The following is a 57,671-nucleotide window of genomic DNA, read 5'->3' as shown; positions in this document are numbered from 1 at the left end:
GATCATGTTGTTTGGCACGACGCCTAAACAGCTTGAGGCCAATATTGAAGATGCTAAAGCGAAGGGCGCGGTCTATGGCTTTCAACCGACGACGATCGCAGAAAAGCAACTGATGTATCGGCTGATGAATAATCCGGGGGTGGATACCAGTGAAGAAGAACAATAGTAAGGTGATCGACGACGGGTTCGTCTATCAGATCCAACCAGCAGGCGGACTAGATACCAAGAGCGAGTACTTCGTGCGGCTGGGCAGCGTCTTTATGGCCTGTGTGCATGTCTATGAGATCCCCGACACCTTCAGCGATTTTTGGCTTAAAAAGCTGACGGCGGTGCATGGTGCAACAGCGGTGGTGGACTATTACACTAATCCCAAGATTAACTATGCCAAGCAAATTTCAAGCTCAATTTCCGAACTTGAGATTCAACGACATCGTGCCTATTCGACGACAGAAAGCGACCTGATCGATCAAGAATTGTTACCGCTGCGGCAGTTGTCCGTAGAGCTTAATAAACAAGGCGAGGTGATCAAGCAGGTCAGCATGCGCATCTACCTCTACGCGGATTCTGTGGATCACTTGAACCGTAAAGTCAACGATGTGATCTCTGATCTGGCGACTGATGGCTACGGCGCGACGGTCTTTTTGGATGAGAACGCCGACGAATACAAGTCGATGTTCTTGCCGATTGTCGAACAGTCGCGCTTACCTAGCGGACGCACAGGTTTACCGTTAAGCGGGCAGGTCATGGGACTGGGCTACGCGCATAATCAAACCTCCTTGAGTGATCCGTATGGCTCGTACTTCGGTTATACGCCAACTGGCGGGACGGTCTATTGGGACATGTTTCGTGTCACTAACACGCGGACGTATTACAATACATTTCTCTCAGGAGACTTGGGAAGTGGCAAGTCCACTAGCCTCAAGAAAATCCTATGGGAGCGGGCCATTCGCGGTGATCTAGTACGAGTGTTTGATCGGACGGGTGAGTTTGCGACGCTGGTGCGGAAGTTCAAAGGCACGGTGATCAACCTTGATGGATCTGACGGTATCATCAATATGTTTCAGGTCTACCCAACCCAATATGACGAAAAGACCTCTGATACGGATGTCATTGCATCGTATCGGGCCCACATTGGGGGCTTGGCGATTAAGTATCGGTTGTTAGATCGAGATGCCGATGAACGCACAGCCAATGCCTTTTCACAGTTGTGCGATCGATACTACAAGCAGCACCACTATCTTGATCCAGACCGGCCACCGGTGACGGCTTTGACAGCCACGGAGTACCCGACACTTTCAGACATTGTGGCGTTCATTCAGAATGCCTCCACCAAGGGTCTCTATCCAGAAATGACACGTTATTATGAGTCGATTTTGTTGTCACTGGGTCAACTGAAGTCAACCTTTGGTGATCTCTTTGACGGATATTCGAGCTTCCCAGACTTGAGCGATTTACAAGTGGTTTCGTATCAACTGAGCACGATCGACGCTATGCAAGACTCCATCCAAGACTTGCAGATTTATAACGCAATCATCGACTCATATAACAACTGCATGCGCCTTGGCCGCGCTCAAAAGAAAGCCTACGACGCGCGTGAAAAAGACCTGATCGATGTGCAGCACTGGTTGATGATCATTGACGAATGCCACACAATCTTGAACACAGATAAGTCTTTCGTCGCAGATTTCTTTGTCAAATTAATGTCTGAAGACCGCAAGATGTTTGGGTCGATTGTCTTGGCCACGCAGCGCTTGGAGCGGATGTTTCCAAGCGGTGCCAATGTGTCCGATAAGGGTATGGTTAAGGCGGTCAACGCACTGAATCAGTTGTACTCACTCTGCCAGTATAAGGTGCTAATGAAGCACGATGTTTCGACGATCAAGACCAAAGAAAATCCGGGGATCCTCCGGTCACTGTTCGGTAATATGATGACGGAACAGGACTTCGCTAGCTTGCCTGACTTCGGAAAAGGCGAGGCGTACTTGTTGATCGGCACCGATAAGCTGCACATGAATTTCCAAGTCACAGACGAAGAATTGAGGACGTTTGAAGGTGGTGCTTGATGGATTCACATCATGAAAAGCAGGCACTGAAGAACGCCCTTTTAGTTCGCCGATTTGTCGCATGGACTGGTCTTCCGGCAATCATGACGGCTGTGGGGCTATTGCTGGTGACGGTCTTTACGGTTGGCATTTTGTCGATGTTTCTTAGTCAATCGAGCACCGATAGCAGCGATGTTGCCACCAACGGTGAATACGATCCACAGCTCATAAAAATTGCCGCAACCGCGATGAATGCGGATCCCAGCGATGAGTTTATCAAGAACCTAGAAGCTGTTATCCAAAATGAATCAGGCGGCAACGCTGCCGTTATTCAGCAGGTTCAAGACATGAATTCCGGTGGTAACGAGGCGGCGGGTATCCTCCAGTACACGGCAGGAACATTCGCAAATTACGCGCTGGAAGGACACACCAACAGGCTTAATGCCCTGGATCAACTGCTTGCCTTTTTCAATAACTCTGATTGGAAATCATCGATCGGCTGGACAACAATCTTAGGTGTCAGAAAAATGGAATGGCTGCACTCAGGACCTCAAGGATCGCCACGATTTAAGTCGGTGCCTGGCAAAATTGATTTGTCTGGCATCGACCAATCGGAGCTAACCGGTCAATATAAACTCAACACTGCTGGTAACACATATCCAAAAGGTCAATGCACCTGGTTCGCTAAAGCGCGTAGCGGCTGGGCCGGTAATGGCTGGGGCAATGGTTGTCAATGGGGCACGTCGGCAGCAGCTGCGGGCTTCACTGTGAACCGAACTCCTGCGGCTGGCACGGTCGTTGTTTTTGCGGCGGGGCAGATGGTTGGGACGTGGCGAGCTGATCCACAGTATGGGCACGTCGCCTACGTGGAAGCATACAATCGCAGCGCTGGAACCATCAAAATTTCTCAAGGTGGTACGGGTTTTCCGTCATCAACTGGGCCGAACTATCAGACTCTCAGTAATGTTTCGTCATACGTTTATATCCATAAAAAATGAGGTGATCAAGTGAATTTTAGAATCGATAATTTAGGACGGACCGCTTTAATTAGCTATGCCATCCTCGCAACTGTCTTGGCGGTTGTGATGGGTGGCTGCTGGTATCGTGTTTCACAGCAAACACCACGAGTTGTGACGAAAACGCGCGTGGTGAAGCAGAAAGAGCGGGCTGCACCGAGTAACAATTCGGCCGCAGAATCAGCGGCCAAGGCGGCTCAAAAGTCTGCCGAAGCCGAGCTCTCCTCTTACAAGTCAAGTGAACAGAAGCTCAAGAATACGGCCATCCAGTACGCCAAAATTCTCCAGAACTATTCACCGAGCGTGACCGCAAAGCGGGCTGCATTGAAGAAGGTGGCGACCCCAGAACAAGTCGATCAACTGGCACCGACTACCGCGACTGCGGGGACTCAGACGAAGGCGACGGCCTATGAGATCGAGTGGAATACCATTACTGCGATGATCCAACCCGGAGCCGGCAAGGATGCGTTGGTAAGTGTCCACATGACGTACTCTTACTCATACGATAGCAGTCACACTCAATACTCAAGTGTGCTACTGGCACGCTTTGATCGAGGACTGGTGAGACATAGTCAAATGTTCACCGCCGTCACCGATCAGGCCGGTAACGATCAGTAAAGGAAGGAGGAGTACTGGTGGATGTTGAAGAAAAACATGTCCAGATTTTGGACCGCAATAAAGCCGAGTGGCGCTTTAAGAAGCTGTTTGGTTGGATCTTGGCGGCGATCGGTGTGACGCTGGTCTTGTTCGTTGTCTTCCCCAAAAATATCAACGAGTCGGGGCTTACCACGGGTAAGTCCTTTGTGATGGGCGAGAACACTTTCATCTATGCCAATGCTAAACGTTACAATAATCAAACGTACCGTCTGGGTTTTTATGTTAGCGACAATCAGCTTGATCCGCTGGCTACGGTTCGTTCAAAGGTTCGCACCAGGGGTCACGAAAATGGCGAGATCCTGTCGTCAACTTTGACTCAAGTGAGTCCAGACTATTATGTCGTGACGGTCAAACAAGTTCCCAAAAAGCAAGCTCTTCTCTACGTTGTGATCGGTGATAAGAAGACAACGGGTAGCGGCTTGGAGGCGGCCAATAGCCAAGCCTTGTTAGTTCAAAAGGCAAAGGACGCTGGTTCCTACAAGCGGCCAACAACGCATCAGCTTCAACAAGAGTATCTTGCCTACATGGTGCAATACTACTCGAAAAAGATCCAGACACTGAAGCACAAGGTGGCCAAGAACAAGGCCAACATTGCTACGCTCAGGAAGACCTTGGCGAAGCAAAACCAGTCGTTGGATCTTCAAACTGGGTCTCAGAAGTCTGACACCAAGAGTAAGATCGCGCAGACGAAATCTACCATTAAGCAGCATCAAACTACGGCGACGAAAACTCGCAAAGCAATCACTAGCGCCCGTCAGGCACGAACAAATTATACCGAAAAGCTGGATTGAACCCCCGAAATTGTTGGTGCCAAGAATGCCGATTTTAGGGCACAAATCAAGAAATTGGGTGCACAACTCATTGAATACTGGGCACAAAGGGAATTTTTCCTTGTGCCCTAAAGCCTGAATCTTAGGCACTTGGGTCACGAATGTGACCCCTTTGGAAAACCCACCGCACTGCGGTGTAACCCATATTTGGGTTCAGTTTTCCCTTATGCTCATCTACTAAAAGTCCAAAATTCGGCCCCTGTCGATATTTTGGACTTGAAGGGTGAGTGTTGTGATCCGGTCTGTTGGGTCATGGCACTCACCCTTCACTTAGTTTTGAACTTGGTTTTCGGTCTCGAAGTTAGAAACTTCAAGGCCGATTTTTTGAATTGACGCGCTTGTAGAACTCGAACAAAGGAGGTTGATCTGGTTGGTAGTCGATATTCATATCAAAGGCGTGGCAGATGCGGATGCCGCCATCATTAAGCAGTTGGCAGATGCAAAAGGTATGACGCGAAACAAGTACCTAGCGCGGCTGATTCATCAGCACGCGCGTGACTATTATGTGGAAGGCGAGCTGAATGACTTGAGCGAACTTGCACAGCAGTCCCAGGTTGTGATCCAGTGCAACACAGAGGTACTCAACGCACTGTTAGATTCATTGGGAATTGAAAGGGAGTGATGACGTTGCATGAACGCCGAGTCTTATATCTAGATTCACCTGAGTCGGGTGAGTATGGCTGGAAGTATATCGATCAGTACATGGCGGATCATCAGTGCAAGAACCGAGGCGAGGCCGTCGAAGGACTACTTCGCGAGCATCAAGAAATGCAAAACGAGCTGTTAGGAAATCGAGCTTTAGCCCGGCAGGTCGCAACAGAAATCAAGCAATTGATCGATCCAATCCGCTTGCGGACAGGATCAACTGAGCGCACCGTCGCAATGTTCCGTGAGTTGTTAAATGGATTCCTTGTGCTTCATGGTATGGAGGAACAGTTTCCGGTGACTGACGTGCAAAGCAACGCGATTATGCGCGCCGACGAGAAGATTGCCGACCAGATCAAGGCACAGCAAGTCTATCGGAACAGTGACAAGTACAAGCGTATGAAGGGCGGCGAATGATTGTGAGCAGTAGTCCAGGGATTGTTTCAGTCATGCGCTTTGAGCGACCAGGCGACGAGCACTTCTCCGGTTATATCAACTACATCAACCGCTCCGATGCGATGCGTTCTAAGCACTTCAAGGATTGGAATGCCGTCAACTATGATGGCTACAACCACTACATGGAGAACCCTGAGAAGAGCACTGGGATCTTCACCGCGGGTAGAGACCAACTCGATCTTGATGCACGGAAGCAGTTGCGGCAATCGTTTGAAAAGGCTGAGCATAATGGGTCGGTCATGTGGCAGACAGTCGTGAGTTTTGACAACACGTTCCTAGCTGAACATGGCATCTACAATCTGCAAACCCAAGAGGTGGATCAACAAAAGCTTCGCACCGCGATTCGTACCGGTATGGCTAAGCTGCTCACCAATGAAGGACTCACGGCTTCGGCGCTTTGGTCGGCGTCGATTCATCTCAACACTGATAACATTCATGTTCATATCGCAACGGTCGAGCCTGATCCGCAGCGAGAGCTTATGGCATTTGAACGCGATGGCAAGGTAATTCAGGAGCGCAAAGGCTACCTGAGGGCTGGGACGCTCAGCAAGTTTAAGTCCGCTGTCGCTAATGAAATGTTGAATCGTGATCCATCGCTTGCAAAGATTTCTAGTCTGATTCGAGACCGCTTGCCAGCTCATCAGGAGCTTTGGTGTGATCTCCCGGATCGGCAACTGATGAACTATTACAAGCAGATTTATAGCAAGCTACCTGACGATCGGCGGCAGTGGCGCTATAACATGAATGGCATGAAAATCTTGCGCCCGTTACTTGACGGTTTCGCCAGTCGGTACATGCAGCTTTACCACAAAACGGAGCTAGAAGCGTTCGACTCGCAGTTGATGACTCAGGTGAATTTCCGTGAATTTCTCTACGGCAAAGGTCAGCCGGGTAAGGAAGAGAACCGGGCGCAAGATTACTATGACCACAAGTATGATGAACTCTTTGCGCGTATGGGAAACTCAGTGCTGAAAGAAATGTTGGCGCAGGATCGGTGGAATCAATACAAGCAAGACGACTCCAAGACGGGTGCTACTAATCTACCAGAACGTTCACCTGCTGGTGGCGCACCAAATCATGGCATCCTGTCTTCGCTGAAGGCAATCAAGAACCTTTTTCGTGGCGACGTGCAGCAACACTTGTTGAATAAGAAAGCACATGATCGTAGCGCTGCTGAGGAAGAAAGCAAGCGCAACACTCAAAACCAAGACTTATATCGTTAAGCGCGGCCTTTATGGTCGTGCTTTTTTGGAGGTGATCTATGTGTCATGGATGGAAGATTTTAAGCGTGCCAAGTCAGCATCAATCGTAGATGTTGTCCAGCGTAACGGCATCAACATAGAACAGGAAAGTACAAGCAACTGGCGTGGAATCGAACACGACTCCTTTGTAGTCAATGCGAGGGAGAATACGTTCTACTGGAACTCGCGGCAGCAGCATGGCGATCCGATCGACTTCATGATGAATGTCGTTGGCGTTGAGTCAATGCAAGCCGCAGTGAAGCTGCTGAATGATCCTAGCCTGTCGCGCGCAGAGATTGGACAACGCAAAACGGAACCTTTCCAATACAACACTCGCAATAGCAAAGACTTCACACGCGCCAACGACTATCTAACAATCGCGCGCGGATTAAACCCGCAGTTAATTGCGACGTTGCATCAGAAAGGGTTCTTGCAACAGAACCAAAATGGCGACGTGGTGTTTGTCTGGGCCAAGAGCGGTCGGCGTGTTGGCGCGGCTACGCAAGGGACAACGATTGACTATGATGAAAACGGACGTCGTGGGACAATCAAGCGAATTATGAAGAACTCGGAGCAAGACTTCGGGTTCAATTTTTCGATTGGCAAGCCGGATCGGCTGTTGGTGTTTGAAGCACCGATCGACGCGCTGTCCTACCTCTCAACTCACCCTGAGACCAACAATTCCATGTTCCTTTCAATGGACGGCTTGAAGCCGGTAACTGTGATTAAAGGGATCCAATACATGTATGAGCTGACCGGCAATGTGCCAAACAGTATTGGCTTTGGCGTGGACAACGATCCCGCCGGACATACGTTCTTTGATCGGATGATGAAGGATCATCAATTCGTGGTTCAGGAAACCGGCGAGGTTTTGCCGTATTTCAATCTGATGCCACATGATCGTCAGATTCCACAAGATCGAGAAAGGGTACTACGCGATGTTGCCAATACTGTGGGCGTTGATTGGCGTGACCTGGCAGCTATTGAAAAAGCTGAAACCAACTTCAACAGTAAACGTGAACTTGGCAATGGCTTTGGATTCCAGAGTGGATTCATCAATGGCGCAGACAACATTGATCAACCCTACACAGGCACTCAGTATGCGGATCGGGCGACCGAGATCGCAACGCAAATGAATTCAGTGACGGAAGTGGAAACACCAGATTTTGAACTGTTGATCCGTCGCTTACAACCTGGCATGATCGAAGACGTTCGAGGACAACTTGCGGGAAAAATCAGTAGCTATGCTCAGCAATTTAAGCAGGGATATGAACCCACAACGCACCCGATCAAGGACTGGAATGATGATTTGAAAGCCATGCGAGCCGAGTCGCTGTCGGCAGCGTTAGGACGCCACGCATACGCTAATGATGAACAACAGATGGTTGTTGATCGTACGTCGAACAGTGATGGGACAATGCACTATCAGGCCGTCAACCGGTTCGACCAGACAATCGGATTTTTCGAGGCCGATTCTCCGCAAGAAATGGCTTATCTTATCAAGACCTATGGATACAACGCTGTCGATAAGCAAGACGAACGTGGCATGGGAGCTGAAGTTGAACAGACTCCGCTCAGGAGCAAGGCGCAGCCGCGCCAGCAAGGTTCTCCAACACAACGAGCGTTGGCTAGATGATCACAGTGGAAGGCGGCGGGATAGACACGAGCAGCGACGTGTGCGGGTGGTTTTTCCCGTGCCGTCGCAATAACGTTGTCTTTACCGAAGCCTTGCTACGGCGAACAACGTTGCAGTGCCGCGTGGGCGGGCCAGGCGCCCCCACGGCACCCGGCTGGAACGGCCGGCCACGCTGAGCCGCCCCGCGCACAATCAATGCTGGAAAAATCAAAGGAGACGATCGGGGCTTATGCTCCAATCGTCTCCTATTTGCATTGGTCTAATTGTTGATGATATGATCCATTTCACGGCGGTTTTCACTAACACGGATAATCGCTAGGATTGCCCGGCGTTTAGCGGTAACCGTCTTGAATGACAAGGCGTGGTGTAGATCGGTGGTCACTAGGTGGTAACCTGAATGCGTGCGTGTTGACCAAGACACGGGGTATAGAACGTAGTAGCGTTGCCCGTGTTCGTCTTCTTGATACATGAGTGCCATTGGCTCGAAGACCAGCGCACTGACTGCGGGGTTATCCCAATGAAGCGGATAGCAGAAAACGGGTCTGTGTGATTGAAGCTCTCTGTTGTCGAAGATGTTTTGCTCAATCAATGCTAGCGGGTAGTCATCATCGAAACGCTCATAACATGCCATATTGATGCCCTCCTTGTTTAGTTGGCGAATTGTCGTATTGTCAGTATGTTGGCCTTTAATTGCATTTCTAGTCCTGCAAAAGTATGGGTGTCGTGGTCATAGTATTGGGCTAAATACCAGAGCCCGGCTTGTACTTCATCGCTTCGTTTAAGGGCTAACCAAGTTGGTGCGACATATAAGCCAAAGTCGCTCATAATCTGGTCGGTCATGGCTAGAAACCGTTCGCGTTGACCAAAGACCCGAATTTCCCATGAGTACTGATGTACGGTTAATATCGTTTGGGTCATGTTACCGCCTCCTAAGCTAATAACCCGACACGGTCTTTGGGTGCTGTAAGCCGTTCTTCTAGACTACCAAGTAATATCTGATCGTCGGCGGTTTTGAGCGGGCCACAGCTCTCATTGATTAGTTGCACCGCTTCTAGCGCCCGTGCACGGTTGTAATGCGGTAGCATGTTAGCTAAGTCAATCATGACAGATCGCGTCGGGCTGTACCGATAGTTTTCAAGTTCCAGCCAGCATTCAGGCTCTGTGTGATGGAAGGCTAAGTTAGCGGCGTAATTCATTCGTGCCAATTGGGTAATGGTTTGTTCCAAGATGTTAACGTTGGTCGTGCCAAGTAACCGGAATTGGTGGCATTGAACGTATACACCTAATGCGTCGAACACTTCACGCGTCACTGGAAAGATTGCTTCGATGTCATTCATGGTATTGTCTCCTTTGAGTTATCCACAGTGTGTGGAACGTTGAGTTGAAAAAAGTGCCGATTACTTGTAAGCTGAACCATGTAAGATGATGAAGCTGGTTAAAGCGAGAAACGTGAGGGACGTTCCAAGCGTGACGCTGACACCAATGAATAGCTCTCCCAGGCTCATTTTTTCGTCTTCTTCAAGTTCACATAAGGCATACAAGTTGTTGAGTAGTCTTTGACTGCAACGATTTACTGCCGTTGAAATCAGTGTTGTCGTTGCCGCGGCAACGCTGATTTTTTTGGTTTGTTTTTCAAGGTGAATTTCCTCCGTAGTCATGCGGATATTGCGCTTTGTCGAAGCTCTGGTTATCTCATAAGCACCACCTCCTTAAAGTGAATGATGATTGAACGAAAATTGTTAGGCGCTATGCGGGTATAGCGGTAGTGCGCTTAGCGATAAGCTCTAAGAGAAGGCAATATTCGCCGCCGTGATTCTTGTATAGTCGAGTTGCATAAACCGATTGCCAGTCGTTGGTGGCGTATGCGCTTAGAATGGCTTGAAACTCTGACTTGGTAAGGTGGCAAACTCGCTTATGTTCCTTAAGTTCTTGCTTGATGGTGGTGTAGTCCTTCGTGGTTACTTCGTTCATGATGCAGTCCTCCTGTTTATGGCGGCGGGCCCTTCTAAGGAAGGTTTTTGTCGAGCCGTCTTGATGACACATTCGCACCGGCAGCAGGTGAGGCGACAAGGGTAAGTGCAGCGCAAGTCAAAAAGTTTTGAGGAACCGGGCTTGTGGAACAAAAGTTTTTGCGGCCCTTGTCTCCGAACCTAGGGGCCACTTGCCGACTTGTCGGTTAGTGCCCCTGGTGCTGGTCTAATGTACGAATCAAGGCCACGAGAACCTTCCTTAGAAGGAGTCTCGGCGCTAGCGCCCGCGGCGTTGCCGCGTGGGTTATGCTGTTGCCTATCCTGAACACTGAATATCCGAAAACCTTGGATCTAGGGTCATTTGAATCGTTGCCCAGCCGCTGTCTAAGAAACGTGCACAAAGTAACCGCGATGAGCGAGTCGGCTTGGCGAGCCATCGCTTCTCAAAACGGCTTGTAGATCGGGCTTTGATCTGGAAGCCGTTGTCCCAGCCGGACCCGGAAACGGAGGAATGGAGCAAAATGAAACTGAATGAATATACAGATATATTGCAATGAATTGGCTTAGAAATCGAAACAAATCGTCGAGGAGAAGCACCCCAGACTGGTGGTTGTCCGCTGAACCGCCTAAACTGCCTCAGAACTTACGATAAGAGATAGCGAAGCCGGCATGGATCAGCGTGGACTTCGCTGATTCATGCCGCCTACCACTGCCAACTGCACTGAATCGCCGGCTACTTTTTTCCACCAAAAAAGTGCTGAACACCTTGATGATGTAAGGATTCAGCACTCGTTGTGTCAATATTATGTCATGGTTTTGGTATTGCAACTAGGCAGGGCTAGCGTGTTGGCGTTGGTGCTAATGTGGTAAGAATCTTGGGGTCAATCATCGATGCCTTTTGAGCCATAATGGCATCAGCCATGCGACTGACCTTTCCATTAACTTCTGCGCCAGCCTTGTCAGGCGCGGTGCAAAGCTCTATATATAGCATTGCTTCCACAAACCATTTGCGATTGCCTTTGTTTAGGGACGCTAACATCTTGTAGTAGTTGTTGGTAATTTCGAGGCTGACGGAATCGGCATAGACTTCTTCAATCGACTTGGATAGCAGTTTCTTGTAGTGTTTTTTGGGTACGTTCGTTTCTTCGTAGCAGTAAGTCATGTCGCTTATTGTTTGAGCTAACTTGTCGCATGATTGTTTGATGATTTCATCGTAAGTTGTTTTCATAGTATCCTCCTAGTTTGTGTGCATGGGTTCTTGAACGAGGCTCGCACCAAATCGAATCAGTGCATGATACCAATCATCGCCGTTGACGTAGACAGAATGTGCAAAAAAAGATTCCAGTGTAGACAGGACTTGCTCAAGCGTTGTACCGGCCTCTGAATAGACTGAGTTTCCACTGTAATCAATGAGGTAGGCCGCGCCTTCATTAACCACGGTATCGAGATTTGAGGTGTCGTATTCCTCATCAAGGACACTTTTGCGAGTTTCCAAACTAAAGGCTCCGCTGGCAAGTACCTCTGAAACGAAATTTACACTCCAATGCTGGCCGTTCTCGTTTGTGGTGACATCAATTATTGGCAAAACGTTGACTTGTTCCACGGGCTCCTGTATTGATATTTTCAAAATCGGTTCCTCCTTCAATTTCGACGCTCTCAAGAGCTGATCTGCGACTTTCGACGTCGTAGCCGTAACACTGGCCGACCGGCACACACAAGGGAGTGCCGTAGGGATTTGTTTGCGTTTTTTGCAAAAAAATACCGCCCCTTGTGTGGGACGGTCGGCTGGTGTATCCGCAAAGCGGCGTTAGGCGGAGCGCGAAAGACGTAGATCAGTTCTATGATTTGAAACTAGCTTGCTAGTTTCTACCGCTTTTAGGTCTTGACGGGACGCCACGGAGCTTTGATCCGGAAGGTCTTAAATTGATCGTATACAAGACTGATTCAAGTGAAGAATGCGACTGCGTGTGCGTGACGAGCACGAAGGGGCCCTTGGGCCGTGCCGTCACTTTGAGGAGCAGCCTACATTGCCGATTTTGCAGTGCAGGCTACGGACTTGCTGAACGTGATCATGGAAATTAAATGATTGGATCGTCGATCGGGGGATTCTTTGTTGGCAGCAATGTGATCACGAAGACGGCAATCCCGGCGATTCCAGATAAAACATAGGCAATTCCCGTTTTCCCGCTAAACATTAGAATATCTGCGATGATTCCGAGGACCTGAAGCCCAACGAAAATTCCCCAGTGGATTCCAGCGTCGCGAAACCGGCGCACGCTTTGTGCCAGCATCGGTAGTATGGTGCCAATTCCAAATACCGCCCAGATCAGGACAAAGCCAATGAGGTGTGCGAAAATTGCCAATCCACTGTCTGTACTTGCGAACTTAGCGGGATTTTGCATGATCTCGCCCATCAGCATTATCGTTGAAACAATTGTGACGGCAATGATCAAAAGGGACATGAATAAGGTATTCTACCAATATTCGCGACGTGATGTTCGCCCATGAAAGTTCGCAATTTTCCATTGTACTGAATAATAGGCTTTAATTTTCAAGGCCACTCATACAATAATCTCATCTGTTGGGAATAAAAGGTACATGTAAATTGAGTCCGGAATGTTGATTTAACGGCATTTTCGGAAGATACAAAGGATACGATTGGCGGGGAATTCGTTACGTTCCCCGCCAAAATCCCCGCCAAGTTTGAGCCGATTGAGGGCTGAGTTGGCGGGGATTTTTTGCGACGTCTTACGGTCAGCGGCATATTAGGCAAGGGTGTGAAATTTTCTTCGTCGTCCTATCTAGACGATGAAATCTTGTTGTGCTATGCTGTACACAAACAAGGATGTAATAGGATGTGAAAATGTGAGATTCATTGGTAGTAAAGTAAACATGTTACCCGAAATTGCTAACGTTATATCTAAACATGTTGACGGTAGCGAGAAGACATTTGTGGACTTGTTTGGTGGCTCTAATTCAGTTGGTCAGTACTTCAAGGAACAATATCAAATTGTTTCCAACGACATTATGTACTTTTCCTACGTTATTGCTCGTGCCTCAATTCAAATGAACGATATACCCAAGTTTAAGAAACTTAACTCGATAGGCGTGTCTGATCCAATTAAGTACCTACAGTCACACGATATCACTAATGTTCCCGATGGTTACGTAACAATTAACTACTCTCCAATTGGAGAAAAAAAACGAATGTACCTAACACCGGAAAATGCTCGCCGGATAGACTTCGTTCGTGATACCATTGAAAGATGGCATGAATCAAAGATAATAAACGATGATGAATTTTTCTATCTTTTGGATGCTCTATTACAAGGAATTCCTTACGTCTCAAATATTACTGGTACCTATGGGGCGTACTTAAAACACTGGGATAAGCGCGCTTACAAACCGATTGAACTAGTTCCTAGTCAGGTGATAAATAACCACGTTGCAAACCAGGCCTTAAATGAAGACTCTCTTAATTTAATTAATCATATTAGTGGTGATATTGTCTACATCGACACTCCGTACAATTCTAGACAATATGCTTCGAATTATCATGTGTTAGAATCAATTGCACGGTGGGACAAACAACCGTTAAAGGGTGTTACTGGACAACGTGATTATACAGACGAAAAATCCACTTTTGCGATGAAGTCAAAAGTATTAGATGCCATGATTGCTTTGTTTTCAAGTTTGAACTTTAAGCATGTTGTAGTTAGTTACTCAACAGACGGTCTTCTGAGTGAAGCGGACTTGCTGTCAATTCTGAAGGCTAATGCAATCAACAATGAAGTTGAGGTCACACATGTTTCATACAGAAAATATAAGTCAAAAATTGTTAATTCTGAAACAAGTGTGCAGGAGATCTTATTCTACTTTCGAAGTAAAAATTACAGTCCTCATGAATCACGAACTGTTTCATACAAACCAATTAAAACTACAAAGTCCTCCTCAAAAATGGGATTCATAAAGAGTCCTCTTAACTACGTCGGTGGAAAGTACAAGCTGCTACCACAAATAATGCCTCTGTTTCCGAAAAATATTGATACTTTTGTTGACTTGTTTAGCGGCGGCGGCAACGTTGGTATAAACTCCAGTGCTAGCAAGGTGTTTTTTAACGACATCAACACAAAAATTAATGAGTTATTTCGATTCCTTCAAAATAAGGATCCTCATGAGCTACTGAGTCTCATCAGAGACCGAATCAGTGAATGCCAACTATCCAAAACTAATGAAGAAGCCTTTCTAAAATTTCGTGCACAGTATAATGCTAACCCCAATCCTCTAGACCTATATGTACTCGTATCGTACTCTTTTAATTACCAGTTTCGTTTCAATAACAGTCTTCAGTACAACAATCCATTTGGTCGAAATAGAAGCCACTTTTCTGATAGGATGGCCAACAACATGCTTCGCTTTGTGTCAAAGCTTAACAGCATTGATGCTCATTTTACAGACGATTACTTTACAGACTTCGATTTTTCACATCTGACAGATAACTCGTTCGTATATGCTGATCCTCCCTATCTGATAACTACGGGTTCATATAATGACGGTAATCGCGGCTTTGTGAACTGGACGGAAAAACAAGAGAAACAGCTATATGAAATTCTCGATGGTTTGACAGCAAGACAGATTAGGTTTGCGTTGAGCAACGTTACTGATCATAAGGGTAAAAGTAATGATATGCTCAAAGAGTGGAGTCAAAGGTACACCGTACACGAGTTGAACTATGGATACCAAAACTCATCACACAACACTGTAAATCTGGGTAGCCGTGAAGTCCTAATTACTAACTATTAATGAATAAATAACTTATCCCTCAAGGCCCTTTGCTGGGCTTTTTTTGGTATTATTGAATTAAGAACAAATCGGGAGGACACTATGGCTATCACGTTAAATTACTATCCTAAGAAGGTTAAGCGCTTCTCAACGGGTCTTGGACAAGATGTTGGATCACTGCGTTCGATGATTGATATGCTACAGGTGTTTGTTGTTGGCTCCTCAATTCAGAGGAAAGCTAAGGCAAAAATGAGTTGGCAATTCGGAGATGAACCAGAATTAAAAAACTCTATACTTAACAAGCTTTCCACTGAACCTGTACTACTAACCACTGATGATCTCGCATCCGAGTATCCTAAGAAAACGGGCAAACCGGCTGTTTGGAAAATTAGGAGTGTACTGCCTGCAATTATGGATGGACAAAGTATTGCCAAAAATGAAGATGAGTCAATTCCTACTGATCCAAGCGGTAATGTATTCAAAACTCCAATGCGTGCTTGGCCAATTCGCAACTTTATCAGTTCAGCGATTGGACTTGGATTGCTGAACTGGAACCGAATTAACGGTAACATAAGCTTAACTAGGCTTGGAAAACAGCTGGCCGAGGCTAAACACTTGGTGTCGGAAGAGTTAACCAGCGACGAGCTGACCTTACTACAGCTGGCTTTTATGTCATATCCGTATGCCGTAGCCTTTTTGAGGTCGCTTGAAAACAATAAGGATGGGCTCAATAAATTTCAGCTTGGAGAAACGTTTGGTTTTGCTGGTGAAGCTGGATTTACTAGCTTTGGTGAAGAACTGTATGTCGGCGCCCTCACTGAAGCGTATGAGTCCGGTGATTCCTTTCGAATCAAAAAAATTAAAAGCAACTGGGAAAGCACGAGCGATAAATATATCCGGGGAATAGCAAGCATGCTATCCAAATTGAAACTAATCTCAATTATTCCTCAACCGTTCAGCTATAAGAATCCAAAAACTGGAAAAAATAGTCACTTCTCATTAACTGCGTATAAATTAACGGGATATGGGCGTGAAAATCTTGGAATAGCTTTGGGACGCTCTAAACACAAACGAACCACAAAAATTATTACATGGGATATGCTGTGTACAAAAGGCAATGTTGTCTACATACGTACCATTCGAGCTTTAATCCTTATGGAACTTGATAACTCCAATGGTCTAACTGCTGGTCAGATTGCTAACAAAATCAATGCAAACAAAGTAAACAAGATGCCTATTTTCGAAGGTACAACCATTTCTGGGGAAGAGGTATCTGATCATATTAAAGGTCTGAATGGGATTGGAATTCAAATTGATACAAGCTCCAGTAATAAATATGTACTAAAGGACCCACTTCAAGACTTCGAAATACCGATCACTGCTAGCCAGCTACCCAAGAAAGACAATGTTCAACGACAGCAAGACGAACTTCGTCCGCTGCTTGCGCATGTCGATCATAGATATCTGCAGCTTGTCGAACTGGCTCTCGACTCTTCACAAAACTCAGAGTATTCAATGCTTGAATCAATGACCATGGAACTACTACTAACTTATCTAGATTTTGATGGAGCTTCTTTAGGTGGTGCAAACAAACCTGACGGTATTGCATGGGACAGCGATGGTAATTTCCTAATCGTTGACACGAAAGCTTACGACAATGGCTACTCACTCGCAGGCAACACGGATAAGGTTGCTCGATACATTGACGATGTGCGTGCACGAGACTCCAATCGTACTTCAACATGGTGGACACAGGTTCCAGAATCACTTAACGTTGATGACAACCTAAGCTTTATGTACGTATCTGGGTCATTTACCGGAAACTATCGAAAGCTACTCAAAGACTTACGTGCCCGTACCAACGCACGTGGTGGATTAACCACCGTTGAGAAACTTCTGCTTACCTCAGAAGTTTACCTTACCAACAACAAGTATGGTCATACTCAACTCCTGCGAGACTGGACTAACGATGCCATTGAACATGACGAGTACTACGATCAACTTGTTGCAAATATATAGTGGCCTAGTTGAACAGCCACTAATAAGCTAACATGCTATACTTTGTGAAATGATGTTCATAAAACAAGCTGAATCATTTGATACCAAAGCAATGAGCACAAGTGAATAAATTATGAAAGCGCTTGATATTAATTTCAAATTCGTATATAATTTTATTTATCGAAATGAAAGCGATTACAAAGCTTTCATGTTTAGGAGGAAAATAGTAGCATGTCAGATAATAAAATTTCGGCCGGATTAGCAGCCTTAAAAGTTATGTCAGGATGGGGCGTTCACACGATGTACGGTATTCCATCAGGTACTTTGAGCGGGTTGATGAATGCGATGGGCGATCCGGAAAATAAAATCAAATTTCTGCAGGTCAAACATGAAGAAGTTGGCGCTATGGCAGCTGTTATGCAATGGAAGTTCGGTGGTAAATTGGGTGTTGCTGTTGGTTCAGGTGGGCCCGGGGCAACGCATTTAATAAATGGTCTTTATGACGCGGCAATGGATAATATCCCAGTATTGGCTATTTTAGGCTCTAAACCAGTACGCGAGTTAAATATGGATTCGTTTCAAGAATTAAATCAGAATCCAATGTACGATAATATAGCTGTTTATAACCGTCGTGTCGCAACCGCAGAACAGTTGCCACATCTTGTTGATGATGCCATTCGAACTGCAATTGCCAAACGTGGCGTAGCTGTACTAGAAGTACCGGCTGATTTTGGCTTTACAGAGATTGATGCTGACTCACTGTATTCGACGCCACTGTATTCATCGGGTTTAACTTATAAAGAATATAAGTCCGAACCAGTCGATGAATCAGATATTACTGCTGCTGTCGATATTCTTAACCAAGCTAAGCGCCCAGTAATTTATGCGGGAATTGGTACGATGGGGCATGGATCAGCAGTTCAAGCATTATCTCGTAAAATGAAAGCGCCAATTATTACAACAGGTAAAAATTTTGAAACATTTGATTGGGATTTTGAAGGTTTCACTGGCTCCACTTTCCGTGTTGGTTGGAAGCCAGCTAACGAAGCTATCCTTGAAGCTGATACTGTCCTGTTTGTTGGTACAAACTTCCCATTCTCCGAAGTTGAAGGCACTTTCCGAAACGTGAATAAGTTCATACAAATTGACAATAACCCAGCAATGTTGGGTAAGCGTCATCAAAATGACGTCGCTATTCTAGGGGATGCAGGTGAAGCGATTGAGTCTATTCTAGCTAAAGTATCACCTGTAAACGATTCGCCATGGTGGCAGGCAAACGTGGCTAACGTCAAAAATTGGCGTGACTATATGAATAAACTTGAGCAAAAAACTGAAGGTGATTTACAGGCCTATCAAGTTTATAATGCTATCAATAAATACGCAGCAAATGATGCTATTTTCTCAATTGATGTCGGCAATGTCACCCAGATGTCCGTACGTCATTTGCACATGACAGACAAGAATATGTGGCGGACATCACCGTTGTTTGCCACAATGGGTATTGGCTTGCCAGGTGGAATTGGTGCCAAAAACACCTATCCGGATCGTCAAGTGTGGAACCTGATGGGAGATGGGGCATTCTCAATGACTTATCCAGATGTTGTTACCAACGTGCGCTATAAGTTACCCGTCATTAACGTTGTATTTACTAATACAGAATACGGATTTATCAAAAATAAGTATGAAGACACGAATACGTATAACTTTGGCGTTGACTTCACGGATGTTGACTATGCCAAAATTGCCGAAGCACAGGGTGCTGTTGGTTTGACCGTCAGCCGAATTGAAGATATTGATCGGGTAATGAAAGAAGCACTTGATTATTACAATCAAGGTCGCGTCGTTGTGGTCGATGCAAAAATCACCAAAGACCGTCCTATTCCTGTTGAAACCCTAAAGTTAGACACTAATTTGTATAGCGAATCAGTTGTTGAAGCCTACAAGGAAAAATATGAAGCACATGATCTAGTGCCATTCCGTGAGTACTTAGAAGCACAAGGTATGACGTCGAGATACATTAAAGACAACAATGACAATAAGTATAGTTTTTAATCTTAAAAAGTAATTTCGCTCTGAAGTGCAATACAAAAGTTAGACAAAGAATTGTACACAACCACTAAAATGGAATATCTAAAGGATCATCCTGATGCTTCCAAAACCGCTTCATCGAATCTACCCTCCACGGAAGGTAGATTTTTTTATCTGGATCATCTTGAACAGTCCAAATCCTTTGGTCATATTCCTGAAGAACGAATTGGAAGTCTTCGTTCGAAAGCTTTTGACCTTATTCTCTAGTTCGGCTGCCTTCACCATAAGCAACTCTGCCACGCCAGGCACGCAAATCTCATAGTAGGCAACGTCCTCGTCCGACTCAAATAAATCATGGAACTCTCTATGGATTTCTAGGACATCATCTTTATTGATCAAATATTGATTGAAATGTCCAAGATTTGTACCATAGAATTCAATCATCGATTCAGTCATTCTGTAATCCCCATAAATCTTCATAAACCTCACGCCTCCAGTTCTTCAGTGCACATCAATTCGCGGTACCAAACTGGAGTCATACCGCCAATGTTCATTGAAATCCGCTCATTATTAAACCATTGGGCATAGTCATTCACTGACTGGCGAAGCTCATCAATCGTGTTGAATTTTAGATAATTCAGACACTCTCGCTTAAGCAGGTTGAAGAAGCTCTCAATTGGCGCATTATCATGGCAATTCCCCTTGCGTGACATGCTTTGCGCAATATTCATAAGTTCCAGCTGATTGGGATATGCTGGGATCTGATATTGCCAACCTTGGTCTGAATGAAGGATGGGTCGAGATCCTGGCATCAGGTGATTCTTCAACTCGTCCAACGTGTCTTTGATCAGTGTTTTATTCGGTGAGTTGCTGACAATGATGGCGAGTACTTCTCGGCTCGCTTCATCAGTAATGGCTGATATATAGTGGCTGGTGAATTAGCCCTAACTTTCAGGCAAATCCACGATAACTTTGTAATCAATCTTCACCGCAGTCTTATTCTTTTTGGCAGTAATCGAAATTGGTCTACTTAAAACTGCGAGAAGATTTTCCAAATTCGCCATGACCACACCAGTGTCTACGGCAACCGCAATTGTCTCTGCGGTCTTCTCTTTGACAAGATCCAATCCGAGATTACCCTTTACGAACGAGAATCGGCGTTCAATTTCGCCGCGGCGGTTCTCTGCGTCTTGATCCTGATGGCGCTGTGCTGGATCCACATGCTTTGGTTTACGTCCAAGCCGCGGTCCACTCACGCGGATACCAAGGTTGGCACACATCCCAATGTTTTCGCGAGTTCGATACAGTGTGTCCAACAGTACCTCGTCTGGATATTCGCCGTGCACGTCGTAGTAGTGATCAAGTGTCGATCCAAGGTCACCACTTTCATTGAAGGCATTGAAAGAGAAACGCTCAATGTCAATCACGCCATCCATGATCGAAACATCGATCTTTGGTCCAAACTCAACCGGGGACTTTGATTTACCTCGCATGATTGGACGAATCTCCGGCTGACTTAAGCTTACGATCCGGTTTTCGACACGATGCGTGTGGTTGCGATACATGTAATCTTGTTGGTCAAAGACTAAGCGAATGACGCCAAGTCGCTTAGCCCGCGCCGCGGTCAAGGTCGCACCTTGGTCGATCATCTCATCGACATAGCGCAAGTCGCGACGAATGTATTGAAGTTGGGCTTTGATTTGCTTTTGTGTGAGCTTCCCCCAACGTCGTGGTTTGCGTGAAAAGGCAGTCCAATTTGCGTGAGCTTCACGCTTGTAAGTCCGTGGTGGTGCAATTTGAAGCTGTTTAGCCATGACTTTAATGTCATCTTCTAGGTTTGTTCTCGCCTGATTAAGTAGATGCGTATCTTGGGGAAACTTGATATTCACCGGAGTACAAGTTGCGTCGGTGATCATCACCGACTTGGTTGGTAAGTGGCGTTGAAGTCGTTCCCGAACCGTATCGGTCATGATATTGCGGATCAATTCAGAAATCGGCGCGATCCGCCGGCGAAAGTACGCCAGCGCCGTGTGATCGAATGGGACTTTAAGTTGATACTGAGGGATACCAATGAAGTATTGATAAGCCGGGGTGTCACGAATCGCTTCGACAACGTCTCGATCAGACAAACCAGTTCGTTGCTTGATCAACTGAGCACCATACAACAGGCGAAATGGTTTACCAGCACGGCCAAGCTTCGAAGGAAAAGCCAATTGGTATGCCTCGCTTAACTTCTGCCATGGCATTTGATCCGCAAGCTGAACCCACTCGTTGTCTGCACTGAGCGGTGTGCTCAGTGCAGTACCAAAGGATTCAATTGAGAGTTGCGTGACTGTTTGACGATAAACCATGGATAACGCTTCCGATAGGGTTGTGTAAAGTGCATGGGGATTGACGGAATACCGGGAATTCCTATGCATCTATTATACAACGATAACGGGTTAAGGAGCTGTTACAGATAACTTGGACAAATTATTCACCAGCCACTACTTATTCAGTACCAGTGTCGATGGTGCCGAAGCAAATGCGAACCTGATGACTTTGTGTGAGACTGCCAAGGCCAATCAGTTGGATGTATTCAAGTATTTGAAGTGCTTATTTGAAAAGCTTCCACAGATACCAGAATTTGAACTGAATGAAACCACGCTGGCGCCATACTTGCCATGGAACATTAGTCTGGACTAACAATAGAAAATCGGGCCAAGACACATCATAGAGATGTGCCTTGACCCGATTTTGGCGTTATGAACGTGTGGTTATCTCCTGCTTACGTTAGTGGCTGTTCAAAAACGCATAGTTCTTTATATCGGTGACTTGAAGACGTTACTGCCTTATAATATATGCATACGAATTCCCAGATTTTTGGCATTTCCCATGCATTTACGAAATTGACTTGGAGGTTTTATCCATGGTTTATCGTCAAAGTCCCCACCAACTCTCTTTTGAATCCTTTGGTTGCGGCCTGAGCACACCGCTCAGTCCAGATAACGAGTGGGTGCGCTTGGCCGATATTTTTCCGTGGAAAGAACTGGATGAGGCATACCAATTGGAGTTTTCCAAAAAAAGTACTGGGCGCGCGGCCAAGCCATTTCGGATGCTTTATGGTGCTGGACTGATTCAGAATCGAATGAAACTAACCGATCGCGGTGTCGTTGACGCCATTCGAGACACGCCGGCGTATCAGTATTTCATTGGACTTTCAGAATATCGAGCGGAGAAACCCTTCGCGTATACAAGCCTGTGTACCTTCCGCAAGCGGATTGCGGACATCTCTGAACTGGTCAGAAACATCATCAATGATTGGCTTCGCGCCAAGATTGAAGAGGTGGTGCCATTCAAAGTTGACGTGATGATCACGGATGCCACAGCAATCCCGGTAAAGATCCGTTATCCTCAAGACACTTCGCTGCTCAATCAAGCTCGCCAGAATCTTGAAGACATGGCCATTGACATGGCGCATCAACTGAATGTTCCAAATCCACGCATGTACAAGCGTGAGGCCAAACAAGTTTGGACAGCTTTCTCACGCCATCCGAAGAGCCAAAAGCAATCCGTTCACAAGCAAGTCAAAGCTCAGCTCCAATATGTCCGTCGCGATTTGCGCTACATCAATGAATTCATCGACGCCGGGGCAATCTTAACCGCCAAACAAGCAGTACGCTTGGGTGTCATCCGAATCTTGTTCGACCAACAATGGGACATGTTTGAACACAAGATTCACAGAGTTGAAGACCGAATTGTCAGTCTCCAGCAGCCTTACATTCGGCCGATTCAGCGTGTTAAGGCACGATCTAAAGTTGAGTTTGGTGCCAAAATCGATGCGTCCTTGAGCGAAGGTATCGTTGATATTGAGCGTTTCGAATTCAGTGCCTTCAATGAAAGTAAAGACTTTGAAGCGACCTTGGATCACTACTTCGATTTGCATGGCCATTACCCAGATGAGGTACTGGCCGACACACTTTACCGTAACCGCGACAATCGCAAGTTGTGTAAGGATCTAGGCATCACTCTCTGTGGACCTAAACTGGGCGCAAAGCCAAAACACGTTGATGCCAAGAAACGCCGTCAGGATACGGATGCGGAAAATCGACGCGGTGCCTTTGAACGCCGATTTGCCTTTCTCAAAGGGTCAGTAGGCTTGGACTTAGTCAATACCCGAACAGCTGAGTCATTAGCCGTCAAGATTGATCAGGCAATGGTATTAAGCAATGCCCTGACGTTCTTGCGGGTGTTTGCTATACCAATTTTGATTTCAACTACGAACGAAGGGCAAACCTATCGTTTCCGGTACAAATTTACTACCAGCACCAAGAATATGGTGGCCTAGTTGAACAGCCACTATAGTAGTCTATGGCTACCAAAAAATTTTTCCCAGAAATATCTCCTAAGGAGTATTTTTAATTAAAATCCATTGACTTTGTTTTAGAATGATTTTAAACTGTAATCGAATCATTTTTGTAAGTAGACTCACCTCATTTTTTGTCACAAATCTATTAGGAGGCTATATTTTTTATGTCGAAGACAAAAGTTATTGTTGTTGGTGCGTCGCACGGCGGCCATCAGTCAGTTCTGGAACTTACTCGCAAATACTCAAACCTAGATATTAAACTATTCGAAGCAGGAGATTTTATTTCTTTCATGTCCTGTGGTATGGAACTATATTTAGAAAACAGCGTAACGAATGTTAATGATGTCCGTAATTTTAAACCTGCAGATCTCGAAAAACTTGGGACAGAAGTATATGCCAATCATGAAGTGACAAAAATAAATCCAGAGAATAAGCAAGTTATCGTAAAAGACTTAAAATCCGGTAAAATACAGAGCTATGACTATGATAAATTAATTTTAAGCTCAGGTGTCACTCCAAACAATTTACCAGTTCCTGGTCATGAACTAAAAAACGTTTATTCAATGCGTGGCAAGGATTGGGCAGAGAAGATCAAAGCAAAATTATCTGACCCAAATGTCAAAAATATTACTGTTATTGGCGCGGGTTACATTGGGATTGAAGCTGTCGAGGCCAGCATCAAAGCTGGCAAAAATGTTACATTAATCGATATGATTAATCGACCTTTGGGTAACTATCTAGATACTGAATTAACAGATATCTTATCAAAAGAATTGACCAACAAGGGAGTTCAAGTTGTCACTGGTGCTAAGATCGAAAGCTATGAAGGAATTGAAGAAGTTTCTGCTGTTAAGACGAGCGATGCAGAATATCCGAGTGACTTGATCATTCAAGCTGCTGGAGTAAAACCTAATACTGATTGGTTAAGGGAAACGGTTGAACTAGATAAGCGCGGGTGGATTAAAACTGACAAATATTTGAGAACTAATCTGCCTGATGTCTACGCCATAGGTGATGCGGTATTGGCCTATTCAATTCCTGCCCAGAAGGACATGCCGATAGCTTTAGCCACGGTTGCCCGGCGCGAAGCCCGTTATGTAGCGGAACACATCTTTGAGAACACACCATCTATGCCATTTTCAGGAGTAGTTGGCTCATCAGCATTAAGTGTTTTCGACTATCACTTTGCCACATCAGGTCTGAATACGACCACAGCCCAAAAGGCTGATATTGAAATTCACACATCTTTTTACAAAGACACTTTACGTCCAGCTTATGTTCCTATGGAGAAGGGAAATACAGAGGTTTATGTAGAGCTGGATTACAATCCAAACACTCATCGACTATTAGGTGGTGCTGTATTGTCAACTTATGATATCACTGCCCAAGGTAATGTTATTTCATTAGCCATCCAACAAGGATTAAAATTGGAAGATTTGGCTGAAGCTGACTTTTTCTTCCAGCCAGGGTTTGACCGACAGTGGAGCCTATTGAATTTAGCAGCCCAACATGCTCTTGGTGAACTTGAGTTTACAAAATAAAAAATTTTAAAGATCACTTACAACTTGCTGTTTAGGATCACGAGCAAATCAAAAAGCCTATCAGAATACAAGACATATTCTGATAGGCTTTTTGATTTGTTTTCGTAAGCACCAATAACAGACCGAATATGAATCGCCTTTGCCTGGCGGTATCCTTACCTCATCATGAAGTTTACCCAATTTGTTGGAACTGAATTTGATTTACTTGCAAGGCAGCTTACTGAGAGCTGTCTTGTTTTAATATAACATTTCGATACTGGCACCTTTCCATTCACCCGTTTCCGGATCAACCTTACCAACAAATGGGTGAAGTTGATCATATTCGGATACTGGTATGGCTTCGCTATGCTCAAGAATATGCACACCATCAACTTGAACTTCGCCAAGTGCCTCTACGATGATGGTGGCCCCAACATAGTCATCACTATAGATGCCATGATAAGTTTCGTAGGTGTCACCTTTGTTGATCCAATAAAGCTTTGTGTTAGGGTCTTGCGGATCACAGTAGGCCGCAAAACCCTCGAATCTTTCTAGTGCCCGGAATGTTTGTCGTTTCCGCTTTGTCATCATACGCTCTCCTTAACTTTATAACCATTGGGCTGAATGTAGAATTGGTACTTGATCTGACAACGTTGCTCATAGGCCCTTGGCGCGATACTGCCAAGACGAGTCTGAATCCGATCCTCATTGTAGTAATTGATCCATTCATCAATTGTTGTTATCAATACGTTCGCATCGGCGCATTCTTCGGATGGCGTCATTTCGGCTTTAAGCTTGTTGAACACTGTTTCACAGGCCGCATTGTCAAGGCACGTCGAGCGATGGGACATACTTTGGCGAATACAACCGTTGTGTAGAAGCTGACGCCAGGCGCGGTGCTGATATTGCCAACCTTGGTCAGTATGTAATGTGATCTGATACCCAGTGTGAGGTAAAGCTGCCACCAACCGCTTTAATGGCGCCAGACTAAACTTAAGCATGGGATGTGTTGATAGTTCCCATTCCAAAATCCGGTTGCTATAGAGATCCTTGATGACCTCTAGATACACTTTCTCGCCATTACCAGCTTGTAGTTCTGTGACATCGCAAACAAGCTTTTGCAGTGGTTGATCGGTCATGAAGCGCCGATTCAATTTGTTCTTAGCCTTTTTGCCAGAAGGGTGTCGATGTCAGTCATAAAATGTAGGAAAGGGCGTGCGGACGTTTTTCTGGACTTTCAACCTCAGGCGGCCTTGCTCTGACGGTATTCTTGCGGGCTCTTTCCTCCTAAAACTTTTTTTCTTCGCTTTGTGTTATACAACTCGATATACAGGTCGAGTTCTTTGGTGAAATCATCAATAGATTTTCCTAGCCAACTTCTGTTGTAAAAGAACTCAGTCTTTAGATGACCGAAGAAGCTCTCCGCTTGAGCATTATCTGGGGTGCTGGCTTTTTTCGACATAGAACGTGTGAAGCCTAATCCATTCATTAACTCAATCCAGCCTGGCCAACGATAATGCGCGCCTCGATCTGAATGTACAATAGGTTTCTCGTTGAGCGTAAAGGTCTCTGCCGCAGCGCTAAGCATTGTGTTAACCAGTTCGGCGTTAGGACTGGTGCCAATTGTCCAACTCGTGATTTGGCCGTCAAAGCAATCAATTAGCGGAGACAAGTATACCTTCCCCGCCTGGATAGAAAACTCCGTAATGTCCGTAACGAGCTTCTGGTTGGGAGCCTCAGCTTGAAAGTCTCGATCAAGAATATTGGGGACTGCCGGCGTGATTTCTCCTGCATACGAGCTGTATTTGCGACACCGGGTAACGGTGACTTCCAGACCTTCCTCACTCATCAATCGTCGGATCACTTTTTCGGAAAGATGGATGCCCTCATCATCTAATTCCATCTTGATCCGGCGATATCCATAGCTCTCGTAGTTCTGTTTAAAGATAACTTTTAAACGAGGACGGATGGCCTCATACTTATCGCCTTTAGCGATGGCGTCACGTTGATAGAAGTAGCTACTCTTCGACAGCTGAAGCGCCTTGAGTAACGTATTGAGCGAGTATTTGTCACGCAGGGCATCAATCACCTGAACCTTTTCTCGATTGGTCAGATTTAGATGATCGATGCCCAGATCTTTTTTTAGAAGGGCGTTCACTTGGAGGAGGATATCATTTTGAAGCTCAAGTTCTTTGATTCGAGCTTGGAGGCTTGAGACTTCTGGGTTAACTATTTTCTCGGCACTTCTTTCATCTGATAAACTAGGCGCCTGCTTTGCCGGAAAGGTTTCTCCAAGTACGTCTCGTTTCCAACCATAAAGTGTTTCACGGCTGACCCCGAAGTCCTCTGCGATTTCTCTGGCCGGGACCTCTCGCTTATAAAGCGCCTCAACAGCCTTGGCCTTAACTTCTTCAGTTGCGGCGGGCTTATTCACAACTGTACGACTCCGCAACGTATCATCACAACGTGGGTCTTCAAGAAGCCACTCGCGAAGAAGTTGGCGTGAGGGATATCCAAGTGCCTTGACTGTCTTAGTGATAAACTGACCGTGCTCAAAAAAGTGATCCACTGCGGCCTGGAGCTGAGTATCAGAGTACTTGGGTTTTCGTTTTCTAGGAGTATCGGTATGCGTCGCTTTGGCATCTTCTTCATAGTCTTTGATCCACCGTTTCAAGGCGCCCAAAGACGGATAACCTAATTCTCGGGTTACTGCACTCCATGAATGATGATATTGGTAGTAGAGCTCGATAGCTCTTTTCTTATCTGCTTTTGAATACATAATGACATCATACCCGAAGTCCAGGTTTTTGTCCGCACGCCCAACCGTGAAAAGACGTTAACGGAAACGGTGCGCAACTTTGAAGCGTACCAACCGTACTTTCCGTTAGTGCATCCCTCGCCGCTCAATTATGGCTGGTTGCACAAAAATCCATGGTTTCAACGAAGCGTGTTACCGCAATTACAACAACAAGTGCGCGATTTACTTTAATTCATGATTGGTCTAGTTGAAAAGACTAGACTTTTTATTTGGAATGATTCTGATACCGGTAACAATCAGTCACAGCTTGCAAGGCATGCCGGTATTCTCGTATTCTATACCTAGCATATATTTGACGGAGGAGGCGACATTTTGGAAAATTGGTATAATCACGCGATCATCTATCAAATTTATCCGAAATCTTTTCAAGACAGCAATGGCGATGGTATCGGCGACTTGCCGGGCATTATTCAACGCATTCCTTATTTAAAAACGCTTGGTATCAATACGGTTTGGTTGAATCCCGTATTTACCTCGCCACAAGTGGACAATGGCTATGACGTGGCCAATTACTATGCCATCGATCCAGATGTCGGGACTATGGCGGATATGGATGCGTTGATCAAAGCGCTGCATGATGCTGGGATCCATTTGCTGCTGGACTTTGTGATGAATCATACGTCTGATCAACATCCTTGGTTTCAAGATGCAATCAAGCATCCTGGCAGTTTATATCGCGATTATTATATTTTTGCCGGGGATCACGATCAGCGCCCTAACAATTGGGGCAGCTTCTTTGGTGGCTCTGTGTGGGCCAAAGATCCAGCTGGTACCGGCAAATCATATTTCCACTTATTTGATCGGCACATGCCAGACTTGAACTGGGCCAATCCTGAAGTGCGCCACGCGATGGGCGATATTGCTGATTTTTGGCTGAAAAAAGGGATCGATGGGCTGCGCGTGGATGCCTTTATCCACATCGCCAAAGCCCGTTTAGATCAAGATTTTCCAACGGCAGACGGCTCGCATGAACCGGTAGTGGCAGAACCATTTTTTGCCAATTTACCGCAAGTGCAAACCTGGCTGCGACCGTTTGCAGAACGCATCAAAACCGATTACCCGCATGCCTTCTTGTTAGGGGAAGCCGCCAGTGCGGATGTGAATTTGGCGGCGGCTTATACCGATCGGTTGATGGATAGCGTGGTGACGTTTCGCTACTTTAAAGAAGATGAATCGCAAGTCGATCCCGCTTATCCGGCGCAATATCAACCTAAACCTTTGAATTGGCAAGCCTTCAAGCAAACCCAAGCAGTGTGGCAACAAACGTTATCAGCGATGCCGACGCTTTATTGGAGCAATCACGATATGCCACGCCTCCTTGGTCGCGTCGCCAAAGATTCATTGACGGCGCGGAGTTTGGCGATGTTGATGTATCTGCAACGTGGCATTCCGATCATTTATTATGGCGAAGAGTTGGGCATGACGAATCTACAGTTTGATTCAATTGATGAGTTTCAAGACCAAACCGTGGGTCCTTGGGTGCAAGCGGCGATGGCGGCTGGGCAAACCAAAACCCAAGCCTTGCAACAAGTTTCTGCCACCCATAAGTTGCCAGCGCGTGGTGGCATGCGCTGGGATAACACGCAAAATGCGGGCTTTTCCACCGGCACGCCATGGCTTCAAGGCAAAAGCGCTGATACGCCAACGGTTGAAAAGCAAGCTGATGATCCAGAAAGTCAGCTGAATTTTTACCGCGAGTTGTTGAAACTAAAGCAAACCGACTTGTTCAGTGATGGGGATTATCGCTTGTTGACCACGGACGCCAATAGTTATGTGTATCAACGGCAATTACAAAATCAAAAGGCAATCGTCGCCGTATCGATTGGCGATGCCTCAGTGATTGATTTGCCTCGAGCGCGTTATGATATTCGATTAGAAAATGGTACCGTGCAATTGTTGAACCAACAGCTACGCCTCAGTGCTGGTGCCAGTGTTGTTTTGATCACGGAGGAATAATATGTTAATTTCTGCAATGGCTCACCGTCCCGAAAGCGAAGATTGTTTCTTGATCGACGCACATCAAGTCCGGCTCAGATTCAAAACCGCCCTTGGTGATGTTCAAAATGTGACCGCTTTATATGGGGATCCTTATTGGAATTTACCCGATGAATCTGGCGAGTATCATTTTACTTATTCAAAAGCCCCGATGATTAAAGTTGCCAGTGGCCAAACTCATGACTATTGGGCAGTGACGTTAAAGCCGCCTTATCAGCGGATCCAATACTTATTTGCAGCCACTGACGCTGAAGGTAAAACCGTGTTATTCGGCGATCGCGGGCCCAGAGAAGATACTGAAGCCGAGCGCATCGAAGCGGCTAACTACTTCCGACTGCCTTATTTTCACGAAATCGATCGCACCAAAACGCCAGCGTGGGTCAGTGAAACGGTGTGGTATCAGATCTTCCCTGAACGCTTTGCCAATGGCGATCCTAGTTTGAATCCGGAAAATTGTTTGCCATGGCAGCCAGAAGATCATCCTGGTCGCGACGATTATTACGGTGGGGATCTGCAAGGCGTGTTGGATCACCTAGACGACTTGCAAGACCTCGGCGTAAACGGCTTATATTTCTGCCCGATTTTTAAAGCTAGCTCCAATCATAAATATGACACCATCGATTATTTGGAAATTGATCCAGCCTTTGGCGACAAAGCCTTGTTTGCCAAACTGGTGCATGAAGCCCATGCTCGCGGCATGCGGGTGATGCTTGATGCGGTGTTCAACCATATGGGTTATGCGTCGATGCAATGGCAAGACGTGTTGCAAAACGGCCAAAAGTCGCGTTTTGTAGATTGGTTCCATATTCATGATTGGCCGCTGTTACCATACCGTGATCCGACGCAAGGCCAAGGTGATCCACAATTTGATACCTTTGCTTTTGGCCCAGGGATGCCGAAGCTCAACACTGCGAACCCAGAAGTGCAGGCTTACCTATTAGAAATTGCGACTTATTGGGTCAAACAATTTGATATCGATGCGTGGCGCTTAGATGTCGCCAATGAAGTCGATCATCATTTCTGGCGTCAATTCCATGATGCCTTGATCGCCATCAAACCCGATTTTTACATTTTAGGCGAAGTGTGGCATTCAAGCCAACCATGGCTTAATGGCGACGAGTTCTCAGGCGTGATGAATTATGCCTTCACGCAACAAATCGAAGACCACTTCTTAACTGGCGTGAGTGATGCGCAAACGATGCTCGCCCGCTTAAGTGATCAGTTGATGTTGTATCGCGATAATGTTAATGCGATGATGCTCAACATGTTAGATTCGCATGATACCCCGCGCTTGTTGACAGTAGCTGGTGGTGACTTAGATCGCGCACTGCAAGCCTTGGCGTTTACCTTCTTACAAACTGGCACACCTTGCATCTACTACGGCACGGAAATGGGCATGTTCGGGGGAAATGATCCTGATGATCGCAAGCCGATGGACTGGTCGAAGTTGCATCAGTCAACGTGGCAACGCGTGCATGCATTAGTGGCGCTGCGGCGGGAATACGCTGAGCTGTTAGGCAATGGGACCACGACGTATGCTTTAACGGATGCTGGTTTGATCAAAGTCACCCGCCAGTTAGCGGGTCAAACACTCGTTGGGTATTTCAACACCACGGATCAAGGTGCGGCGATTGCGGCACAACCATTGCTGCAACAAGGATTTGAGGCTGGTATTTTAAGCCCTAAAGGTTTTATTGTTCGCGCACAATGAAATCCTGATAACGGTAACAATGGGTTTCGCCTTGTAAAAACGTTTTCCAAACTGCTACGCTAGTAAGTGTTAAAAGCGAAACGGAGTGAGTGCAAATGAGTGCAAAGCGATTATTCAACATCGACCCTTGGCTGGTGGCAACGCATCAATTAGATAAAACCAATAAGCGCCTGCAAGAATCACTGACCGCCATCGGGAATGGGTATATGGGCATGCGGGGTAACTTTGAAGAAGGTTATTCCGGCGACACCTTATTGGGGGCCTACCTCGCAGGTGTGTGGTTTCCAGATAAAACCCGCGTTGGTTGGTGGAAAAACGGTTATCCTGATTATTTTGGTAAAGCCATCAACGCCCCAAGTTTTATCAACTTAGGCATTACCATTAATGGCGTGGCATTGGACTTAGCGAAAAATAACTTCCGCGATTTCAACTTACAACTCGACTTACATCAAGGCAAGTTGACCCGCAGTTTTGTATACGTTACAGATGATCTCGAAGTTGCCTTTGAATTTGAGCGGTTCGTTTCCAATGCCATGCAACAAGCCGGCTTGATCAAAGTGAACGCCAAAGTCTTAAAAGGCTCGGCTGAATTGAAATTTGATGCTGCTTTGGATGGCAATGTCACTAACGAAGACTCGAATTACGACGAACACTTCTGGATCCCGCAACATGAAGATGCTGCTCAAGGTTCGATCCAACTTGAAACCAAAGCCAATCCTTTCGACGTCCCGCAGTTCACGGTATTGCTCAAGCAAGCCTTGAAAGTGAACGGCGCGGCAGTTGAAGGCACCCGATCAACTGAACCAGGACGCTTAGATGAAACCTTAAGCTACGACTTAACCCAAGGCGATGCGCTTACCCTTGAAAAGCGCGTGATCGTCTTGACCAGTCGTGATGTTGAACCGGCAAAACAACCGGCTCAAGCCGATCAACTGATGGCTGAACTGCTACCGCAAAGTTTTGATGAAGCATTAGCTGCACATGAAGCAGTTTGGGCCAAGCGTTGGGCACAGTCAGACGTTGTGATCGACGGCGACCCGGCAGCGCAGCAAGGTATCCGCTTCAGTATTGCGCAACTGTTCATGACTTATTATGGCGAAGATACTCGCTTAAATATCGGGCCTAAAGGCTTTACCGGCGAAAAATATGGCGGTGCCACTTATTGGGACACTGAAGCATATGTGGTGCCGATGTACTTGGCTGTGACCCCACCAGAAGTCACCCGGGCATTGTTGCAATACCGGCACGATCAATTGCCAGGCGCTTATCACAACGCCCAACAACAAGGATTAGCCGGCGCGTTGTTCCCAATGGTCACGTTCAACGGCATCGAATGTCACAACGAATGGGAAATCACCTTCGAAGAACTCCACCGTAATTCCGATATCGCCTTTGCCATTAAGCAATACACGGATTACACCGGCGATGAATCTTACGTCAATGGGGATGGTATCGATGTGTTAGTCGGCGTGGCAAGATTTTGGGCGGATCGGGTGCATTTTTCCAAGCGCCATCAACAATATATGATCCATGGCGTCACCGGCCCTAACGAATATGAAAATAACGTCAACAACAACTGGTTTACCAACACCATGGCCGCTTGGGAGTTGCAATACACCCTTGAGCGTCTACCAAAAGCGGATGTTGATAAAGTTCAAGCGTTGGCCGTGACTGATGATGAAAAAGCGCACTGGCAAGATATTGTTGATCGCATGTATTATCCAGAAGATAAAGACTTGGGCATTTTTGTTCAACACGATACCTTCTTGGATAAAGATCTGCGCCCGGCAAGCTCGATTCCCGCTGATCAACGGCCACTCAATCAGCACTGGTCATGGGATAAGATTTTGCGCTCGCCATTCATCAAGCAAGCCGATGTGTTGCAAGGCATTTACTTCTTGAATGACCGCTTTACCCGCGAGCAAAAAGAAGCCAACTTCGACTTCTACGAACCGATGACGGTACACGAATCGTCCTTATCCGCTTCGATTCACGCAATTTTAGCCGCGGAATTGGGCAAAGAAACAAAAGCCGTTGAACTGTATGCCCGCACGGCGCGGTTGGATCTGGATGACTACAACAACGACACTGAAGATGGCCTCCACATCACATCCATGTCTGGGGGTTGGTTAGCCATCGTTCAAGGCTTTGCTGGGATGCGCTACACTGGCGGCCATTTGAGTTTCAAGCCGTTTGTACCAAAAGGTTGGACGCATTACAGCTTTACGTTGAACTATCGCGGCCGCTTGATTGCTGTGGATGTGGCAGATGAAACCACATTGAAGTTAGTCAGCGGTGATCCGATCGATGTGTTAGTCTTTGACGAAACGGTGCACTTAAGTTAAGGAGGGGTTGCATGCTCAAAGGGTTAATTTTTGATTTGGATGGCGTGATCGCAGACACGGCGCGCTTCCACTTACAAGCATGGAATCAACTGGCTCAACGCCTTGATATCGTACTGCCACCAGAAGCAAACGACGCGTTGCGTGGGCGTTCGCGAATGGATTCGTTGAATTTGATTTTGAGCTATGGGAACAAAGTCGATGCCTATTCAGATGAAGAAAAAGCCGCCTTTGCCCAAAGCAAAAATGACTTATATCTTGAGTTGATCCAAACCTTAACACCGGCAGACATTTTGCCAGGGATCGCGCAGTTATTACAAGATGCTAAAGCGCAAGGCCTGCACATGAGCATCGCCTCAGCGTCAAAGAACGCGCCGACGATTTTGAAACACTTGCAACTCGATGACGCCTTTGATGCCATCGTTGATCCGGCTAAGTTGCATCGCGGTAAACCGGATCCTGAGATCTTCACCTTGGCGCAACAAGCATTGAACTTGCAAGCTCAGGATGTGATCAGCTTTGAAGATGCGTCAGCTGGCGTTCAAGCCATCAAAGCGGCTAACCAATTTGCGGTTGGCATCGGGGATGCACAAGTGTTAAAACTTGCTGATTATGTCGTGGCCAGCACTGCAGACTTGCAGTTAAGCAAGATCGTTGAAGCTTTTAAGGAGGTGAGCGCGTGAGTTGGTGGCAAAACGCAATCGTTTATCAAATCTATCCCAAGTCTTTTCAAGATAGCAATGGTGATGGGATCGGGGACTTGCCTGGGATCATCAGCCGTTTAGATGAACTGCAACAATTAGGCATCGATGCGATTTGGTTGAGCCCAGTGTATCTGTCGCCTGGTTTTGATAACGGTTACGACATTGCCGATTATGAAGCCATCGACCCGCAGTTCGGGACGATGGGGGATATGGATACCTTGATCGCCGCAGCCCAAAAGCGCCACATTCGCATCATCATGGATCTGGTGGTCAACCACACGTCTGATCAACATGCCTGGTTCAAGCAATCACGGTCTTCGCGAAATGATCCCAAGCGTGATTGGTACGTCTGGCGTGATCCGGTTGATGACCATGAACCAAACGACATGATGTCAACGTTTTCTGGATCGGCTTGGACCTTGGATGAGGCGACTGGTCAGTATTACTTGCATCTGTTCAGTCCGCAACAGCCGGACCTCAACTGGGAAAATCCTGAGGTGCGTCACGCGGTGTATGCGATGATGAATCGCTGGATCGATCGTGGTATTGGCGGCTTTAGACTCGATGTGATCGACTTGATCGGCAAAATTCCCGATCTTGAGATTCGCGAAAATGGGCCGCACTTGCATGACTACTTGCAAGAAATGAATGCCGCCACCTTTGGTCGTGCCGATTTGATGACAGTGGGCGAAACTTGGGGCGCTACCCCTGAAATCGCCAAGCAGTATTCAGATCCTGAGCGCCATGAGTTGTCGATGGTTTTCCAATTTGAGACCATGCAACTGGATCAAAAACATGGTGAACCCAAATGGCATACCATGCCATTAGATCTGGATCTGTTCAAACAGACCTTGATCAAATGGCAAACCGAATTGGAGTATCAACATGGTTGGAACAGTTTGTTCTGGAACAATCACGACTTACCGCGGATCGTGTCGCGATGGGGCAATGATGGTCAGTATCGAGAACGCTCAGCTTCAATGTTTGCCATTTTGCTCCACTTGATGCGCGGGACGCCTTATATTTACCAAGGCGAAGAAATTGGCATGACCAACCGGCCGGTGACTACCATCGATCAAGTCAACGACATTGAAAGCCGCAACTGGTATGCCGAACAATTGGCCAAAGGCGTTAGCGCTGACACTTTGATCAAGCAAGTCAACACCATGGGTCGAGATAATGCGCGCACCCCGATGCAATGGGATGACACGCCGCATGCCGGTTTCACCACCGGCATGCCGTGGCTGGCAGAAAATCCCAACTACGACCACATCAATGTCAAACAAGCACTTGCTGATCCCAATAGTGTTTGGCATGTGTATCAGCGCTTGATCCAACTCCGTCATCAAAACCCGATCGTCGTGCGTGGGGACTTTGAACCCCTCACTACCGATTCCGGGGTGATGGCTTATATCAGAAGCTTTGAAGGTGAGCGTTGGCTGATCGTGGCCAACTTAACGGATAAGCTTCAGCATTTTAACCAACCGAATATTATCGAGATCTTGCTTGCCAATGTTGAACCGATCACCACCCAGCTTCAACCTTATCAAGCTTACGTCGCCAAGTTGGCGCTGTGAGTGTCGCAATTATAAAGATATTTTGGGGAGGAACAAGATTATGAAAACTTGGAAAAAAGTGATGTTAGGTAGCGTCACCTTGCTCGCATCCATGGCTTTGGTGGCTTGTGGTAAAAGCTCAAGCTCCACAGACACATCCAGTAGCAAAGAAGTCACTGGGACGGTTAAATTGTGGGTCGACACGACGCAAGTGCCTTACTACAAGACCATCGTTAAGAACTTCAACAAAGAATATCCAAAAGTTAAAGTCGCTGTTACTCAAAGTCCTAATGGTTCTGCCAACGCTAAAACCGATGTCGGCAAAGACCCGGCTAAAGCTGCGGATGTTTTCGAAGTGCCAAACGATCAATTAGGTTCTATGGCGGATCAAGGCTACATCAACCCATTGTCACCCGCTTCCACTAAGACGGTTAAAGCAAACAACGTTTCCGTTGCAGCAAAAGCGGTTGAATGGAACAATAAGCTTTATGCCTATCCATTTGCTGAACAAGCCCAAACTCTTTATTACGACAAGTCCAAGTTGTCGGCTGAAGATGTGAAGACTTGGGACGGCATCACCGCTAAAGGTGTGATCGCAACTGACTTCACCAACGCATACAACTACTATCCAGTCTTCTTATCTGCCGGCACGAACTTGTATGGGACTGACGGTGAAACCTTGAAAGGCACCAAGGTTGCCAACGCTAAAGGGGTTGCAGCCATGACTTGGTTGGCACAACAAAAGGCCAACAAGAATGTGATGCAAACGTCTAACGCTTTGAACCAATTGAAGTCCGGCGCGGCTGCTGCAACGTTAGATGGTCCTTGGAACTCCGCTAACATCAAGAAGATTTTAGGCAAGAACTTCGCCGTTGCCCCATATCCAACGGTCAACATCAACGGCAAGCAAGTGCAACTCAAAGCGTTCTTAGGCATCGAAGCCTTTGCGGTTAACTCCCATACGTCCACTAAGAACCAAAAAGCGGCGGCAACCTTGGCTGAATACATCACCAACAAGAAGTCTCAACTGATCGTTTACAAGAACTCCGGTCAGATCCCTGTTGATAAAGCTGCCCAAACTAGTGACACCATCACGTCTGATCCTGTCGCCAAAGCGGTTATGACGATGTCCAAGTCTTCTGACCATTCCATCATCATGCCTAAGATGACGCAAATGGCAACCTTCTGGAACTTATCTGCGCCTTTGATCAACGGTGCTTACACCGGCTCGATCAAGAGCTCCCAATACATGGATAAACTCCAAACTTTCCAAGATGCCATTTCCAAAGAGAACTAATCTGATTTAATTAAGGGCCGTGATCACCACGATCACGACTTCCGCTTTGAAGCAAAGCTGCGGCTTTGCTTTAAAGCGGAGGGTTTAACCTTCAGCCATTATTCTGTATCAAAACTGATTTTGGAAGGAGCAAGACGATGTTTAAAAAACACAATAAGGTCCAGCCGCCTGCGACTTATCGAGAGGTATGGTCAAAAGGCGATGTCTCCTTCAAGCTATCATTTCTCCTGATGGGATTTGTCCAATTGCGCCATAAGCAATGGGCTAAAGGGATCGCCTTATTAGGCATTCAAATCGCTTTTTGGGTTTGGTTTATCTTCAGTGGGGTTAGCGCCTTAAGCATGCTGAGCAACCTAGGGGAAATCAAATCAAAAAAAGTGGTCTTTGATCAAACCCAAGGCGTTTATTTAACCAAGCTACCGGATAACTCGGTATTGATCCTATTATTTGGGGTGTTGGCAGTGATTTTACTGCTGGCAATGTTAGGCTTGTATATCGCGCATTTGCGCTCGATGCGCACATTATATGTGCAATTGCGTGATGGCGAACATGTGCCGACCAACCACGAGAACTTGCATGCCTTGATCGATGAACGCTTGCATTCCACGTTGTTGGCAGTGCCGATCGTGTTGATCGTGGCGTTTACGATTTTACCGACGGTGTACATGATCTCCATGGCGTTCACCAACTATGATGGCAAACATCCAATCGGGTTTTCCTGGACTGGATTTAAAGCATTCGGCAACGTGCTGACTGGCGACTTAGCTGGGACGTTCTTCCCAGTGTTAGGTTGGACCTTGGTTTGGGCGGTTTGTGCCACCGCGACGACGTTCTTCTTCGGCGTTTTGCTGGCGATGTTGATCGAATCCAAAGGCATCAACCATAAAGGCTTCTGGCGGACGATTTTCGTGATCGTTTACGCGGTACCGCAATTTGTTTCCTTGTTGATGATGGCTCAGTTCTTGGATCTGCAAGGCCCACTCAACAATATTTTAATGAGTATTCACTTGATCTCCAGTCCGATCAACTTTATCGGCGCGTCTGCTAGTCCTTTGGTGGCGCGGATCACCGTTATCGTGGTCAACATGTGGATTGGGATCCCAGTATCGATGTTGATTTCCACGGCGATTATTCAAAACTTGCCCCAAGATCAAATCGAAGCGGCCCGCATCGACGGGGCCAATGCATGGCAAGTGTTCCGCTCGATCACGTTCCCGCAAATTCTGTTTGTGATGGCACCAAGTTTGATCCAACAATTCATTGGGAATATCAACAACTTTAACGTCATTTACTTGTTGACGGCAGGGTATCCAATGAACAACAACTATAACGGCGCCGGAGACACTGACTTGCTGGTGACCTGGTTGTACAACTTGGTCTTCGGCCAAACGCAGCGTTACAACGCCAGTGCGGTACTTGGGATCTTGATCTTTATCCTCAGTGCGGTATTCTCGCTGATCGCTTACCGTCGCACCAATGCATTCAAGGAGGGCTAAAAAATGAAATCATATCATGCACAGCGCCGCCTGTCCTTGGTATTTCGTTATTGCTTATTAGCACTGCTGGCGATTTTATGGATCATCCCCATTGTGTGGATCATTTTAGCCAGCTTCTCATCTAATGATACCGGCTTTGTCTCAACCTTTTGGCCAAAGCAATTCACGTTGCAAAACTACATCGGGATCTTCACGTCTGATCAATTTCCATTCTTGTACTGGATCCGCAACACCTTGCTGGTCAGCTTAGTGACGATGGTGTTATCCACGTTTGTCACGATTTGTGTGGCGTACACCTTGTCGCGGTTGCGCTTCGCCTTTCGTAAGAAGTTCTTGCAAATCGCCTTAGTCTTGGGAATGTTCCCAGGATTCATGTCGATGATCGCCTTGTACTACATTTTGAAAAACTTCAACATGTTGAACCTCGGCGGCTTGACTTTGGTTTACGTCGGCGGTGCCGGTTTAGGCTTCTACATCGCCAAAGGCTTCTTCGATACGATTCCAGTTGCTATTGATGAAGCGGCGGTGATGGATGGGGCCACCAAATGGCAAGTGTTCATTCATATCGGCTTGCCAATGAGTCGCCCGATCATTGTTTATACGGCTTTGACGGCGTTCATCGGCCCTTGGATCGACTTCATTTTCTCAGGGATCATCTTGTCAAGTTCAGGCAATGCCAAAACTTATACCATCGCTTATGGCTTGTACAACATGTTGCATTCCACTAAGGGTGCATCGACGACATACTTCACTGAGTTTATCGCTGGATGTGTTGTCATCGCTATCCCGATCACGATTTTGTTTATCATCATGCAGAAGTTCTATGTTTCTGGGATCACTGCTGGTGCAGATAAAGGCTGATCAATTAAAAACCTGCTTCGATTTTCAAAATCGAAGCAGGTTTTTTGAATGGCTTCAACTTATAAGCCAAGTTTGGGTAACAAGCGATGTAAGCACCTAATAACAGACGTAAGCACCTAATAACAGACCGCCTATCCCTCTCAATTGCCAAGCGGTATCATGACCTCATCATAAGAATGGTGAGGTATTTATATGGACGAAGATCAACCCGAGATTGTTCGTATCAAGTTGGACGGTACGCAGCGGCCGCAACCGGGGCCAGCAACTAAGGCCTTTCAGATTAAGATTGACGATAACAAAACCATGATTGTTTACAACCGCGTTAACAGCTACATCCTGGATGCTGTTTTGAAGGCGGTGTTTAGCGATGCTCATTGACCTGCGCAAGCTTAGTGGAATTTACCTGATCTGCGGCAAAACAGACCTGCGCCGTGGAATCGATGGCCTTGCGGGCGTCGTCAGTGACCAGTATGAATTGAATCCATACAGTCGTGCACTATTTCTGTTCTGCGGCACTCGCAAGGACCGCTTCAAAGCACTTTACTGGGACGGTGACGGGTTTCTCTTATTATACAAGCGTATCGAAAACGGCCGACTTCAGTGGCCGACAACACAAAAAGAGGTGAGAAGGCTCCACCCGAAGCAGCTCCAACGACTACTATCAGGTTGGGGATTGGAATCAACCATCAAGCACAATCGGCCAAGCAAAAAAACATCTCGTTAGTACTGTTCAAACGGTTTCATTAGTGGTAAGCTCCCTTCAACGACAACGAAACGAAGGTAGCGCAATGACACAAACGACTGAAGACCTGTTAGCGCAGGCACTCAAGGAAATCCAGCTCCTAAAGGAGCAAGTGGCATTCCTTAATCGGAAACTCTATGGCGTTCGTTCAGAGAAGATGACTGATCCTAATCAGTTGTCGCTGTTGGAGGATCCTAGTGTTTTTACCGAACCAGAGCAGACTGGTCGTCAAAGCGAAGAAGAAGTCGTAGCGTCACCGCGTAAGCCAAAACGTAAGCGGTCAGAAGGCATTGCCGCCGACTTACCCGTTGAAGAAACGCTCATCACACGTGAAGCGTCAGTTTGTGAGCACGGCCACCAGCTCGTAGCGGTCGGGAAACATTTCGTGCGCACTGAAATTGAACACGTGCCAGGGCGCCTGTACCAAAATCAAATTTTCGAGCAAACCTACAAGTGCGTGGCTTGCGAAGAAGCGGACGGCGACTCCCATCTTTATCAAGCGGAAGCGCCAAGGGCGCTATTTCCGCATAGTATGGCGACCCCATCGCTGGTTGCGGAGGTGTTACATCAGAAGTACACCATGGCCTCACCACTTTTCCGCCAGTTACACGAGTGGGCCCGCGCGGGCGTTCTAATCAGTGAAACGACACTGGCTAACTGGGTGATTGGCGCCGCAAGGCTCGTTCAGCCGGTCTACGATTTGCTTGGCCGAGTGCTCAGCGTGCAACCTTTCTTGCAGGGTGACGAAACGCCGTTCCAGGTGCTTCGAGAGCCGGGCAAGACCGCGCAAAGCAAGTCATATATCTGGGTGAAGCGTAGTATCAAAATGGCTCCGCAGCAAGTTGTATTCTACGCATATGGTGACACGCGCTCCGGCAAATTTGCCAAGAGCCTGTATACTAATTTCAGCGGCGTACTTCAGTGCGACGGCTATGCAGGCTATAACGCGCTCACTGAGATTGACCGTGCAGGATGCTGGGCTCACGTTCGGCGCAAATTCTTCGACGACGCCAAAAAGAGTGGTACGCTTCACGAGACAGTTCCGTTAAAACTGCTCAATCAGATGTTTGCGCTAGAAAAAAGCTGGACAAGTTTAGACGCAAAAGCGCGGCGACAACAGCGAGACGCGCACCTTCGACCGGTGATCGATGAGTTCTGGAGTTGGTGTGACGCAGCAGACATCCCGCTGAAGTCGACGCTTGGAAAAGCAGTGACATACGCGCAGAATCAGAGACGTTCTTTGAACCGGGTGTTAGAGTACGGCGAGCTGGAGTTGAGCAATAACGCGGCGGAGCGTGCAATGAAGACATTCGTGATTGGACGTAAAAACTGGCTCTTTGCGACCAGTCCCGCCGGCGCCGATGCCAACGCCATCTGGATGACCCTAATCGAAACGGCAAAGGCCAACGGCCTCGATCCGCGCGCGTATATTCGGCTTTTACTTGAACAACTGAGTCAGCTACCTGAGTTTCCAACTGAGGAACAACTGGAGGCCTGTTTGCCTTGGAACCAAACATTTACCGGTACCGCCCAATCGACCGTCGCTTAAAGCAAAGAGGTCCGCTTCCCTGAATCTGGGAACGGGCCTCTATTGATTTTCAAGACGGTCTGTTATTGGGTGCTTAGCAAGCGATTGCGGCGCTGGGGTTTGCCAGCATGAATCAAAATCGCAGCCAGCGCGGCTTCAATGACAAACACGACTAACACCACGATCATGGTAGTCAATTGAAAGCCGCCAGCAGGATGGCTGCCAGGTGTCCCCATGCCCACTGTGAGGTAGTCAAATGAGAAATGATAAGCCATCGCGGATAACAAGTTACCACTGCGCTGATACAACGCCGCAAACAACAAACCGCCACCTAAGGCACTGATCATTTGCACGCATACTGCTGAAAAACTTTCACCAGACAAGTTCACCAAGTGCATCAGCGCGAACAATCCAGCCGAAACTAAAAACGCATTACGGCCAGCATGTCTGCCTTTTAGCCGTTGGCGCAAGGCGCCGAACACCACGCCACGCATGCCCATTTCTTCAACAACGCCTGGAATCAAAGCCATGATGATCGCCCAAGGCAAGTGATCAACGCCGTGAATGCTGACCAGCAGTGCACTTTCAGCCAGCCAGACGATTGCCAACAAGGCCCAAGTCAGCGGCCGAAAGTTGGCAAAATAGATTTTCTGACCGATAAACAACCAGTTCATGCCAAAAATTAATAACAGTGCAAATAACTTGTAAACCATTAAGCTCACCATGCCTGGCGCAATGAAAGTGCCCGGCGCGATGATCGTGCGAAATAGCAGACTAAATCCTATCTCCCCAATCACTTCATACAAAAGTGCAAAGCAAATCACTTGCCAGATCACTGGCAGTCGGCGCAACTTTTCCATAGCGGCCCCCCCCTGTGCTTAATCATAAGCCTACAGGGTGAAAACGCAATCAAAAAATTATGACAGTGTTAGTGCAATTGATAAATGGTTTGATACTGAGCGGTGTCACAAGGCATCAAGGTAAAGCCTGCTAAATCGCGAGGATCGTACTGTGGTTCTAAGGCGATGCCGATGTGATCTCCGCTGGTTTTACCGATCAAGGATAAGGCGTCATCCCAATTATTGGCGGTATAGGCCACTAACGCATTGCGATCAGTTGAAATTGAAATTTTGGTATCGTCGCATTGCAAGGTTGCGGCAAGGCGGGGATCATCTAGCAAGTAAATATCATCGAGTCCGCGTTCTGGAATATTTTTTAAAGCGTCGAATATTGAAGTCAACGGGGTTAACTGCTGGAGATCATAGCCAGTATTGACGACTGGTAAGTTCTGCACTTCAGGAAATTTATTGGCCGCAGTCGCGATGCGTTGATGCGCATTGATTTGCAGTTGGTGATCGTCAACGTTATTGGTTGTCCCTAAGTTAAAGTACACATGGCTGGTCGGGTTAAACAACGTCGGCGCCGTGCTAGTGGCAGTGTAAGTGATCACCACTGCATCGTCGTCAGTCAAGCGATATTGAATCGTGACCGACAACGTGCCAGGTTGAATCATCGCGGGAAATTGATGCGTGTAAGTGACGGTATCAGACCCGACGATGACTTCCCAGTTCACGGTATCAAAGCCATTTGGTCCGCCGTGCATATTGTAGCCATCCCCAGTATCTGGCACATGAACGGTTTGCCCGGCCAATTGAAAGGTCAAAGGAATGCGTCCGCCAGTCGGGCCGATGCTGTGGCCGTGATGGCTGGAGTCGTTCAGATAGACTTGCGGTTCGCTGGTTAAGATCAAATCTTGCCGACCATGTGGACTGGGCTTTTGCCAATTGATCCAGGTTGCCCCTTGCGTCATCGTGGTGATCGAGACGCCATGTTGATTTGTTAATGTGGTTGTCTGCATTTTGATAAACCTCCAACGCGTTTCTTCTACCTGGATTATTCACCTCGGTATTTGGGACATGAAATCGCATCTGGCCGGTCTGAAAGCAACGTTTGGAGCGTTGCGAATACTGACTGAGCAGAGAAGTTGGTGATCGATGCACCACGAACAGACCGACCCAGTTTTCGGCTCGACGCACGACCTATTCAGTTATTCAGTTCAGGTCGCCAACTGATGGACTTCGTCCATGAGCCGACTAAACCAGTTCTTGTAAACATAGTTAGAAGCAAGATGAATCACCACACGACGGGCGTGCCAAGTAATCCTACCGGCGATGTGAAAGAGACTGAACCGTAGCGAGGAGATGGTTGAACGACGGTCTTCCGAGACAAAGAGCTGTTTAAAGAGCTGAACCAGGTTATAGGCAATACCGGTGATCAAGGCTCGTGCAGTGTTCCGTGCAAAAGTTGAGCTGTCTGTTTTGTCAAAGCCAAACCCGCATTTCAGCTCCTTAATTTGGTTCTCAGCATTGCCCCGCTGTCTATAGGTCTTGAACAAAGTCTCTGGAGCCTCGGAGGCCAGGCTGGTCACTACGAATGCGTGGTTCCAGGGAACTAGCTCATCTGCCGTATGAGTAGAACATACGATAACACGGCGAGCTTTACCCCATGACGCGGCCTGATACTTGAATTCGTGGTAGACGCATTTGCTCTCTTCATATTTTGGAGGACAATCCACTAAGGCCGTTTCTGCCAGCTTCCCAAGCTTTGAATTTGCCTTGAGTCGAGTCAAAACCACCCGTAAAACGGGTGGCTTGCTCTGGGGCTATAAGCCCCCTATACCGGCTGCGTCTCAAGACGCTGTCTTCTCACTGTGTTCAAAGCCACACTGCCATTGCCGCTTTAACCGCCTCTAAAGAGGCTCATTACGACTCGTGGCAACTACTTGTTTGGCTTTCTATTTTCGTGAAACGGGTCCTCATACTCCCGCACACTCAATTTGTCTTCGGTGATATCTTTCTTCTCTTGATCTCGAATGTACTTTGCGATCGTCTTTTCGTTAAGACCCACTGTGCTCACGTAGTATCCGATTGCCCAAAAGTGTCGATTTCCAAACTTATACTTTAAATTTGCGTGTTTATCGAACATCATCAACGCACTTTTACCTTTTAGATATCCCACAAAGGCAGATACTGCAAGCTTTGGTGGAATCTCGACTAAAAGATGAACATGATCCGGCATCATGTGTCCCTCAATAATTCTCACGCCCTTAAACGAGCAAAGTTGCTTAATGAATTCACGAAGGTCGTCACGATATTGATAATAGATCACCTTCCGCCTATACTTTGGAGTAAAGACGATGTGGCACTTGCAATTCCATTTCGTGTGAGCGAGTGAGTTTGCTTGATTTGCCATATATTTTTTCTCTCCTTCTCGGTTATGCAGTGTGGCCTGAACACCTACACTCTAATCCACGAGGAGAGTTTTTTGTATAACTATATTGACTCCACCCGCACAGCGGGTGGTTTTGAGGCGCGCGCGTTTCCGCGCGCACCAGGCTAAAGCCATATAAACCAAAAAGTCGACGCCATGTGTGTCGCACATCTCGTAAAATTTTGGCGCAGCAAACCCCGAATCGTTTCGAATGATGACGCTGGTGCTTTGAGGGAGCGCCGATAGGCGCGAAAAAGTTGTCTCGACGAACTTATCGGCTTCCTTGCCGGTGTACTCATTGCCAGGGCGCATCAAGGCGTCTAAGAGCAACCCGGACTCTTGATCAAATACAACCTGAGGGTGATATCCATAGGCCATATAGTGAGCGTTGAAGGCGGACCGTTCTTGATTACCGAAAGTATCACAATGCGTTGAGTCTATATCCAGCACGAAGCGGGATTGACCACTAAGACGGAAAGCCAAGGCGGCTACTTGCCAGATAAGCTTCCGAAAGTCATCTAGGTCGGCGTCTTCAAGGCGCTTGAAAAACCGTGAAAGTGAGGGTTGTGAGACTAGCCGAGAGCTACCCAAGGTGGCCGCCAGTACGGGATCACGTTGCCAGTCATTGGCACTACTGTCATGTAAATACCCGGCAACGTCGAGCAACAATTTTTCCAAGAAGATGTCGATCATCGAGGCCTTCCAGAATCGTCGTTGGTCTGGTAACTTGAGGCACTGATTGGCAAGTTGCCTAAAGTTGATACGATGAAGAAACTCTTGGAACAAAACGAGCCCGGCGTCATTTGAAAGTTGACCGCCGTCGGCGGTCACAGTCACATTGGTATTGCATTGCAGGGATAAGCTGGTTAAAGTTGAGATGGTGTGAAGCCTCGCTTTCGTGATGGTTTTCGTTGACTCAACCTTAGCATATAGGCGCACCCAATGGGTGAAACACCAAAGCAGCGCAGTCCCGTGTGAATCGTGGGATTGCGCTGCTTTTTTGAAATTCTATGAATAATCCAGGTATATTTAACTTACGATCCCCAGTATGCGCGCCGTTGATATTGGCTCATATTATCAGTTTATGATAAGGTTATCGCAAATCGTGATAAGAGGATGCGCTATGCAACTGCAAGACTTAGAGATATTCATCAGACTATATCAACTACGCTCTCTTAACCAAGCGGCTAAATCACTGGGCTTCGCGCAATCGAACATGACGGTGCGCCTCAAGCATATCGAATCTGAATTCGGGGTGCGCTTATTTACCCGAGATCATCGCGGCCTTACCCCGACGCAAAACGGTACTCAGTTCTATGCATACGCCCAGACGGTGACCCAACTGACCGATGACATCCGGCAACAAATGCACGCCCCTGTGCACAAAAGACGTATCGCGATGTCGAAGTTGCTTTTTGATCTTCTCGTCATCCAGCAAGGAGAATACTCGCTAGCCCATGATACCTTCGCACTATTAACTTCTACAGAGTTCCTTGATTTACCGCAAGACGCAGCTGAGCTGGTCGTCACCTATGCGAACTTCGCGCACACTGGCTACCAGCAGATCGCACGCGCATTCCTCCCTGCTTCGTTTCTGATCAGCGCGAACCGGCCACTCGAGGCCCACCGTTTTCTGATCAACAGTGACCAGCACTGCCCGTTTCGGGCACAAACGCTTCGCTACCTCCACCAAGACTTGTCACAGGTTCAAGAAATCGATTCATGGGACAGTATTATCCACCTAATCCAAGCAGGTCAGGGGATCGCGTTACTACCAGATTACCTGATGGCCCGCGATGACTTGATGCGCACCACGCCACATCAGCGATTCAAGATCCCCTACGCGACCTTTGTACGAAGCGCCTCCTCTCTGTACGAAAGCGTTACGACATGATACAATATCCATAAAGATGACAGCTGGTTCCTGAAACCAGAAGGAAGGCATATCCATGACGAATATCAAGCTCGTGACCGACTCCTCTGTGCAACTGACTGATGAAGAAATCGCCAAGTATCACATCACCGTCGTCCCACTCACTGTGATGATCGACAACACCATCTACACCGATGGCGAAACCATCAGCCGCGGCGAATTCATGGCTAAGATGGCGGAAGCTTCGGCATTGCCTAAGACTTCGCAGCCGCCGATCGGCCGCTTCCTCGACGTCTACAACGAACTATGCGCCGACGGTAGCGAGGTGCTGTCTGTGCACATGCTGGCGGCCTTGTCTGGCACGGTCAACGCCGCCCACCAAGCCGCCGAGCTGGCCGACGGGCAGGTGACGGTGATCGATTCTGACTTCCTCGACCGGGCCTTGAGCTTCCAGCTGATCGAAGCCGCCAAGCTGATCGAACAAGGGGCCGCTATGCCTGAGCTCCTCGCCCGGATGACGGTGGTGCGCGCCCGGACCAAGGTGATGCTAGCCGTCGCGACGCTGGACAACCTCGTCAAAGGCGGCCGTCTCAGCCGCGCCGCAGGGGCTATCGGGTCACTGCTCAACATCAAGGTCATCTTAGAAGTCGTCGATGGCCAGCTCAGCGTCCGCCAGAAAGGCCGCGGCATCAAAACCATCCATCGCTTCGCCGACGATTTGCTGACCAAGCTCACCCAATGTGACCGCCTCGCCGCCGTCGGCATCTCATACGCCGGCAGCGCCGAGTATCCACAGTCGTTGGCAACGCGTCTGCGCCAAGCGCTACCAGCCCTGCCGATCGTCGTGCAGGCGACATCGCCGGTCATCGCCACGCACACAGGCGAAGGCGCCTTTGCCGTGATGTATTACACCGACTGAACCACAGCCAACAGGCATGCCCATCACGGGGCATGCCTGTTTTTTTACCCTAAGTCAGCCGAGCGCCATGAAAGCACAAGGATCACCACATCAACGCACAAGGATTCCTTGTTCAAATTGCACTATATACGGTGCTATGATTATTACCGAACCACAACATATAGACGTTGGCGGTGAAATTCATTGAAACATCTCAATATATTGTATATCAGCCTCAGCGGGAACACCACTAACTTCGTCGAGCGCTTGACCCAGCATTTAGCCACATTAGACGTATGCGTCCACGCCATCAACGTCAAAGCCACCCCAGACCCGAAGCCCCTAGACGCACCATTCGTCTCGTTTCTACCGGCTTTTCTCAAAGGCGGCAATGGGGTCAACAACGGCTACACCGAGATCCTGACTGGAATCTTGGCCGACTATCTGGTCTATGCCGACAACTATAAGCGCTGCGTCGGTATCATCGGTAGTGGTAACCGCAACTTCAACAAGCAGTTCGCCTTGACCGCCAAGCAATACGCCCAGCGCTTCGGCTTCCCTTACCTGACTGAATTCGAGCTGCGCGGTAGCGAAAACGAAATCGTTCGCATCGGGCAGATGCTGCTCGCCTATGCGCAACCAACGCCCAGTGCCGCCTGGCCCAACCCAGAAGCCTGAGTACAGTGGCAACGACGACGCTTCGCAACGAAAGGATATTTCATGAAAGACTACTTCTATCTCAACAACCTGGTCAACATCCCTGTTGATGGCCAGATCCAGCTCCAATACGACCAAGAGGCATTACATACGTTCCTCGACGAAGAGATCACCCCGCATACCGTACCCTTCGCCTCACTCGATGACTATCTGACCTATCTCGTCGACAACGACTATATCGACGACACCATCTTGGCCCAATACACCCGCGACTTCGTGAAGACCTTATTCGATCGTGTCGCAGCCAAGCAGTTTCACTTTCGAAGTTTCATGGGGGCCTACAAGTTCTATGCCCAATACGCGCAGAAAACCAATGATGGCACCCAGTACCTCGAGAACTTCAGCCAACGTGTCGTTTTCAATGCGCTATACCTCGGCGCCGGTGACGAGCAACTCGCTTCGGCGGTCGCTGAAGAGATCATCACCCAACGCTATCAACCGGCGACGCCGACCTTTCTCAATGCCGGACGCAAGCGGCGCGGCCAGATGGTGTCTTGTTTCTTGATCGACGTCAACGACTCGATGCTGTCGATCGGCCGCGCCGTCAACTCCGCCTTGCAACTGTCACGCATCGGCGGTGGCGTCGGCGTCAACCTCTCTAACATCCGCGCGGCTGGTGAACCGATCAAAGACATCGAGAACGCTTCTTCTGGCGTGGTACCGATCATGAAGTTGCTGGAAGATGCTTTCAGCTATTCCAACCAACTCGGCCAACGCAACGGGGCCGGCGTGGTGTACCTGAACGTTTTCCATCCGGACATCATGGCGTTTCTGGCCACCAAGCGTGAGAATGCCGACGAGAAGATCCGCGTGAAGACGCTATCGCTAGGCGTCGTCGTGCCTGACAAATACTACGAGTTGCTCAAGACCAACGCCCCGATGTACCTGTTCTCACCGCGTGACGTTCAACGCCGATACAACAAGCCCTTCTCCTATATCGACCTCACCGCAGAATACGACAACCTGGTCGCCGACCCTACCATCCGCAAAACCACGATCAACGCCCGCGAGTTAGAGCAAGAGCTGTCCCGCCTCCAACAGGAATCTGGCTATCCTTATATCCTCAACATCGACACGGCCAACCGCACCAACCCGGTGCCTGGCAAGATCATCATGAGTAACCTGTGTAGCGAGATCTTGCAGCCACATGAGCCTTCCGTCTTGAACGATGATCTGTCCTATGCTCAAGTCGGCGCCGATGTCGCCTGCAACCTCGGCTCCACCAACATCGTCAACATGTTGGCGTCACCAGACTTCAGGCGTTCCGTAGAGACTGCGGTGCGCGCCTTGACGACGGTGGTCGATACCACCGACATCAAAGAAGTCCCGACGGTCAACGCCTCTAACCGCCGCTTCCACACGATCGGGCTCGGCGCCATGGGCCTACATACGGCGCTGGCGTGCCACGCGATCGAATACGGGTCACCAGAGGCCCTCGAATTCACCGAGGCGTACTTCATCGCCTTGAACTACTACTCCTTGCTGGCTTCCAATCACATCGCTCAAGAACGCGGCGAAAGCTTCGAAGGCTTCGCGCAGTCGCGATACGCAGACGGTAGTTACTTCGATCAGTACCTGACTGGCGAATTTACGCTGACCAGCGCGAAGAACCGCGCCATTTTTGCTCAGCTAGGGCTCCCGACTGTCGCAGACTGGCAAGCCTTGAAACGGGCCGTTACCACCACCGGCCTGTATCACCGCAACCGGCTGGCGGTCGCACCCAACGGCTCGATCTCCTATATCAACGAGACTAGCGCATCGCTACAACCGATCACCCAACTGGTCGAACAACGCCAAGAAAGCAAAGTCGGCTCGATTTTCTATCCGGCACCTTACCTGTCCAACGAAACGCTGCCATACTACACGCCGGCCTACGACATCGACCAGCGTAAGATCATCGACACCTATGCCGCCGCCCAGAAGCATATCGACCAAGGCATGAGCCTCACGCTGTTCATGCGCTCGGTCCTGCCGGTGGGCTTATACGAATGGAAGACCCCAGAGCAGCCTAAGATGACGACGCGCGACCTCAACCGCCTGCGCAATTACGCCTGGACAAAAGGCATCAAGTCGCTGTATTACATCCGCACGTTCACTGAAGACGACGAGATCAAGACAGCCAACGAATGCGAATCATGCATGATCTGACCCCAGAGCGGAGTGGCGCGCACTTAGCGGGTCGGGTAGCCTAGCTGTCGCACTTGAGGTGGTCTTGGCCTCGAGTACGATAGCGTAGCTAGCCGCACCCGCGCCGCGCCACTCGCCGAACCCACAATAGCCCACCAACACAAGAACGATACCATCACGAGGGAGAAACATGGCATATCTATATTATAAAGCGATCAACTGGGACGAGACTGAAGACGAATTTGATGCGATGATCTGGGAACAGCTCACCAACAACTTCTGGCTCGACATCCGCGTCCCGATCACCGAAGACCAAGCGGCATGGGCCGCGCTGGACCCCACGACGCAGACCAAGATCGGCCGCGCCTTAGCGTCTGCCAGCTTGTTGGCGGCATATCAATCCGAGCGCTGTGCACCAGCGCTGCGCTCGTGCCGCCGGACGCAACAAGAAGAAGCCGTGCTCAACATCATGACCTTCATGGAGTCTGTCCACACCAAAGGCTACACCACGATCTTTCGCGGATTAGGCGAAGACGACAATGCGGCATCATTCTTCGCTTGGGCAGACAGCGACGCGGCAACGCAAGCGGCACTGACCAAGCTCGATGACGCGATTCAAAGCCCGGTTGCACCGGTCCGTCAAGCCGCCTTCATCCTGATCGAAACCGAGCTGCTGTACAACCGCCTAGCGCCGGTATTGGCCGTCACCACCTTGCCGAACGTCGCTAGGATGCTGACGAATATCTTGGCTGGTAGCTTGATATTCGTCAACTATATAGGCTACAAATGGCGCCAGAATCTCGCTGCATTACCCGCCGCCGAACAAACCGCCGCTTCAGCCGCCATCCAGGCGCTAGAACAAGCACTGGCCGAATGGGAGCGTACCTGGTCGACAGCACTTGACCCGCACGCCGATGACGACGCGCTGATGCTGGGCCTGCATCACGCCAATTCATTGTTAGACTTGCCCCTAGGTGAAGTCGCCGACACGCCACTCGCGGCGTTAGTCGAAACAACGCGCCAGCGCGTGCTAACGCCTGTTGCCCATGAGCAGATAGTCGACGTCGACGCGACGGAAGCGATGATGGAAGAAGACTACGATTTCTGATCCGCCAGCGCACTCACCACACGCAGAAAAGGAAGTAAGCAATGACATTCACAACCGTTAATTGGAACACCATCGAAGACGAATTCGATGAATATGTATGGGACAAAGCCACCGCCCAGTTCTGGCTAGACACCCGCGTCCCAGTTTCTCACGACCTCGCGACATGGCGGACACTTTCTCCAACCGAGAAAGACGTTATCAACAAAGCCGTCGGTGGCCTGGCACTGCTGGACACCTTGCAATCGGAAGAAGGCGTCAACGTCATGCGCGAAAACGCCCGCACGCGCAAAGAAGCCGCCGTCATCAACGACTTCTTGATGATGGAATCTATCCACGCCAAAAGCTATGGCACCATCCTGATCTCTTTGAACGACCAGAAAACTATCAATGCCGTCTATGACTGGATGAACAACGACCCGCGCATGCAATACAAGGCGCGTGTGATCAATGAGATCTACCAGACCGGTAACAATATCGAGAAGAAGGTCGCCAGCGTTTTCCTAGAAGGGATCTTGTATTACACCAACTTCTTCACCCCGCTGTGGTACCGCGGCAACAACAAGCTCGCCAACCTCTCGGAGATCATCAAGCTGGTCATCCGCGATGAATCCGTCCACGGCACCTACCTCGGCTACAAGTTCCAACTCGGCTTCAACGAGCTCCCCGATGCCCAGAAGAAGACCTTCAAAGCCTGGATGGACGACCTACTCGACGACTTGCTCGAAAACGAATTCGCCTTTAGCGACGCCTTATACGCGCCGATCGGGCTGGCCGATGAGGTCAAACAATTCGTGCGCTATAACGCCAACAAGTCCCTGCAGAACATGGGCTTCCCTGCCCGCTTCGAGCACGCCGCGATCGAAGACATCGACCCGATCGTCATGAACGGCATCTCCACAGAAACCGCCAACCACGATTTCTTCTCTCAAGTCGGTGCCGGCTACCTCATGGGCACCGCAGAATCGATGCAAGAAAGCGACTATGACTTCTAAGTGATTCACCCCAACGCCTTACACACATCAGACAACAATCTGATGTGTGTAGGGCGTTTGCCGCTGCAACAAAAAAACTCACCTAATCTAAGGTGAGTAAAAACTGCTACCGCGGCGCTGCCCTTGCTTCAGGCCTTGGGGGAACCCTGCAGAAAGGGAGTTTCCGCTTAGTTTTTATCGGAGTGTAGTCGCTGCGCGGGTGTGCAACGCTACGTGTAAGGCTAGTCAAAGTACCATTAGGGCTACCTTGACCGATGGCTTCGCAGCACACTTTAACCTGGATTATTCACCTCGGTATTTGGGACATGAAATCGCATCTGGCCGGTCCGAAAGCAACGTTTGGAGCGTTGCGAATACTGACTGAGCGGAGAAGTTGGTGATCGATGCACCACGAACAGACCGACCCAGTTTTCGGCTCGACGCACGACCTATTCAGTTATTCAGTTCAGGTCGCCAACTGATGGACTTCGTCCATGAGCCGACTAAACCAGTTCTTGTAAACATAGTTAGAAGCAAGATGAATCACCACACGACGGGCGTGCCAAGTAATCCTACCGGCGATGTGAAAGAGACTGAACCGTAGCGAGGAGATGGTTGAACGACGGTCTTCCGAGACAAAGAGCTGTTTAAAGAGCTGAACCAGGTTATAGGCAATACCGGTGATCAAGGCTCGTGCAGTGTTCCGTGCAAAAGTTGAGCTGTCTGTTTTGTCAAAGCCAAACCCGCATTTCAGCTCCTTAATTTGGTTCTCAGCATTGCCCCGCTGTCTATAGGTCTTGAACAAAGTCTCTGGAGCCTCGGAGGCCAGGCTGGTCACTACGAATGCGTGGTTCCAGGGAACTAGCTCATCTGCCGTATGAGTAGAACATACGATAACACGGCGAGCTTTACCCCATGACGCGGCCTGATACTTGAACGTAAATTGCAAAAACAAGTTAGCCAGTCGTTGAGGACAATCCCAGAACAGGCCGTTATCAAATAGAAGAATATGAATAAACTAGATTTAATTAAACCTATAAGTCTGCTGATAACCTTTTTATATTAAGTTGCTAGAAAGCTTGTGGAAGTAAAATTTAAAATTGGCTGAAAAACATCTTGTAAAAATATGACCGTATGTTAGATTGCAATGCGGTGACAAATGGGCCGGAAACAAAATAAGTGAGTGATAACTCATTTTAATATTGACAAACCGAGATGTGCTGATTATACTAAAGCCATTAAGTGAGTGAGCATACACTCTCTTTGAGAAAGAGGGTTATTAAAATGGCAACGGATTATGTCATCGCCAAGCAGGTCAGCAAGCACTTTGGTCATCAGCAAGTGCTCAATCAGATTGATTTGACACTGCCGGCTGGAATGATTTATGGCTTGATTGGGCCATCAGGAGCTGGGAAGACCACCTTGATCAAGAGTATTTTAGGGATGGAAGCTGTGGATAGTGGCACTGTTAAAGTCATGGATACGGTGATGCCCAATAGGGCGGTAATGGCACAAGTAGGGTATATGGCCCAAAGTGACGCTTTGTATGAGACACTAACGGCCCGTGAAAACCTGACCTTGTTTGGGCAATTGATGAGCGTTCCAAAAATAAAGTTAGCACAGATGATTGATTATGCCGCCGGATTAGTTGATTTAACGTCCCAATTAGACAAGCGGGTCAGTGGCTATTCGGGTGGGATGAAACGGCGCTTGTCGTTGGCAATTGCCCTGATTCAGGATCCCCAATTATTGATTTTAGATGAACCGACCGTTGGGATTGATCCAGAATTACGGCAACAAATTTGGACCGAACTAAATAAGCTCAAGGATACCGGTAAGGCGATGCTCGTGACAACGCATGTCATGGACGAAGCAGAACGGTGTGATTATCTCATGTTGATTCGGCACGGGATTGCGCTTGCTGAGGGGACACCCGCGGCACTGAAACAACAGTATGCAGTAGATACGATCGAACAGGTCTTTTTGAAAGCGGGGCGGATGCAAGATGCGAACGATGGCAATCGTTAGACGAGTTTTTAAGCAAATGTTACGTGATAAGCGTACCTTGGCGCTGATGTTTTTGGCACCATTGCTGATTATGACGCTGATGTATTTCTTATTTCAAAACAACACGACGCAAGTAGCAAGCTTGGGTGTTCATCATGTAGACCAATCCGTGGTTAACGTGATCGATACCAAAAACGTGACGATTCATCATTATGATAGTTCACAGGCACGGAAAATGATTAAGCAGCATGATCTAGATGGCTATTTGACTCAGAAAAATGGTCAATTGACGATTACTTATTCAAATAGCAATCCAACCAACACGTCTTTAATTAAGGCGAGTTTACAATCAGGATTAGTCAAGTTGAAAATGAAGACGCTGGTGACCGTTACTAAGAAACAGCGCGCGGCCCTTGAATCGCAACAAGCGGCTTTGAAGAAGCTGACAGCAGCCCAGACACAAGCAACGGTGACCAAGCTGAAGACTGCCATTGCACAAGCCCAGGCCCGCGGTGACCAGGCAACTGCTGAGAAATTACAAAAGCAACTCAAGCAGGCCACAGCCACGACGTCTAGTTCGACTCAGTCAGCTAAAGCAACCAGTTATACGACTAAGTCTCATTATATTTATGGTAGTAGTGATTCAACGTTCTTTGAAAACTTTTTGCCAGCCTTTCTCGGTTTCTTTGTCTTCTTCTTTGTGTTCTTGATTTCTGGCGTTTCACTTTTGAATGAACGCACTACTGGAACCCTAAGCCGGCTACTTGCAACCCCAATTCGACGGAGTGAAATTATTATGGGCTATCTAATTGGTTATGGGGGCTTTGCCATCATTCAGACTGTCCTGACCGTTGTTTTTACAATTACGGTCTTCAAGATTCACTTAGTTGGTAGTATTTGGCTGGTCTTTCTGACTAACTTATTATTGGCGTTAGTGGCTTTGACCTTGGGTATCTTTATTTCCACCTTTGCTAACTCAGAATTTCAAATGATTCAGTTTATTCCACTGATTGTTGTACCACAAATCTTTTTTGCTGGGTTGGTTCCAGTCGATGGCATGGCCAGTTGGTTGCAAGCAATTGCCCACATCATGCCGTTATACTATGGTGCTAATGCGTTGACGGCTGTTGTGACAAAGGGTGCTGGGCTTGGCGATATTGGTGCCAATTTGTTAATATTAGTAGGGTTTATGGTCGTACTAACAATGTTGAATATTGTTGGAATGAAACGTTATCGGAAGGTGTGAGGATATGGAACGACCACGGATACGGGATTATTTTCAACAGGATCTAAGTCAGAATGAAACGATTACACCTAAGCAACGGGCCATCCTCCAGGCAAGTCTCGATTTGTTTGCTGAAAAGGGTTTTGACCAGACCAGTACTAGTGATATTGCACAACGGGCCGGCGTTGCAGAGGGGACGGTCTATCGGCGGTATAAGACTAAGGCTGCCTTACGGGATGCCATCTTAGCACCAATTGCCGCGCATATTGTGCCAATTTTAGCGAGTGATTTTTCAGAGGATGAATTACGGCAGCGTTATCCCAGTCTACAGGCATTCGTCACAGCAATTTTTACGGACCGAGTTGCATTTGCTAAAGCTAACGTGAAAGAGTTAAAGGTCATTTTTGAAATGGCAGCTTTTGACACCGAACGACGCGAACAGATTCTTAGCCAGATTGCGCCTAAGGTGGTCAAGCAGATGGGAAGTGTCATAAATCAACTAAAAGCAGATCATTTGATTGTGGATTGGCCGAATGATTTGATACTGCAAAGTTTGTTATCGCAGCTATTCGGTTACTTAGCGCAGTTAATGCTGGAATTGCCGGGAACTGAAATTGAGCGCGAACAAGCGTATTTGATTACGGTGATGACCAAAATATTGACCCCGGGTGAACATGATCAAATTACTGGTCAGTGAGCTAACTGTTACTTGATATGGTAGACTGTAAAATTAATCCGAACGCTGTTCGGATTAATTTTACAATCTACCGTATTATCTAGTTGAGACATCTATTCCTACCCCGCTTATCTTGAGTTTCGTCGCTTAAAGCATAGCACTAGGGAGGCTTAGATGCCTTTTTTTGTTATCAAAAAGGGCCTAGTACTTTTGGAATGGAAATACTTTCCAACACCAAAAATTCTAGACCCAATATTTTCCGGCAGTGATGTCCTATGTCGCAATATAGAGTGATCCGTATATTGTATTGACAAGCAATAATTAGTTGGGCTAAAACATTGGACTTTTGGAGGAGAAAAATGTACATACTTTCCGTGCTGCTGTTATTGATGACAATACCAGCAATGATTTACGGGGTTTATCGATGGATAAGATACCGTAAAAAGGAGACGAGAAGACTAAAGGGAAAACACATATTCTTCTTGTCTCTAATTGATGTGAACCCATTAGGTTGGACAATTAAATAACTTGGTTATGCAGCCTCTTGAAGGGCAAGTTGTCGATATGCAATCGGTGACTT

Annotated in this window: 53 protein-coding genes and 2 pseudogenes (1 of these 55 running past the window's edge); 36 read left to right on the top strand and 19 right to left on the bottom strand. The window is 47.7% G+C overall.

Annotated elements, in window-relative coordinates:
* From EKM92_RS06245 to EKM92_RS06205, 9 genes are all read left to right on the top strand, one after another.
* Positions 1-166 carry the 3' end of a hypothetical protein gene (locus EKM92_RS06245; protein WP_125709001.1) on the top strand. It extends 431 nt beyond the left edge of the window, so the window shows 166 of its 597 coding nt (coding positions 432-597); its start codon lies off the left edge, out of view; it ends in the stop codon at positions 164-166.
* Positions 150-2,063 carry an ATP-binding protein gene (locus tag EKM92_RS06240; RefSeq protein WP_125708999.1) on the top strand — a complete coding sequence of 638 codons (1,914 nt, stop codon included), beginning with the start codon at positions 150-152 and terminating at the stop codon, positions 2,061-2,063. The genes EKM92_RS06245 and EKM92_RS06240 overlap by 17 nt, the downstream gene beginning before the upstream one ends.
* Positions 2,063-3,040 (top strand): CHAP domain-containing protein, encoded by a 978-nt coding sequence (locus tag EKM92_RS06235; protein WP_125708996.1) that lies wholly within the window; start codon positions 2,063-2,065, stop codon positions 3,038-3,040. Before EKM92_RS06240 ends, EKM92_RS06235 begins: the two co-directional genes overlap by 1 nt.
* A gap of 9 nt (positions 3,041-3,049) precedes the next feature.
* Complete coding sequence (locus EKM92_RS06230; RefSeq protein ID WP_225420730.1) at positions 3,050-3,676, top strand: hypothetical protein; 627 nt, start codon at positions 3,050-3,052, stop codon at positions 3,674-3,676.
* A 17-nt stretch (positions 3,677-3,693) separates the two neighbouring features.
* A complete protein-coding gene (locus EKM92_RS06225) occupies positions 3,694-4,506 on the top strand; it encodes an ABC transporter ATP-binding protein (RefSeq protein WP_125708994.1) in 813 nt (270 codons plus the stop codon).
* Between the two features lie 409 nt (positions 4,507-4,915).
* Positions 4,916-5,167 carry a hypothetical protein gene (locus EKM92_RS06220; protein ID WP_225420729.1) on the top strand — a complete coding sequence of 84 codons (252 nt, stop codon included), beginning with the start codon at positions 4,916-4,918 and terminating at the stop codon, positions 5,165-5,167.
* The gene (locus tag EKM92_RS06215; RefSeq protein ID WP_125708990.1) at positions 5,167-5,607 is read left to right on the top strand and encodes a hypothetical protein; all 441 of its coding nucleotides are present in this window, start codon (positions 5,167-5,169) and stop codon (positions 5,605-5,607) included. The genes EKM92_RS06220 and EKM92_RS06215 overlap by 1 nt, the downstream gene beginning before the upstream one ends.
* A complete protein-coding gene (mobP2, locus tag EKM92_RS06210) occupies positions 5,604-6,869 on the top strand; it encodes a MobP2 family relaxase (protein ID WP_125708988.1) in 1,266 nt (421 codons plus the stop codon). The genes EKM92_RS06215 and mobP2 overlap by 4 nt, the downstream gene beginning before the upstream one ends.
* Positions 6,805-8,523 carry a DUF3991 domain-containing protein gene (locus tag EKM92_RS06205; RefSeq protein ID WP_225420728.1) on the top strand — a complete coding sequence of 573 codons (1,719 nt, stop codon included), beginning with the start codon at positions 6,805-6,807 and terminating at the stop codon, positions 8,521-8,523. The genes mobP2 and EKM92_RS06205 overlap by 65 nt, the downstream gene beginning before the upstream one ends.
* Positions 8,524-8,782: 259 nt before the next feature.
* Here EKM92_RS06205 and EKM92_RS06200 read toward each other — a convergent pair whose 3' ends face one another.
* From EKM92_RS06200 to EKM92_RS06165, 7 genes are all read right to left on the bottom strand, one after another.
* Positions 8,783-9,154 carry a hypothetical protein gene (locus tag EKM92_RS06200; protein ID WP_125708986.1) on the bottom strand — a complete coding sequence of 124 codons (372 nt, stop codon included), beginning with the start codon at positions 9,152-9,154 and terminating at the stop codon, positions 8,783-8,785.
* A gap of 17 nt (positions 9,155-9,171) precedes the next feature.
* Positions 9,172-9,441: a hypothetical protein gene (locus EKM92_RS06195; RefSeq protein ID WP_125708984.1), complete on the bottom strand. Its 270-nt coding sequence runs from the start codon at positions 9,439-9,441 to the stop codon at positions 9,172-9,174.
* 11 nt (positions 9,442-9,452) lie between these two features.
* Complete coding sequence (locus EKM92_RS06190) at positions 9,453-9,860, bottom strand: hypothetical protein (RefSeq protein WP_125708982.1); 408 nt, start codon at positions 9,858-9,860, stop codon at positions 9,453-9,455.
* A 409-nt stretch (positions 9,861-10,269) separates the two neighbouring features.
* Positions 10,270-10,494: a hypothetical protein gene (locus tag EKM92_RS06180; RefSeq protein WP_125708978.1), complete on the bottom strand. Its 225-nt coding sequence runs from the start codon at positions 10,492-10,494 to the stop codon at positions 10,270-10,272.
* Between the two features lie 837 nt (positions 10,495-11,331).
* A complete protein-coding gene (locus EKM92_RS06175) occupies positions 11,332-11,721 on the bottom strand; it encodes a hypothetical protein (RefSeq protein WP_125708976.1) in 390 nt (129 codons plus the stop codon).
* A gap of 9 nt (positions 11,722-11,730) precedes the next feature.
* Entirely contained in the window at positions 11,731-12,120 is a 390-nt protein-coding gene (locus EKM92_RS06170; protein ID WP_125708974.1) for a hypothetical protein, read from the bottom strand.
* A gap of 451 nt (positions 12,121-12,571) precedes the next feature.
* Positions 12,572-12,955, bottom strand: coding sequence for a hypothetical protein (locus EKM92_RS06165; RefSeq protein WP_125708972.1), 384 nt, complete (start codon positions 12,953-12,955; stop codon positions 12,572-12,574).
* 403 nt (positions 12,956-13,358) lie between these two features.
* Between EKM92_RS06165 and EKM92_RS06160 the strand changes: the two genes are divergently transcribed.
* The 3 genes from EKM92_RS06160 (at position 13,359) to spxB (ending at position 19,325) form a co-directional block, all read left to right on the top strand.
* Complete coding sequence (locus EKM92_RS06160) at positions 13,359-15,296, top strand: Dam family site-specific DNA-(adenine-N6)-methyltransferase (protein WP_125708970.1); 1,938 nt, start codon at positions 13,359-13,361, stop codon at positions 15,294-15,296.
* A gap of 81 nt (positions 15,297-15,377) precedes the next feature.
* Positions 15,378-17,294 carry a restriction endonuclease FokI C-terminal domain-containing protein gene (locus tag EKM92_RS06155; RefSeq protein ID WP_125708968.1) on the top strand — a complete coding sequence of 639 codons (1,917 nt, stop codon included), beginning with the start codon at positions 15,378-15,380 and terminating at the stop codon, positions 17,292-17,294.
* Positions 17,295-17,504: 210 nt separating this feature from the next.
* Complete coding sequence (gene spxB, locus EKM92_RS06150) at positions 17,505-19,325, top strand: pyruvate oxidase (protein ID WP_125708967.1); 1,821 nt, start codon at positions 17,505-17,507, stop codon at positions 19,323-19,325.
* A 120-nt stretch (positions 19,326-19,445) separates the two neighbouring features.
* Here spxB and EKM92_RS06145 read toward each other — a convergent pair whose 3' ends face one another.
* Genes EKM92_RS06145 through EKM92_RS06135 form a run of 3 tightly spaced genes read right to left on the bottom strand, consistent with a single transcriptional unit; the run spans position 19,446 to position 21,652 of the window.
* On the bottom strand, positions 19,446-19,781 hold the full coding sequence (locus EKM92_RS06145) for a hypothetical protein (RefSeq protein ID WP_125708965.1): 336 nt from the start codon (positions 19,779-19,781) through the stop codon (positions 19,446-19,448).
* Between the two features lie 5 nt (positions 19,782-19,786).
* The gene (locus EKM92_RS06140) at positions 19,787-20,215 is read right to left on the bottom strand and encodes an IS3 family transposase (protein ID WP_225420735.1); all 429 of its coding nucleotides are present in this window, start codon (positions 20,213-20,215) and stop codon (positions 19,787-19,789) included.
* Positions 20,216-20,245: 30 nt separating this feature from the next.
* Positions 20,246-21,652, bottom strand: coding sequence for an IS5 family transposase (locus EKM92_RS06135; RefSeq protein ID WP_125708961.1), 1,407 nt, complete (start codon positions 21,650-21,652; stop codon positions 20,246-20,248).
* 112 nt (positions 21,653-21,764) lie between these two features.
* Between EKM92_RS06135 and EKM92_RS06130 the strand changes: the two genes are divergently transcribed.
* The 3 genes from EKM92_RS06130 to EKM92_RS06120 all read left to right on the top strand — a co-directional run bounded on the left by EKM92_RS06130 (position 21,765) and on the right by EKM92_RS06120 (position 25,190).
* A complete protein-coding gene (locus EKM92_RS06130) occupies positions 21,765-21,986 on the top strand; it encodes a transposase domain-containing protein (protein ID WP_125708959.1) in 222 nt (73 codons plus the stop codon).
* 223 nt (positions 21,987-22,209) lie between these two features.
* Entirely contained in the window at positions 22,210-23,628 is a 1,419-nt protein-coding gene (locus EKM92_RS06125; protein ID WP_125708958.1) for an IS5 family transposase, read from the top strand.
* A gap of 185 nt (positions 23,629-23,813) precedes the next feature.
* Positions 23,814-25,190 carry an FAD-dependent oxidoreductase gene (locus EKM92_RS06120; RefSeq protein WP_125708955.1) on the top strand — a complete coding sequence of 459 codons (1,377 nt, stop codon included), beginning with the start codon at positions 23,814-23,816 and terminating at the stop codon, positions 25,188-25,190.
* A gap of 237 nt (positions 25,191-25,427) precedes the next feature.
* Here the strand turns inward: EKM92_RS06120 and EKM92_RS06115 are convergent, their stop codons facing one another.
* The 3 genes and pseudogenes from EKM92_RS06115 to EKM92_RS06105 all read right to left on the bottom strand — a co-directional run bounded on the left by EKM92_RS06115 (position 25,428) and on the right by EKM92_RS06105 (position 27,948).
* Positions 25,428-25,760: a hypothetical protein gene (locus EKM92_RS06115; RefSeq protein WP_164509917.1), complete on the bottom strand. Its 333-nt coding sequence runs from the start codon at positions 25,758-25,760 to the stop codon at positions 25,428-25,430.
* Positions 25,757-26,344, bottom strand: a pseudogene (locus tag EKM92_RS06110) (IS3 family transposase); the annotation flags it as partial. The gene EKM92_RS06115 and the pseudogene EKM92_RS06110, both read right to left, overlap by 4 nt.
* Positions 26,345-26,412: 68 nt before the next feature.
* The gene (locus EKM92_RS06105) at positions 26,413-27,948 is read right to left on the bottom strand and encodes an IS3 family transposase (RefSeq protein ID WP_125708949.1); all 1,536 of its coding nucleotides are present in this window, start codon (positions 27,946-27,948) and stop codon (positions 26,413-26,415) included.
* 42 nt (positions 27,949-27,990) lie between these two features.
* Here EKM92_RS06105 and EKM92_RS13730 point away from each other — a divergent pair.
* From EKM92_RS13730 to tnpC, 12 genes and pseudogenes are all read left to right on the top strand, one after another.
* A pseudogene (locus EKM92_RS13730) lies at positions 27,991-28,158 on the top strand (uracil-DNA glycosylase family protein); the annotation flags it as partial.
* Positions 28,159-28,299: 141 nt separating this feature from the next.
* Positions 28,300-29,943, top strand: a complete 1,644-nt coding sequence (locus EKM92_RS06095) for an alpha-glucosidase (protein ID WP_125708946.1) — start codon at positions 28,300-28,302, stop codon at positions 29,941-29,943.
* 1 nt (position 29,944) lies between these two features.
* Entirely contained in the window at positions 29,945-31,693 is a 1,749-nt protein-coding gene (locus EKM92_RS06090) for a glycoside hydrolase family 13 protein (RefSeq protein WP_125708944.1), read from the top strand.
* 95 nt (positions 31,694-31,788) lie between these two features.
* Positions 31,789-34,038, top strand: coding sequence for a glycoside hydrolase family 65 protein (locus tag EKM92_RS06085; RefSeq protein ID WP_125708942.1), 2,250 nt, complete (start codon positions 31,789-31,791; stop codon positions 34,036-34,038).
* A gap of 11 nt (positions 34,039-34,049) precedes the next feature.
* A complete protein-coding gene (pgmB, locus tag EKM92_RS06080) occupies positions 34,050-34,718 on the top strand; it encodes a beta-phosphoglucomutase (RefSeq protein WP_125708940.1) in 669 nt (222 codons plus the stop codon).
* Positions 34,715-36,316, top strand: coding sequence for a glycoside hydrolase family 13 protein (locus EKM92_RS06075; protein WP_125708938.1), 1,602 nt, complete (start codon positions 34,715-34,717; stop codon positions 36,314-36,316). Before pgmB ends, EKM92_RS06075 begins: the two co-directional genes overlap by 4 nt.
* 40 nt (positions 36,317-36,356) lie before the next feature.
* Positions 36,357-37,592, top strand: a complete 1,236-nt coding sequence (locus EKM92_RS06070) for an extracellular solute-binding protein (RefSeq protein WP_125708936.1) — start codon at positions 36,357-36,359, stop codon at positions 37,590-37,592.
* 137 nt (positions 37,593-37,729) lie between these two features.
* Positions 37,730-39,088: a carbohydrate ABC transporter permease gene (locus EKM92_RS06065; protein ID WP_125708934.1), complete on the top strand. Its 1,359-nt coding sequence runs from the start codon at positions 37,730-37,732 to the stop codon at positions 39,086-39,088.
* 3 nt (positions 39,089-39,091) lie between these two features.
* On the top strand, positions 39,092-39,949 hold the full coding sequence (locus EKM92_RS06060; protein WP_125708932.1) for a sugar ABC transporter permease: 858 nt from the start codon (positions 39,092-39,094) through the stop codon (positions 39,947-39,949).
* Between the two features lie 192 nt (positions 39,950-40,141).
* Positions 40,142-40,327, top strand: coding sequence for a hypothetical protein (locus EKM92_RS06055; RefSeq protein WP_056964394.1), 186 nt, complete (start codon positions 40,142-40,144; stop codon positions 40,325-40,327).
* Positions 40,317-40,673, top strand: a complete 357-nt coding sequence (gene tnpB / locus EKM92_RS06050; protein WP_125708930.1) for an IS66 family insertion sequence element accessory protein TnpB — start codon at positions 40,317-40,319, stop codon at positions 40,671-40,673. Before EKM92_RS06055 ends, tnpB begins: the two co-directional genes overlap by 11 nt.
* A 64-nt stretch (positions 40,674-40,737) precedes the next feature.
* Entirely contained in the window at positions 40,738-42,240 is a 1,503-nt protein-coding gene (gene tnpC, locus EKM92_RS06045) for an IS66 family transposase (RefSeq protein ID WP_125708928.1), read from the top strand.
* Between the two features lie 62 nt (positions 42,241-42,302).
* Here the strand turns inward: tnpC and EKM92_RS06040 are convergent, their stop codons facing one another.
* From EKM92_RS06040 to EKM92_RS06020, 5 genes are all read right to left on the bottom strand, one after another.
* A complete protein-coding gene (locus tag EKM92_RS06040) occupies positions 42,303-43,079 on the bottom strand; it encodes a CPBP family intramembrane glutamic endopeptidase (protein ID WP_125708926.1) in 777 nt (258 codons plus the stop codon).
* A 68-nt stretch (positions 43,080-43,147) separates the two neighbouring features.
* The gene (locus EKM92_RS06035) at positions 43,148-44,077 is read right to left on the bottom strand and encodes an aldose epimerase family protein (protein WP_125708924.1); all 930 of its coding nucleotides are present in this window, start codon (positions 44,075-44,077) and stop codon (positions 43,148-43,150) included.
* Positions 44,078-44,275: 198 nt separating this feature from the next.
* Positions 44,276-44,848: a transposase gene (locus EKM92_RS06030; RefSeq protein WP_164509915.1), complete on the bottom strand. Its 573-nt coding sequence runs from the start codon at positions 44,846-44,848 to the stop codon at positions 44,276-44,278.
* A 149-nt stretch (positions 44,849-44,997) separates the two neighbouring features.
* Entirely contained in the window at positions 44,998-45,471 is a 474-nt protein-coding gene (tnpA, locus tag EKM92_RS06025; RefSeq protein ID WP_125708920.1) for an IS200/IS605 family transposase, read from the bottom strand.
* Positions 45,472-45,522: 51 nt separating this feature from the next.
* A complete protein-coding gene (locus EKM92_RS06020; RefSeq protein WP_164509914.1) occupies positions 45,523-46,326 on the bottom strand; it encodes an IS1380 family transposase in 804 nt (267 codons plus the stop codon).
* Between the two features lie 286 nt (positions 46,327-46,612).
* Here EKM92_RS06020 and EKM92_RS06015 point away from each other — a divergent pair, with 286 nt between their 5' ends.
* From EKM92_RS06015 to nrdF, 6 genes are all read left to right on the top strand, one after another.
* Positions 46,613-47,383 (top strand): LysR family transcriptional regulator, encoded by a 771-nt coding sequence (locus EKM92_RS06015; RefSeq protein WP_164509913.1) that lies wholly within the window; start codon positions 46,613-46,615, stop codon positions 47,381-47,383.
* Positions 47,384-47,438: 55 nt separating this feature from the next.
* The gene (locus EKM92_RS06010; protein WP_125708914.1) at positions 47,439-48,281 is read left to right on the top strand and encodes a DegV family protein; all 843 of its coding nucleotides are present in this window, start codon (positions 47,439-47,441) and stop codon (positions 48,279-48,281) included.
* A gap of 183 nt (positions 48,282-48,464) precedes the next feature.
* The gene (locus EKM92_RS06005; protein WP_125708912.1) at positions 48,465-48,938 is read left to right on the top strand and encodes a class Ib ribonucleoside-diphosphate reductase assembly flavoprotein NrdI; all 474 of its coding nucleotides are present in this window, start codon (positions 48,465-48,467) and stop codon (positions 48,936-48,938) included.
* A gap of 42 nt (positions 48,939-48,980) precedes the next feature.
* A complete protein-coding gene (gene nrdE, locus EKM92_RS06000) occupies positions 48,981-51,125 on the top strand; it encodes a class 1b ribonucleoside-diphosphate reductase subunit alpha (RefSeq protein WP_125708910.1) in 2,145 nt (714 codons plus the stop codon).
* Between the two features lie 169 nt (positions 51,126-51,294).
* Positions 51,295-52,212 (top strand): ribonucleotide-diphosphate reductase subunit beta, encoded by a 918-nt coding sequence (locus EKM92_RS05995; RefSeq protein WP_125708908.1) that lies wholly within the window; start codon positions 51,295-51,297, stop codon positions 52,210-52,212.
* 41 nt (positions 52,213-52,253) lie between these two features.
* Complete coding sequence (gene nrdF, locus EKM92_RS05990) at positions 52,254-53,204, top strand: class 1b ribonucleoside-diphosphate reductase subunit beta (RefSeq protein ID WP_125708906.1); 951 nt, start codon at positions 52,254-52,256, stop codon at positions 53,202-53,204.
* 445 nt (positions 53,205-53,649) lie between these two features.
* Here nrdF and EKM92_RS05985 read toward each other — a convergent pair whose 3' ends face one another.
* The gene (locus EKM92_RS05985; protein WP_125709197.1) at positions 53,650-54,132 is read right to left on the bottom strand and encodes a transposase; all 483 of its coding nucleotides are present in this window, start codon (positions 54,130-54,132) and stop codon (positions 53,650-53,652) included.
* A gap of 335 nt (positions 54,133-54,467) precedes the next feature.
* On the opposite strand from EKM92_RS05985, the gene EKM92_RS05980 reads away from it, so the two are divergent.
* Genes EKM92_RS05980 through EKM92_RS05970 form a run of 3 tightly spaced genes read left to right on the top strand, consistent with a single transcriptional unit; the run spans position 54,468 to position 57,112 of the window.
* On the top strand, positions 54,468-55,211 hold the full coding sequence (locus EKM92_RS05980) for an ABC transporter ATP-binding protein (protein WP_125708904.1): 744 nt from the start codon (positions 54,468-54,470) through the stop codon (positions 55,209-55,211).
* A complete protein-coding gene (locus EKM92_RS05975; protein WP_125708902.1) occupies positions 55,189-56,436 on the top strand; it encodes an ABC transporter permease in 1,248 nt (415 codons plus the stop codon). The genes EKM92_RS05980 and EKM92_RS05975 overlap by 23 nt, the downstream gene beginning before the upstream one ends.
* Positions 56,437-56,440: 4 nt before the next feature.
* Positions 56,441-57,112, top strand: coding sequence for a TetR/AcrR family transcriptional regulator (locus EKM92_RS05970; RefSeq protein WP_125708900.1), 672 nt, complete (start codon positions 56,441-56,443; stop codon positions 57,110-57,112).
* Positions 57,113-57,671 lie beyond the last annotated feature (559 nt).

This window comes from Lacticaseibacillus porcinae, assembly GCF_003946305.1.
GTDB lineage: Bacteria > Bacillota > Bacilli > Lactobacillales > Lactobacillaceae > Lacticaseibacillus > Lacticaseibacillus porcinae.
This window is presented reverse-complemented; position numbering and strand designations above follow the sequence as displayed.

Bases quoted from the DNA above. Each gene is read 5' to 3' on its own strand.
- EKM92_RS05995 (WP_125708908.1), top strand. From the start codon at position 51,295: ATGGCATATCTATATTATAAAGCGATCAACTGGGACGAGACTGAAGAC.
- EKM92_RS06085 (WP_125708942.1), top strand. From the start codon at position 31,789: ATGAGTGCAAAGCGATTATTCAACATCGACCCTTGGCTGGTGGCAACG.
- EKM92_RS06195 (WP_125708984.1), bottom strand. From the start codon at position 9,441: ATGACCCAAACGATATTAACCGTACATCAGTACTCATGGGAAATTCGG.
- EKM92_RS06055 (WP_056964394.1), top strand. From the start codon at position 40,142: ATGGACGAAGATCAACCCGAGATTGTTCGTATCAAGTTGGACGGTACG.
- tnpB (WP_125708930.1), top strand. From the start codon at position 40,317: ATGCTCATTGACCTGCGCAAGCTTAGTGGAATTTACCTGATCTGCGGC.
- pgmB (WP_125708940.1), top strand. From the start codon at position 34,050: ATGCTCAAAGGGTTAATTTTTGATTTGGATGGCGTGATCGCAGACACG.
- nrdF (WP_125708906.1), top strand. From the start codon at position 52,254: ATGACATTCACAACCGTTAATTGGAACACCATCGAAGACGAATTCGAT.
- EKM92_RS06155 (WP_125708968.1), top strand. From the start codon at position 15,378: ATGGCTATCACGTTAAATTACTATCCTAAGAAGGTTAAGCGCTTCTCA.
- EKM92_RS06200 (WP_125708986.1), bottom strand. From the start codon at position 9,154: ATGGCATGTTATGAGCGTTTCGATGATGACTACCCGCTAGCATTGATT.
- tnpC (WP_125708928.1), top strand. From the start codon at position 40,738: ATGACACAAACGACTGAAGACCTGTTAGCGCAGGCACTCAAGGAAATC.
- EKM92_RS05980 (WP_125708904.1), top strand. From the start codon at position 54,468: ATGGCAACGGATTATGTCATCGCCAAGCAGGTCAGCAAGCACTTTGGT.
- EKM92_RS06070 (WP_125708936.1), top strand. From the start codon at position 36,357: ATGAAAACTTGGAAAAAAGTGATGTTAGGTAGCGTCACCTTGCTCGCA.
- EKM92_RS06205 (WP_225420728.1), top strand. From the start codon at position 6,805: ATGATCGTAGCGCTGCTGAGGAAGAAAGCAAGCGCAACACTCAAAACC.
- mobP2 (WP_125708988.1), top strand. From the start codon at position 5,604: ATGATTGTGAGCAGTAGTCCAGGGATTGTTTCAGTCATGCGCTTTGAG.
- EKM92_RS06235 (WP_125708996.1), top strand. From the start codon at position 2,063: ATGGATTCACATCATGAAAAGCAGGCACTGAAGAACGCCCTTTTAGTT.
- tnpA (WP_125708920.1), bottom strand. From the start codon at position 45,471: ATGGCAAATCAAGCAAACTCACTCGCTCACACGAAATGGAATTGCAAG.
- EKM92_RS06190 (WP_125708982.1), bottom strand. From the start codon at position 9,860: ATGAATGACATCGAAGCAATCTTTCCAGTGACGCGTGAAGTGTTCGAC.
- EKM92_RS06105 (WP_125708949.1), bottom strand. From the start codon at position 27,948: ATGTATTCAAAAGCAGATAAGAAAAGAGCTATCGAGCTCTACTACCAA.
- EKM92_RS06145 (WP_125708965.1), bottom strand. From the start codon at position 19,781: ATGAAGATTTATGGGGATTACAGAATGACTGAATCGATGATTGAATTC.
- nrdE (WP_125708910.1), top strand. From the start codon at position 48,981: ATGAAAGACTACTTCTATCTCAACAACCTGGTCAACATCCCTGTTGAT.
- EKM92_RS06125 (WP_125708958.1), top strand. From the start codon at position 22,210: ATGGTTTATCGTCAAAGTCCCCACCAACTCTCTTTTGAATCCTTTGGT.
- EKM92_RS06060 (WP_125708932.1), top strand. From the start codon at position 39,092: ATGAAATCATATCATGCACAGCGCCGCCTGTCCTTGGTATTTCGTTAT.
- EKM92_RS06065 (WP_125708934.1), top strand. From the start codon at position 37,730: ATGTTTAAAAAACACAATAAGGTCCAGCCGCCTGCGACTTATCGAGAG.
- EKM92_RS06135 (WP_125708961.1), bottom strand. From the start codon at position 21,652: ATGGTTTATCGTCAAACAGTCACGCAACTCTCAATTGAATCCTTTGGT.
- EKM92_RS05975 (WP_125708902.1), top strand. From the start codon at position 55,189: ATGCGAACGATGGCAATCGTTAGACGAGTTTTTAAGCAAATGTTACGT.
- EKM92_RS06035 (WP_125708924.1), bottom strand. From the start codon at position 44,077: ATGCAGACAACCACATTAACAAATCAACATGGCGTCTCGATCACCACG.
- EKM92_RS06040 (WP_125708926.1), bottom strand. From the start codon at position 43,079: ATGGAAAAGTTGCGCCGACTGCCAGTGATCTGGCAAGTGATTTGCTTT.
- EKM92_RS06180 (WP_125708978.1), bottom strand. From the start codon at position 10,494: ATGAACGAAGTAACCACGAAGGACTACACCACCATCAAGCAAGAACTT.
- EKM92_RS06015 (WP_164509913.1), top strand. From the start codon at position 46,613: ATGCAACTGCAAGACTTAGAGATATTCATCAGACTATATCAACTACGC.
- EKM92_RS06010 (WP_125708914.1), top strand. From the start codon at position 47,439: ATGACGAATATCAAGCTCGTGACCGACTCCTCTGTGCAACTGACTGAT.
- EKM92_RS06120 (WP_125708955.1), top strand. From the start codon at position 23,814: ATGTCGAAGACAAAAGTTATTGTTGTTGGTGCGTCGCACGGCGGCCAT.
- spxB (WP_125708967.1), top strand. From the start codon at position 17,505: ATGTCAGATAATAAAATTTCGGCCGGATTAGCAGCCTTAAAAGTTATG.
- EKM92_RS06165 (WP_125708972.1), bottom strand. From the start codon at position 12,955: ATGTCCCTTTTGATCATTGCCGTCACAATTGTTTCAACGATAATGCTG.
- EKM92_RS05970 (WP_125708900.1), top strand. From the start codon at position 56,441: ATGGAACGACCACGGATACGGGATTATTTTCAACAGGATCTAAGTCAG.
- EKM92_RS06175 (WP_125708976.1), bottom strand. From the start codon at position 11,721: ATGAAAACAACTTACGATGAAATCATCAAACAATCATGCGACAAGTTA.
- EKM92_RS06115 (WP_164509917.1), bottom strand. From the start codon at position 25,760: ATGATGACAAAGCGGAAACGACAAACATTCCGGGCACTAGAAAGATTC.
- EKM92_RS06215 (WP_125708990.1), top strand. From the start codon at position 5,167: ATGACGTTGCATGAACGCCGAGTCTTATATCTAGATTCACCTGAGTCG.
- EKM92_RS06090 (WP_125708944.1), top strand. From the start codon at position 29,945: ATGTTAATTTCTGCAATGGCTCACCGTCCCGAAAGCGAAGATTGTTTC.